At 71.7% G+C, this 45,152-nt stretch carries 41 protein-coding genes; 13 read left to right on the top strand and 28 right to left on the bottom strand.

Annotated features, from left to right (window positions below):
• Window positions 1-153 precede the first annotated feature (153 nt).
• Together ABD901_RS53455 and ABD901_RS53460 are read right to left on the bottom strand one after the other, a co-directional pair.
• Window positions 154-1,503 carry a serine hydrolase domain-containing protein gene (locus tag ABD901_RS53455; protein ID WP_345142613.1) on the bottom strand — a complete coding sequence of 450 codons (1,350 nt, stop codon included), beginning with the start codon at window positions 1,501-1,503 and terminating at the stop codon, window positions 154-156.
• Entirely contained in the window at window positions 1,500-1,850 is a 351-nt protein-coding gene (locus ABD901_RS53460) for a histidine triad nucleotide-binding protein (protein ID WP_345142616.1), read from the bottom strand. The genes ABD901_RS53455 and ABD901_RS53460 overlap by 4 nt, the downstream gene beginning before the upstream one ends.
• Before the next feature lie 53 nt (window positions 1,851-1,903).
• Between ABD901_RS53460 and ABD901_RS53465 the strand changes: the two genes are divergently transcribed.
• Window positions 1,904-2,629 (top strand): SDR family NAD(P)-dependent oxidoreductase, encoded by a 726-nt coding sequence (locus ABD901_RS53465; protein WP_345142618.1) that lies wholly within the window; start codon window positions 1,904-1,906, stop codon window positions 2,627-2,629.
• A gap of 291 nt (window positions 2,630-2,920) precedes the next feature.
• Here the strand turns inward: ABD901_RS53465 and ABD901_RS53470 are convergent, their stop codons facing one another.
• From ABD901_RS53470 to hrcA, 3 genes are read right to left on the bottom strand one after another with little or no spacing between them, the layout of a single operon-like run.
• A complete protein-coding gene (locus tag ABD901_RS53470) occupies window positions 2,921-3,619 on the bottom strand; it encodes a 16S rRNA (uracil(1498)-N(3))-methyltransferase (protein ID WP_345142621.1) in 699 nt (232 codons plus the stop codon).
• A complete protein-coding gene (dnaJ, locus tag ABD901_RS53475; RefSeq protein ID WP_345142624.1) occupies window positions 3,616-4,740 on the bottom strand; it encodes a molecular chaperone DnaJ in 1,125 nt (374 codons plus the stop codon). The genes ABD901_RS53470 and dnaJ overlap by 4 nt, the downstream gene beginning before the upstream one ends.
• A gap of 26 nt (window positions 4,741-4,766) precedes the next feature.
• Entirely contained in the window at window positions 4,767-5,789 is a 1,023-nt protein-coding gene (gene hrcA, locus ABD901_RS53480) for a heat-inducible transcriptional repressor HrcA (protein ID WP_345142627.1), read from the bottom strand.
• Between the two features lie 184 nt (window positions 5,790-5,973).
• On the opposite strand from hrcA, the gene ABD901_RS53485 reads away from it, so the two are divergent.
• Window positions 5,974-6,594, top strand: coding sequence for a DUF4870 domain-containing protein (locus ABD901_RS53485; RefSeq protein WP_345142630.1), 621 nt, complete (start codon window positions 5,974-5,976; stop codon window positions 6,592-6,594).
• 17 nt (window positions 6,595-6,611) lie between these two features.
• On the opposite strand, the gene hemW is transcribed toward ABD901_RS53485, so the two are convergent.
• On the bottom strand, window positions 6,612-7,808 hold the full coding sequence (gene hemW / locus ABD901_RS53490; RefSeq protein WP_345142633.1) for a radical SAM family heme chaperone HemW: 1,197 nt from the start codon (window positions 7,806-7,808) through the stop codon (window positions 6,612-6,614).
• A gap of 17 nt (window positions 7,809-7,825) precedes the next feature.
• On the opposite strand from hemW, the gene ABD901_RS53495 reads away from it, so the two are divergent.
• The 3 genes from ABD901_RS53495 to ABD901_RS53505 all read left to right on the top strand — a co-directional run bounded on the left by ABD901_RS53495 (window position 7,826) and on the right by ABD901_RS53505 (window position 10,632).
• Entirely contained in the window at window positions 7,826-8,602 is a 777-nt protein-coding gene (locus ABD901_RS53495; protein WP_345142636.1) for an enoyl-CoA hydratase-related protein, read from the top strand.
• A 57-nt stretch (window positions 8,603-8,659) separates the two neighbouring features.
• Window positions 8,660-9,556, top strand: a complete 897-nt coding sequence (locus tag ABD901_RS53500) for a VldE C-terminal domain-containing protein (protein WP_345142639.1) — start codon at window positions 8,660-8,662, stop codon at window positions 9,554-9,556.
• Window positions 9,557-9,711: 155 nt separating this feature from the next.
• Entirely contained in the window at window positions 9,712-10,632 is a 921-nt protein-coding gene (locus tag ABD901_RS53505; protein ID WP_345142643.1) for a phytanoyl-CoA dioxygenase family protein, read from the top strand.
• Window positions 10,633-10,714: 82 nt separating this feature from the next.
• Here the strand turns inward: ABD901_RS53505 and ABD901_RS53510 are convergent, their stop codons facing one another.
• The 8 genes from ABD901_RS53510 to ABD901_RS53545 all read right to left on the bottom strand — a co-directional run bounded on the left by ABD901_RS53510 (window position 10,715) and on the right by ABD901_RS53545 (window position 18,245).
• Window positions 10,715-10,993: a GlsB/YeaQ/YmgE family stress response membrane protein gene (locus ABD901_RS53510; protein WP_345142646.1), complete on the bottom strand. Its 279-nt coding sequence runs from the start codon at window positions 10,991-10,993 to the stop codon at window positions 10,715-10,717.
• Between the two features lie 55 nt (window positions 10,994-11,048).
• The gene (locus ABD901_RS53515; protein WP_345142649.1) at window positions 11,049-11,549 is read right to left on the bottom strand and encodes an NUDIX domain-containing protein; all 501 of its coding nucleotides are present in this window, start codon (window positions 11,547-11,549) and stop codon (window positions 11,049-11,051) included.
• Entirely contained in the window at window positions 11,546-13,423 is a 1,878-nt protein-coding gene (lepA, locus tag ABD901_RS53520) for a translation elongation factor 4 (RefSeq protein WP_345142652.1), read from the bottom strand. The genes ABD901_RS53515 and lepA overlap by 4 nt, the downstream gene beginning before the upstream one ends.
• A gap of 651 nt (window positions 13,424-14,074) precedes the next feature.
• Window positions 14,075-14,626: a type III secretion system chaperone family protein gene (locus ABD901_RS53525; RefSeq protein WP_345142654.1), complete on the bottom strand. Its 552-nt coding sequence runs from the start codon at window positions 14,624-14,626 to the stop codon at window positions 14,075-14,077.
• A gap of 169 nt (window positions 14,627-14,795) precedes the next feature.
• Complete coding sequence (locus tag ABD901_RS53530) at window positions 14,796-15,419, bottom strand: DUF8185 domain-containing protein (RefSeq protein WP_345142657.1); 624 nt, start codon at window positions 15,417-15,419, stop codon at window positions 14,796-14,798.
• Complete coding sequence (locus tag ABD901_RS53535) at window positions 15,407-15,766, bottom strand: acyl-CoA thioesterase (protein WP_345142733.1); 360 nt, start codon at window positions 15,764-15,766, stop codon at window positions 15,407-15,409. Before ABD901_RS53535 ends, ABD901_RS53530 begins: the two co-directional genes overlap by 13 nt.
• A 44-nt stretch (window positions 15,767-15,810) precedes the next feature.
• A complete protein-coding gene (gene ettA / locus ABD901_RS53540) occupies window positions 15,811-17,490 on the bottom strand; it encodes an energy-dependent translational throttle protein EttA (protein ID WP_345142659.1) in 1,680 nt (559 codons plus the stop codon).
• A gap of 170 nt (window positions 17,491-17,660) precedes the next feature.
• Window positions 17,661-18,245 carry a hypothetical protein gene (locus ABD901_RS53545; protein ID WP_345142666.1) on the bottom strand — a complete coding sequence of 195 codons (585 nt, stop codon included), beginning with the start codon at window positions 18,243-18,245 and terminating at the stop codon, window positions 17,661-17,663.
• A 110-nt stretch (window positions 18,246-18,355) separates the two neighbouring features.
• On the opposite strand from ABD901_RS53545, the gene ABD901_RS53550 reads away from it, so the two are divergent.
• Together ABD901_RS53550 and otsB are read left to right on the top strand one after the other, a co-directional pair.
• Window positions 18,356-19,756 (top strand): alpha,alpha-trehalose-phosphate synthase (UDP-forming), encoded by a 1,401-nt coding sequence (locus ABD901_RS53550; RefSeq protein ID WP_345142669.1) that lies wholly within the window; start codon window positions 18,356-18,358, stop codon window positions 19,754-19,756.
• A 75-nt stretch (window positions 19,757-19,831) separates the two neighbouring features.
• A complete protein-coding gene (gene otsB / locus ABD901_RS53555) occupies window positions 19,832-22,387 on the top strand; it encodes a trehalose-phosphatase (RefSeq protein WP_345142672.1) in 2,556 nt (851 codons plus the stop codon).
• Window positions 22,388-22,496: 109 nt separating this feature from the next.
• Here otsB and cobA read toward each other — a convergent pair whose 3' ends face one another.
• The 5 genes from cobA to ABD901_RS53580 form a co-directional block, all read right to left on the bottom strand.
• Complete coding sequence (gene cobA / locus ABD901_RS53560; RefSeq protein ID WP_345142676.1) at window positions 22,497-23,717, bottom strand: uroporphyrinogen-III C-methyltransferase; 1,221 nt, start codon at window positions 23,715-23,717, stop codon at window positions 22,497-22,499.
• The gene (gene cobT / locus ABD901_RS53565; RefSeq protein ID WP_345142679.1) at window positions 23,714-24,757 is read right to left on the bottom strand and encodes a nicotinate-nucleotide--dimethylbenzimidazole phosphoribosyltransferase; all 1,044 of its coding nucleotides are present in this window, start codon (window positions 24,755-24,757) and stop codon (window positions 23,714-23,716) included. Before cobT ends, cobA begins: the two co-directional genes overlap by 4 nt.
• A complete protein-coding gene (cobC, locus tag ABD901_RS53570; protein ID WP_345142682.1) occupies window positions 24,717-25,778 on the bottom strand; it encodes an Rv2231c family histidinol phosphate aminotransferase CobC in 1,062 nt (353 codons plus the stop codon). The genes cobT and cobC overlap by 41 nt, the downstream gene beginning before the upstream one ends.
• A gap of 229 nt (window positions 25,779-26,007) precedes the next feature.
• Window positions 26,008-26,568, bottom strand: coding sequence for a GNAT family N-acetyltransferase (locus tag ABD901_RS53575; RefSeq protein WP_345142685.1), 561 nt, complete (start codon window positions 26,566-26,568; stop codon window positions 26,008-26,010).
• Window positions 26,569-26,582: 14 nt separating this feature from the next.
• Entirely contained in the window at window positions 26,583-29,678 is a 3,096-nt protein-coding gene (locus ABD901_RS53580) for a cobyrinic acid a,c-diamide synthase CobB (RefSeq protein WP_345142688.1), read from the bottom strand.
• Between the two features lie 90 nt (window positions 29,679-29,768).
• Here ABD901_RS53580 and ABD901_RS53585 point away from each other — a divergent pair, with 90 nt between their 5' ends.
• A complete protein-coding gene (locus ABD901_RS53585) occupies window positions 29,769-30,611 on the top strand; it encodes an SURF1 family cytochrome oxidase biogenesis protein (protein ID WP_380138149.1) in 843 nt (280 codons plus the stop codon).
• Between the two features lie 230 nt (window positions 30,612-30,841).
• Here ABD901_RS53585 and ABD901_RS53590 read toward each other — a convergent pair whose 3' ends face one another.
• On the bottom strand, window positions 30,842-32,371 hold the full coding sequence (locus ABD901_RS53590; RefSeq protein ID WP_345142694.1) for an ATP-dependent DNA ligase: 1,530 nt from the start codon (window positions 32,369-32,371) through the stop codon (window positions 30,842-30,844).
• A 133-nt stretch (window positions 32,372-32,504) separates the two neighbouring features.
• Here ABD901_RS53590 and ABD901_RS53595 point away from each other — a divergent pair, with 133 nt between their 5' ends.
• From ABD901_RS53595 to ABD901_RS53605, 3 genes are all read left to right on the top strand, one after another.
• Complete coding sequence (locus tag ABD901_RS53595) at window positions 32,505-34,019, top strand: GGDEF domain-containing protein (protein WP_345142697.1); 1,515 nt, start codon at window positions 32,505-32,507, stop codon at window positions 34,017-34,019.
• 231 nt (window positions 34,020-34,250) lie between these two features.
• Window positions 34,251-34,490, top strand: coding sequence for a hypothetical protein (locus tag ABD901_RS53600; protein ID WP_345142699.1), 240 nt, complete (start codon window positions 34,251-34,253; stop codon window positions 34,488-34,490).
• Window positions 34,487-34,729 carry a hypothetical protein gene (locus tag ABD901_RS53605; protein WP_345142702.1) on the top strand — a complete coding sequence of 81 codons (243 nt, stop codon included), beginning with the start codon at window positions 34,487-34,489 and terminating at the stop codon, window positions 34,727-34,729. The genes ABD901_RS53600 and ABD901_RS53605 overlap by 4 nt, the downstream gene beginning before the upstream one ends.
• A 57-nt stretch (window positions 34,730-34,786) precedes the next feature.
• On the opposite strand, the gene ABD901_RS53610 is transcribed toward ABD901_RS53605, so the two are convergent.
• Window positions 34,787-35,005, bottom strand: a complete 219-nt coding sequence (locus ABD901_RS53610; RefSeq protein WP_345142705.1) for a DUF7455 domain-containing protein — start codon at window positions 35,003-35,005, stop codon at window positions 34,787-34,789.
• 436 nt (window positions 35,006-35,441) lie between these two features.
• Between ABD901_RS53610 and ABD901_RS53615 the strand changes: the two genes are divergently transcribed.
• On the top strand, window positions 35,442-36,092 hold the full coding sequence (locus ABD901_RS53615; RefSeq protein WP_345142707.1) for an SRPBCC family protein: 651 nt from the start codon (window positions 35,442-35,444) through the stop codon (window positions 36,090-36,092).
• Window positions 36,093-36,108: 16 nt separating this feature from the next.
• Here the strand turns inward: ABD901_RS53615 and ABD901_RS53620 are convergent, their stop codons facing one another.
• The 3 genes from ABD901_RS53620 to ABD901_RS53630 form a co-directional block, all read right to left on the bottom strand.
• Window positions 36,109-36,432, bottom strand: coding sequence for an MmcQ/YjbR family DNA-binding protein (locus ABD901_RS53620; RefSeq protein ID WP_345142710.1), 324 nt, complete (start codon window positions 36,430-36,432; stop codon window positions 36,109-36,111).
• Between the two features lie 65 nt (window positions 36,433-36,497).
• Complete coding sequence (locus tag ABD901_RS53625) at window positions 36,498-37,919, bottom strand: ricin-type beta-trefoil lectin domain protein (protein WP_345142713.1); 1,422 nt, start codon at window positions 37,917-37,919, stop codon at window positions 36,498-36,500.
• Between the two features lie 111 nt (window positions 37,920-38,030).
• Window positions 38,031-38,552, bottom strand: a complete 522-nt coding sequence (locus ABD901_RS53630; RefSeq protein ID WP_345142716.1) for a hypothetical protein — start codon at window positions 38,550-38,552, stop codon at window positions 38,031-38,033.
• A 138-nt stretch (window positions 38,553-38,690) separates the two neighbouring features.
• On the opposite strand from ABD901_RS53630, the gene ABD901_RS53635 reads away from it, so the two are divergent.
• Window positions 38,691-40,073, top strand: coding sequence for a YncE family protein (locus tag ABD901_RS53635; protein WP_345142719.1), 1,383 nt, complete (start codon window positions 38,691-38,693; stop codon window positions 40,071-40,073).
• Window positions 40,074-40,082: 9 nt separating this feature from the next.
• Here the strand turns inward: ABD901_RS53635 and ABD901_RS53640 are convergent, their stop codons facing one another.
• The 4 genes from ABD901_RS53640 to ABD901_RS53655 form a co-directional block, all read right to left on the bottom strand.
• Window positions 40,083-40,877 carry a zinc metalloprotease gene (locus ABD901_RS53640; protein WP_345142722.1) on the bottom strand — a complete coding sequence of 265 codons (795 nt, stop codon included), beginning with the start codon at window positions 40,875-40,877 and terminating at the stop codon, window positions 40,083-40,085.
• 155 nt (window positions 40,878-41,032) lie between these two features.
• Window positions 41,033-41,254, bottom strand: a complete 222-nt coding sequence (gene csrA, locus ABD901_RS53645; RefSeq protein ID WP_345142725.1) for a carbon storage regulator CsrA — start codon at window positions 41,252-41,254, stop codon at window positions 41,033-41,035.
• 132 nt (window positions 41,255-41,386) lie between these two features.
• Window positions 41,387-43,588: an MMPL family transporter gene (locus tag ABD901_RS53650; protein ID WP_345142727.1), complete on the bottom strand. Its 2,202-nt coding sequence runs from the start codon at window positions 43,586-43,588 to the stop codon at window positions 41,387-41,389.
• Between the two features lie 99 nt (window positions 43,589-43,687).
• Window positions 43,688-44,812, bottom strand: a complete 1,125-nt coding sequence (locus ABD901_RS53655) for a hypothetical protein (protein ID WP_345142730.1) — start codon at window positions 44,810-44,812, stop codon at window positions 43,688-43,690.
• Window positions 44,813-45,152: the final 340 nt, after the last annotated feature.

The raw sequence follows: 45,152 nt of genomic DNA on the forward strand, positions 1-45,152 counted from the left end.
CGCCCGCGCCTGTGTCCTCGCCGCCGCACCCGCCCCGTGTCCTCGCCGCCGCGCCCGCGCCGCCGCACCCGCCCCGTGTCCTCGCCGCCGCGCCCGCGCCGCCGCGTCCCGGCCAGCGCCCTCGCCGTCGCGCCGCGGAGCCCAACGGGGCGGCTAGAAGCGGAACCCGTCGAACGCCTCCTGGCCCCGTGTGAAGCGGTACGTCGCCCAGTGCATCCGCACCACCGTCCCGTCCGCGTCGCGGGTCAGGCGCAGCAGCTCGCCCGCCTCGCGGCCGGAGACGGTGCGGAACACGTCGGGCTCGCCGTCCACGGGCGCGAAGACCGCCGGCGGGCGCTTGGCCGCCGCCTCGGCGGCGCGCGCGTGCAGGGTGCCGTCGCGCCAGCTGAACGCGTACTCGAATCCCTCGCCCCACCAGCGGCCTAGCACCGAGCGGTACTGCGGCGGCGCCTGCGGACCGGGCACCCATGCCTCGATGTCGGCCGGGTCGTGCTCGACCACGGCGGCGAGCAGCTCATGGGGCAGTTCGCAGATCTCTCCCGCGGTACCACTGGATCCAAGAGACGCGACCGCGAGGCCCTTCGGCGTCCCGGAGCCCCCGACGCGGCCGTAGGCCCCCGCGAGGAAGCCCGGCATCGCGCCGTCGTGGCCCACGTGCACGACCCGCTCGGCGCCCGGCTGCGGCTGCAGGATGAGGCCCAGGCCGAAGGCGCGGGCCCAGAGGACGTCCTCGGTGACCGCCTGCGGTACGCGCATCTCCTCGACGGTGGCGGCGGACAGCACGGTGCCGTTGGGGTCCATCTCGCGCGGGTCGGCGAGGAAGGCGGCCCAGCGAGCCAGGTCGGCGGCGGTGCTCCACAGCTGCGCTGCGGGCCCGACGGCGCCGAAGTCGTCCGGCGGCTCCGGGTGCGCGTAGTCCGACCAGGTGTCGACCTGGTAGCCGGTGATCGGGTGCCGCGGCGTGACCGCGACGTCGTGCAGCCCGAGCGGCTCCAGGATCTTGTCGCGCAGCGCCTCTTCCCAGGTGCCGCCGCGCAGCCGCCCGACGAGGTGGCCGAGCAGGGCGACCGCCAGGTTGGAGTAGTGGAAGCGCCGGCCGGGCCGCAGCACCTGCTCGGCCCGGTCGAGCTGGGCGAGCAGCGTCTCGACGTCGGGCGCCTGCATGGTGTCCCACACGTCGCCGAAGGGCTCGCGCTGCAGGCCCGACAGGTGCGAGAGCATGCGCCCGACCGTCAGCTGGCCGTGCGCCTTGACGGGCAGGTGGCGCGCGATCGGGTCGTCGAGCTCGAGCAGCCCTTCGTCGCGGCACTGCATGACCAGCACCGCGGTGAACGTCTTGGTGATCGAGCCCATCCGCAGCTGGCTGGAGGCGTCGACGCCCTCGCCAACCTGAAAGGTCCACAGTGGACGGTCGGCGCGGTGCACCGCGACGCTGAGCGCCGGGACGCGGGCCTCCGCCTGGAGCTTTCGGGCCAGCCGCTCGTACCGCTGGACGGGCTTCATGCCGACACCATCGGCCCGAGCCGGCGCCCGCCGAGGACGTGTGCATGCACGTGGAAGACGTCCTGCCCGCCGTGCTCGCCGGTGTTGAAGATGACGCGGAACCCGCTCCCGACCAGCCCTTCGAGGTCGGCGACGGCCGCGGCGGCCGCGAGCACGTCCCCGGCCAGCGCCGGGTCGGCCTTGGCGAGCTCGGCGACGTCGGCGTGGTGCGCCTTCGGGACCACCAGCACATGGACGGGCGCCTTGGGCGCGATGTCGCGGAACGCGAGGGTCGTCGCGGTCTCGTGGACGATGGCCGCGGGCAGTTCACCAGCGACGATCCGGCAGAAAAGGCAGTCACTCGTCACGAATGCATCCTATGGGTTCGCCGGGGATCGATCTTGGCGGTTAGGGTACGCGCATGGCAGCTCGCAGAGTCCTCGTCACCGGCGCCTCGCGCGGCATCGGCGCGGCCGTCGCCCGCGCCTTCGCGGACAACGGCGATCGTGTCGCGGTCCACCGCCGCTCCCCCGGCGATCCCGGCCTGCCCGGCGAGGGCCACGCGGTGGTGGGCGGCGACCTGTCGGACCCGGACGCGACCCGCGCGCTGGTCGACGCCGCCGCCGAGGCCCTCGGCGGCCTCGACGTCGTGGTGAACAACGCCGCCGTGTACGTCGAGCACAAGATCCTCGGCACCGACTACGACCAGTGGCAGGCCGCCTGGCGCGAGACCCTCGCCGTCGACCTGCTCGCCCCCGCGAACATCTGCTGGGCCGCGGCTCGCCACCTGGGCCCCGGGGGCCGGATCGTGAACGTGTCCTCGCGGGGCGCCTTCCGCGGCGAGCCCGACCATCCCGCGTACGGCGCGGCGAAGGCCGGCCTCAACTCCCTCACGCAGAGCCTGGCCAAGGCCCTCGGCCCGCGGGGCATCGCCGTGACCGCGGTCGCACCCGGCTACGTGGCCACGGACATGGTCGAGTCGCTGATGGCGTCGGAGGAGGGCGCGGCGATCCGGGCGCAGAGCGCCTTCAACCGCGTGGCCACGCCGGAGGAGATCGCCGCCGCGATCCTCTTCCTCGCGTCGCCGCAGGCAGAGTGGTCCTCGGGCGCCGTACTGGACCTGAACGGCGCGAGCTACTTCCGCTGACCGAAGCGCGTAGCACGAAAGTCGGGCGCTGCGGAGCGGCCCTCTACACGGCGCATCGCCCACCGCCCGCGAGGCGGCGGAGTGCCCGGTTCGGAATAATTTATCGCCTGACGAGGTATAAATCCGACAAGTCGTGGCACGGAGTGCCCGACTTGTCGGAAAGCCAGCCGCGCCGGAGGACGACAGCAAGTCGAACAGGGTCGGGACCGAAGCGAACCGCGTGCGACGGGCAAGGGCCGGGCGGGCGGAACAGGGCGAGGGCCGGGCGGGTAGGACGGGACGCGTGTCTCGTTACCAGCGGCCCAGGCGCACCGACAAGGCGGCGACCGCGGCCGCGCCCGCCGTTGAAGTGCGCAAGACCTCGGGGCCCAGGCGCACCGGGGTGCCGTTCAAGGCCGCCAGCTCCTCCGGCGCCACTCCCCCCTCCGGGCCGACCACCAACGTGATCGAGCCGGTGGAAGGGAGCGGGACCGCGGAGAGGGGCGTCGAAGCCTCCTCGTGCAGGACCAGAACCGGGGCCGGGAAGGACAGCTGGCGGGTCGTCTGGGCGGCGGTCACCTCGGGCAGCCAGGCGCGGCGGGACTGCTTCACGGCCTCGCGTACCGTGGCGCGCCAGCGGTCCAGAGGCTTCGCGTCCTTCCAGCGGGCCACGCTGCGGGCTGCCTGCCAGGGGACGATGCGGTCGGCGCCGACCTCCGTCAGCAGCTGCACCGCGAGCTCGCCCCGCTCGCCCTTCGCGATGCCCTGTACCACGGTGATGGTGGGGTCGGGCGAAGGGACGTGGGAGGCGGCGTCGAGGGACAGGTCGAGCTCGCCCTTGCGGGCCGCGAGGACGACGGCGTGCAGCAGCGAGCCGCGGCCGTCGCCCAGCAGCAGCGCCTCCCCGGCGGTGAGGCGCTGCACGTTGGCCGCGTGGTGGCCCTCACTGCCGGCCAGGGTCCAGCGGTCGCCGGTTGGGAGCTCGTCGACCAGGAAGAGCGGCAGGCTCACGCGTGGCCGTTGAAGGCGTCGCGCATGCGGGAGAAGAAGCCGCCCTGCTTGGAGAGCTCCGCTACCTCCTCGCCCCGGCTGCGGGCGAACTCGCGCAGGATGCGCTCCTGCTCGGGCTCCAGGCGGGTCGGGGTGCGCACGTCGAGGTGGACGTAGAGGTCGCCGCGGCCGGCGCCGCGCAGGTGCGGGACGCCCTTGCCGCGGATGCGCAGCGTGGAGGTCGGCTGCGTGCCGGCCTTCACGTCGACCGTCTCCTCGCCGTCGAGGGTCTTGATGGTCAGGCGGGTGCCGAGCGCGGCCGCCGTCATCGGGACGGTGACGCGGCAGTGCAGGTCGTCGTCCTTGCGCGAGTACACGTCGTGCGGGCGCTCGTGGATCTCGACGTAGAGGTCGCCGGGCGGGCCGCCGCCGGGGCCGACCTCGCCCTGCTGGGCCAGGCGGATGCGCATGCCGTCCTCGACGCCGGACGGGATCTTGACGGTGAGCGAGCGGCGGGTGCGGACCCGGCCGTCGCCGCCGCAGGTCGCGCACGGGTGCGGGATGACGGTGCCGAAGCCCTGGCAGGCGGAGCAGGGGCGGGCCGAGACGACCTGGCCGAGGAAGGTGCGCTGCACGGACTGGACCTCGCCGCGGCCCTGGCAGATCTCGCAGGTCTGCGGGTGCGTGCCGGGCGCGGTGCCGGCGCCCTGGCAGGTGGTGCACACGACGGCGGTGTCCACCTGGATCGGCGCCTCGACGCCGAAGGCGGTCTCGTGCAGGTCGAGGTCGAGGCGCAGGATCGCGTCGGCGCCGGGGCGCACGCGCGGCCGGGGGCCGCGGGCGGACTGGGTGCCGAAGAAGGCGTCCATGATGTCCTGGAAGCCCACGAAGGCGCCGCCGGCCGGGCCGGCTCCGCCGCCGCTGGGTGCCAGCGGGTCGCCGCCGAGGTCGACCATCTCGCGCTTGCGCGGGTCGGACAGGACCTCGTAGGCGGCGTTGATCTCCTTGAACTTCTCCTGCGCCGCCGGGTCGGGATTGACGTCCGGGTGGAATTCGCGGGCCAACCGACGGTAGGCCCGCTTGATCTCATCGGCCGTGGAGTCGCGCTTGACGCCGAGAATCCCGTAATAGTCCTTCGCCACTGAGTCCTATGCCCCTGAGATAGATGTCAGCTCTGTGCCAGCAGGTCGCCGACGTAGCGTGCCACGGCGCGCACGGTCGCGATGTTTCCGGGGTAATCCATGCGGGTCGGGCCGAGCACGCCCATGCCGCCGACGACCATCGTCCCGGGCCCGTAGCCGGTGGCCACGATCGACGCGGTCCGCAGGTCCTCGATCTCGTTCTCGTCGCCGATGCGCACCCGGGTCATGCTGGGCTCGACCTCGCCGAAGAGCTTGAGCAGGATGACCTCCTCCTCGAGGGCCTCGAGGATCGGCCGCAGCGAGCCCTGGAAGTCCAGCAGGCCGCCGCGGGCCAGGTTGGCGGTGCCGGCGAGCGCGATGCGCTCCTCGGACCGCTCGACCAGCGTCTCCAGCAGCACCGTCGACAGGGCCGTCATCGGCGGGCGCAGGCTCGCCGCCGCCTCCTCGACGAGCGCCACCACCAGCGGCGGGGTGTCGGCCAGCCGCTTGCCGACCAGCTTCTCGTTGATGACGCGACGCAGCTCGGTCACGTCGTCGGCGAGGATCGGGCCGGGCAGGTCGACCAGGCGCTGCTCCACCCGGCCGGTCTCGGCGATCATGACCACCATGAGCCGTGTGGTGGAGATCGGCACCAGCTCGAAGTGCCGCACGCTCGCGCGGGACAGGCTCGGATACTGCACCACGGCCACCTGCCGGGTGAGCTGTGCGAGCAGCCGGACGGTGCGGTGGACCACGTCGTCGAGGTCGACCGCGCCGATGAGGAACCGCTCGATCGCCCGGCGCTCGGCCTGGCTGAGCGGCTTGACGCGGGAGAGCTTGTCCACGAACAGCCGGTAGCCGGCGTCGGTGGGCACCCGGCCCGCACTGGTGTGCGGCTGCCTGATGTACCCCTCCTCCTCCAGCACCGCCATGTCGTTACGGACCGTCGCCGGAGATACCCGCAGGTTGTGCCGCTCGACGAGCGCCTTGCTCCCTACCGGTTCCTGAGTGGCGACGTAGTCCTCGACGATGGCGCGCAGCACCTCGAGCTTGCGCTCGTCAAGGGCCATGGCACCTCCTCGCGGACTGGCACTCCCAGATAGTGAGTGCCAGTCTACGTCAGTCGCGCAGGGGCACGCGATGATCGTTTGGCGCACCATAGACGGCAAGGCCGCTGGACAGGGCAAAAGATGTCCAAAAGAAGTCATGTCGTGTCGCTGGCGCCACTTGATCGGGCCCCCTACCGTGACCCCCATGAGTGAGCCACCTCGCCCCCCGGGGGAATACGGCATGCCGTCGGACCCCAACTCCGTTCCTCCCTCGTACTCGGCGCCGGGCGAGGCCCCCGGATCCGGGTACCCGCCGCCCTCCAGCGGCGGCGGCGCATACGCCCCTCCGCCGACCTCCGGCGCGGGCTACCAGCAGCCCGGGTATCAGCAGCCGGGGTACCAGCAGCCCGGTTACCAGCAGCCGGGCAACGCCTACGGCGCCTACCAGCAGCCCGGCGCGTACGGTGCGCCCGGCAGCGTCGGGCCGGCCCCGGTCGGCTACGCCAACAACGACGAGAAGACCTGGGCCCAGATCGCCCACTTCGGCGGCCTCGTGGGCTTCATCGGCCCGCTCGTCGCGCTGCTGGCCAAGGGCAACGAGTCGCCGACCGTCAAGGCGCACGCGACCGAGGCCCTGAACTTCCACATCACGTGGGGCATCGCCGTGCTCGTCTCGGTCATCATCGCGATCTGCTCGTTCGGCATCCTGTTCTTCCTGCCGATCCTCGTGCTGATCGTGCCGTGGGTCTTCTCGATCATCGGCGGCATGAAGGCCACGAACGGCGAGCTGTACCACTACCCGATGAGCATTCGCATGATCAAGTAGGACCCGGGGGCGCGGGCTCACGTGAGGGCCCGCGCCACCCCGTCGGCGAGCAGGCGCCCGCGCAGCGTGAGCACCGCCCGCCCCGCCGCGAACGCCGACGGATCCAGCTGCCCGTCGGCCAGGCAGTCCCGCGCGCCGGCCAGCCCGGCGTCGTCGAGCGCGGACAGCGGGAGGCCATCGGCGAGCCGGATGCGCAGCAGCACGTCCTCCATGTGCCGTTCCTCCGCCGTCAGTACCTCACGAGCCTGCCCCGGCGACGTGGAGTCCGCCAGGCGCGCCGCATAGGCGTGCGGGTGCTTGACGTTCCACCAGCGCACCCCGCCGACGTGGCTGTGCGCGCCCGGGCCGAGCCCCCACCAGTCGCCGCCGCGCCAGTACAGCTCGTTGTGCCGGCACGGCGAGTCCTTCGACCAGTTCGACACCTCGTACCAGCCGAAGCCCGCGGCCGCGAGCGCCTCGTCGGCGGCGAGGTAGCGGTCGGCGGCCACGTCGTCGTCGGGGTAGGGCAGCTCGCCCCGGCGCATCCGGGCGGCCATGCGCGTGCCGTCCTCGACGATCAGCGCGTAGGCGCTGACGTGGTCCACGCCGGCGTCGACGACCGCGCGCAGCGAGTCCGCGAAGTCCTCCGGGCGCTCTCCCGGCGTACCGTAAATGAGATCGAGATTGACCCGGTCGAAGCCGGCGGCCCGGGCCTGCGCCGCGACCAGCGGCGGGCGCCCCGGCGTGTGGCGGCGGTCCAGCACCGCCAGCACGTGCGGCGCGGCCGACTGCATGCCGAGCGAGATGCGGTTGAAGCCGGCCGCAGCCAGCTCCCGCAGCGACGACGGGTCGACCGACTCGGGGTTGGCCTCGGTGGTGACCTCGGCGTCGCCGGCCAGGCCCCAGGTGCGGTCGATGCCCTCCAGGATGCGTGCGAGCTCGGCCGGCGGCAGCAGCGTCGGGGTGCCGCCGCCGAAGAACACGGTGTCGACCCGCGACGGGCGGACCACCTTCGCGGCCAGCGCCAGCTCGTCGAGCACCTGCTCGGCATAGCCGGCGCTCAGCACGCCCTCGCTCGCCGTGTAGGTGTTGAAGTCGCAGTACCCGCAGCGGGACGCGCAGAAGGGGACGTGGACGTAGACGCCGAAGCCGGCGCGCCCGGCGCCGTCGGCAACGCCGTCGGGCAGGGCGCCGTCGCGGGGTATCGGCTCACCTTCTGGTAGTACTCCGGGCATTTCACTAGTGTGCCCGCATGTCTCTCGTGCGGTCACAAACCGAGCGGGGCGTGGCGACGCTCACCCTGGACAGCCCCGCCAACCGCAACGCGCTGTCCACGGCCCTGATCGACGAACTGCTGGCCGCACTGGCGGCGGCCGAGGCCGACGCCGCGGTGCGCGCGGTCGTGCTCACCCACACCGGGCCGGTGTTCTGCTCCGGCGCCGACCTGAAGGAGACCGCGGAGGCGTTCGGCGCCGGCCGGCCGCCGATCAGCCGGCTCGGGGACGTCCTCGCCGCGATCTGGGAGGGCGGCAAGCCGGTCGTGGCCCGGGTCGCCGGGCCCGCGCGGGCCGGCGGGCTCGGCCTGATCGCCGCCGCCGATATCGCCGTGTGCAGCACCGATGCGACGTTCGCGTTCACCGAGGTGCGCATCGGCGTGATCCCCGCAGTGATCTCCGCCACAGTGCTGCCGCGACTGTCGTCGCGGGACGCCGCCGAGCTCTACCTGACCGGCGCGACGTTCGACGGGGAACGGGCCGCCCGGGCCGGCCTCGTCACCGCCGCCGTCGACCCGGCCGGGCTCGACGCCGCCGTCGCCGAATACGTGGCCGATCTGGTCAAGGGCGCGCCCGGAGCCCTGGCCGGCACCAAGGCGCTGCTGCGGCGCCGGAAACCCGACACGTTCCGCGACGAGATCGCGGCCCTTACCGAGCTCTCTGTCGGATATTTCGGATCCGCCGAGGGCAGGGAGGGCATCATGGCATTCCGGGAAAAAAGGTCCCCTAGCTGGCTGCCCGACGGCGCCGCCTGACGCCGCGGCATGGCAGATGGCACGTACGCTGGTCGACCTGACGACGGGAGGTGACGGATGCGGGCTCGGAGGCTCATCACGGTGGCGGCGCTCGCCGCCGTCGCCGTTGCCGTGTGCGCCTACGTCGTCATCCACCAGATCGGCGACAACATCCCGTTGCGGATGCCCACCGGCAAGGCCTGCGTCGTCAACGCCGGCAACGCCTCGGTCAACGCCACCGGCGACGGCTCCGGCGAGGTCCAGCTCGACGCCGAGCAGGTCGCCAACGCCGCGACCATCACCGCGGTCGGGCTGACCCGCAAGGTGCCGCAGCGCGGGCTCGTCGTCGCGCTGGCCACCGCGTGGCAGGAGTCGAAGCTGGAGAACCTGACCGGCGGCGACCGCGACTCGATCGGGCTGTTCCAGCAGCGGCCCAGCCAGGGCTGGGGCAAGCCGGAGCAGATCGCCGACCCGCGCTACGCGGCCAACGCCTTCTTCACCGCCCTGCTCAAGGTCAAGGGCTGGGAGAAGATGCGGGTCACCGACGCCGCGCAGGAGGTGCAACGCAGCGCGCACCCGGGTGCCTACGAGAAGTGGGTCGACGAGAGCGAGATCATGGTGCGCGCCCTGAGCGGCGACGTCACCGGCGCGGTCGCCTGCAGCGTCAGCGAGGCCTCCAGCCACGGCGTGGAGGCGGTGAAGTCCCTCGGCGCGAGCCTGAAGCTCGACTGGGGCAGCATCAGCACCGCCGACGTGACGAACGTGGTCGGGGTCGCGCTCAAGGTCCGCGAGCAGAAGTCGGGCTGGCAGTACGCGCACTGGCTCGTCGCGCACGCGCAGGAGCACGGCGTGAAGCGGGTCGTCTATGCCGACATGCAGTGGACGGCATCGAGCGGAGCGTGGGCGCACGTGACGGAGCGTGGCGGAATCGACGCCGGGCCGGCGGGCGAAAGGGTCGTCGCCGAGGTCTACTGAAGAGGTTGACGTTCCGCGCGACCAGCAGGTTGTCGCCCGTTCGGACATTGTCAGGTGGCCAACTCCCGAGTCGGAGCGTCGTGCACCTCGCGTTACGATCGGGCGTTCGGGATTACTGAGCAAGGGCTAGACACAAGCACAAGTAAGGGGAGGACATGACGTCCGCTGCACCCGACTACGGCGGTCTCACCGGCTACGAGCCGATCAGCGAGGCCGACCGCAAGGAGTTCCTGGACAACGGCTTCCTGCTGGTCCGCAACGTCCTCACCGAGGACCACCGCAACCAGCTCGAGGCCGCCATGGACCGGGTCTACGCCGAGGAGAAGGCGGCCGGCTCTTCGAGCATGAAGAAGGACGGCACGCTGCACCTGCTGGGCTTCCTGACGCGGGACGAACTGTTCGGGCACCTGCTGACCCAGCCGACGATCTTCCCCTATATGTGGGGCCTGGCCGGCTGGAACATCTTCACGCACCACAACCACCTCGACGTCACGCCCCCGACGTCGGAGGAGGAGCCGCCGTCCTGGGGCTGGCACCAGGACGGTTACCGGCAGAACTCCGACCCGGAGACGATGGACCCCAATCTCCCGCGGCCGATGTTCTCGCTGAAGGTCGCCTACGTCATCTCCGATCTGTCGGAGACCGGCCGCGGCGCCACCAAGGTCATCCCGGGCAGCCACCTGTGGAACTCCCTGGCCCGCCCGGCCGACACCACGGTGCACAACCCCGACCCCGAGGGCACCGTCGAGATCACCGCCAACCCCGGCGACTGCTTCATCTTCGACCGCCGCCTCTGGCACTCGCGGTCGCCCAACTACTCGAACATCACGCGCAAGATGCTGTTCGTCGGCTACACGTACCGCTGGATCCGCCAGCTCGACGACATGCCGATCGACTTCGACGGCGAGTGGTGGGCCAACCGCACGCCCGTGCAGCGCCAGCTGTGCGCCGAGGCGACGCACACGGCCAACTACTGGGGCATCAACTGGAACGGCTACATCGACGAGGAGATTCCGCTCCGCAAGGAGCTGAAGACCCGCGGCCTGCTGGACCGTTCGGTTCCCTGGCTCCGCTGACAAGAAACGGCTCCGCTGACAAGGAACGCGCGCGGCCCCCGGATCACCTGAATCCGGGGGCCGCGCGCATTTCTTTCGCGCGTTACAGAGCGCGGCGTCCGCGGCCGGAGATGCCCGCCACCAGAGCCACGCCGACGGCGGCCAGCAGCACCTGGATCAGCAGCTCGCCCCAGTCCACGCCGGGCGTGTCCGTCGAGATGCCGATCGCGTGCGCCACGACCGTGCCCAGCAGGGCGGCGATGACACCGACGACCATCGTGACGATGATCGAGATGTTCTGACGGCCGGGGATGACCAGCCGCCCGAGCGCGCCGACGATAAGACCGACGATCAGCGCGGTAATGATTCCGGTGACAGTCACTGGTCTCCTCCTTGTTACAAGTGCAATCCGGGTTGCACTTGTATTGCCCGTGGGCTCAGGAGACCAAACGCACCGACGAATTTCGAATGATCGAGCCGCGCAGCACCCGATCCATGGTCGAGAATGCCATCTCCGGCGGGTCAGAAAGCGGCAGCCAGGTCAGCTCGCTGCCCTCGTCCGGGTCGAGCGCGATCTCCCCGGCCGTGATCGTGGCCAGCCAGAAGCAGTCCAGGACGGGCAGCCGCTCGCCCTGGAACTCGTAGGTCCCGACGAACATGCCGGCGAACTCGCCGAGCTCGACGGTGACGCCGAGCTCCTCGCGGGCCTCGCGCACGGCTGCGTCTGCGGGGTGCTCGAAGCCGTCGCAGAAGCCGCCGGGCAGGTCCCAGAAGCCGGCGCGGGGCTCCCGGGCGCGCTTCATCGCCAGGAAGCGCCCGTCGCGCACGATGATGACGGTGCCGGTGGGCCGGGGGTTGAGGTAGGCCGCGTAGCCGCAAGCGGCGCACACCGCGGGCAGGTCGCCCGTCTGCGCGCCGCAGCGGGGGCAGAACCTCACTTCTTCGGCTTGTCGGCGCTCGGCGTGTCGGAGGTCGACAGGGCGGCGATGAACGCCTCCTGCGGCACCTCGACGCGCCCGACCATCTTCATGCGCTTCTTGCCTTCCTTCTGCTTCTCCAGCAGCTTGCGCTTGCGGCTGATGTCGCCGCCGTAGCACTTGGCGAGCACGTCCTTGCGGATGGCGCGGATCGTCTCGCGGGCGATGATCCGGCTGCCGATGGCGGCCTGGATCGGCACCTCGAACTGCTGGCGCGGGATCAGCTTCTGCAGCTTGCCGGCGATCGAGACGCCGTAGTTGTACGCCTTGTCCTTGTGCACGATCGCGCTGAAGGCGTCGACCGGCTCGCCGTGCAGCAGGATGTCGACCTTCACGAGGTCGGCCTGCTGCTCGCCGGAGGGCTCGTAGTCGAGGCTCGCGTAGCCCTTGGTGCGGCTCTTGAGCTGGTCGAAGAAGTCGAAGATGATCTCGCCGAGGGGCAGCGTGTAGCGCAGCTCGACGCGGTCGGCGGACAGGTAGTCCATGCCCAGCAGCGAGCCGCGCCGGCCCTGGCAGAGCTCCATGACGGCGCCGACGTAGTCGTTGGGGGTCAGCACCGTCGCGCGGACCGTCGGCTCGTAGATCTGGCCGGTCTTGCCGTCGGGGAACTCGCTGGGGTTGGTGACCTGGTGCTCGGTGGCGTCGTCCATGATCACGCGGTACACCACGTTGGGCGCCGTCGAGATCAGGTCCAGGTTGAACTCGCGCTCCAGCCGCTCCTGGATGATCTCCAGGTGCAGCAGGCCGAGGAAGCCGCAGCGGAACCCGAAGCCCAGGGCCGCGCTCGTCTCCGGCTCGTACACCAGGGCGGCGTCGTTGAGCTTGAGCTTGTCGAGGGCGTCGCGCAGCAGCGGGTAGTCCGAGCCGTCGATCGGGTACAGCCCGGAGTACACCATCGGCTTGGGGTCCTTGTAGCCCCCCAGCGCCTCGCTCGCCGGGCGCGCGTTGATGGTGACCGTGTCACCCACCCGCGACTGGCGCACGTCCTTCACACCGGTGATGAGATACCCCACCTCGCCTGCGCCGAGCCCGGTGCTCTTGATCGGCTCCGGCGAGATGACGCCGATCTCCAGCAGCTCGTGCACGGCGCCCGTGGACATCATGCGGATGCGGTCGCGCGCCTCGATCCGACCGTCGACCACCCGCACGTACGTGACCACGCCCCGGTACACGTCGTACACCGAGTCGAAGATCATGGCCCGCGCGGCGCCCTCGGTCGCACCGACCGGCGCGGGCAGCTGGCGAACGATCTCGTCGAGCAGGTGCGACACGCCGACGCCGGTCTTGCCCGACACCCGCAGGCAGTCGTCGGGCTCGCAGCCGATCAGGTGCGCGAGCTCCTCGGCGTACTTCTCCGGCTGCGCCGCCGGCAGGTCGATCTTGTTGAGCACCGGGATGATCTGCATGTCGTTCTCGAGCGCGAGATACAGGTTGGCCAGCGTCTGCGCCTCGATGCCCTGCGCGGCGTCGACCAGCAGGACCGCGCCCTCGCAGGCGGCCAGGCTGCGCGAGACCTCGTAGGTGAAGTCCACGTGGCCCGGCGTGTCGATCATGTTGAGGACGAACTCCTCGCCGGCCAGGCCGCCCTCGCGGACCCGCCACGGCATGCGCACGGCCTGGCTCTTGATCGTGATGCCGCGCTCGCGCTCGATGTCCATGCGGTCGAGATACTGCGCCCGCATCTGCCGCGCCTCGACCACCTCGGTGAGCTGCAGCATCCGGTCGGCCAGCGTCGACTTGCCGTGGTCGATGTGGGCGATGATGCAGAAGTTGCGGATCCGGTCCGGCACGGTGGCGCCGGGGCGGTTCGCGCCGGGGTCGATCGTCGGTGGCACAGGCGTCCGTTCTCCATCGGGCAGGGGATCTCCTACATGGTCCCACACCGTGCTTTCAAGCTCGCTCCGCTGTGTTTCCAGCTCGCTGCGCTCGCCCGGGGGTCCGCTCCCCCGAACCCCCTCAAACCCGGCATCGCGGCGCTCCAGCGACCAAAGGTCCTCTGCGCTCATCAGGCGGCAGGTGTACGTCCAGTGCCGCCGCCTTCGCGTCCAGTTCCCGGTCAGCTCGAAGTGCTCAACCTGCATTCCGAGGAATCAAACCGCCCGCACAGGGACCCCGGCATGGATTTATCGCCCGACGACGTATAAATCCGACAAGTCGTGGCACGGAGTGCCCGACTTGTCGGAAAGTGCTGGAACTAGCCGAGGAAAGCCGCAACGAGCCCTCGAGCCAACCGTGGCGGCGCTGACGCAGGGAGCTAGGAAGCAGCGTGGCGAGAGGCTGTGAATAGCCCATCGAGAGGCCTGTATCGAACAATGGGTGAGGTCGAGCGTCACGTCCGGTACGGGGGCCGGTGAGACGTCGGCGGCACCGCCTGGGATCGGCACTCACGCGGAGGATGCCGATCCCAGGGTCGTGTCGGTGCGTTCACGGCCGCGCGACCCGGGTCCGAGCCTCGCCGGCCGGACGCTCGAGAGCCCGGAAACGTCTCAGAGCAGGGCGCCCTCGTCGTGGAGCCAGTCCACGAAGCCCAGGGCGACGACGGCGGCGCAGTCGACGAGCTCGGCGACGAGCGCGTCGTGGACGCCGGACAGCAGCGGCACCTGCATCTCCGCGTAGATCGGCAGCTGGCCCCGGTCCGTGGGGTCACCGATATACGCCTTGTAGAAGCGGCGCGTGTGGTTCCACTCGTTGACCACCCGGTAGGAACGGTCGGCCCAGTCCGGCGGGACGGTCGCGTGCGGCCGTGCCCGGATGACCAGGATCTCGTCCGACGGGCCCTCCAGCGCGAACAGCACCGCGTGGCGCTCCCACAGCGCGAGCAGGCTGCCGTCTCCATCGGTCAGGTATCGGATCTCAAGCTTCTCGAGGGCCTCGGCCACCCGTAGCAGCGTTACCGGCGCAATGCCGGCGCCGCCCTCCTGCGGCGTCTCGCTCGCTCCGTCTAGCGTCGGGGTTGCGTCTTCCCGCGGCAGCTGAGCGACGATCGAGTCGGCCTTCGACCCGTTCGACTGCTCGGCACGCCATGGCCACCTTGGCATCGTCCCGGCTCCCTGCTCCCCCGTGCGCCTCCACCCGCATGTGCGGTCCGTCGCCGATCGATTTCGCTCGGCGGTGGACCCGAAAGAGGACGGTACCCGTTCGGTCGAGTTTCAGCAGCCCCCAATTTCACCCTCGCCCCACCCGTTCGGGTGAGGGTCTTACAGCCGTCTATCCGATGAGCCTTGAACCATCTCCGCGATGCCAGGCAGAGCCATATGCGCAGGCCAGGGCCGTCCATGGACCCAAAATCCGAACATCGACCAAGTCTCCGGGGGCCCCTGCGGTGAACCCCATCCGGACGACCGCCTGGACGAGCCGCTGGGAGATGGGTACGCGCATATCACCCTCGGTCGTGACCGTGATCGGAACGTGATCCAGGAGGGCGTCGCGCAGCATCCGGGAGCCGACCGGGCGGCCGCCGATCCCCTCGGCGGCGGCCGCCCGCACGGTCCGCTCGGCCGCCTCGCCGATCCGGGCGACGTCGGCGGCGGGTATGCGCTCGACGACCTCGCCGGCGCCGGCGGGCAGCGACCAGTGCCAATCGGTGTCCCGCGATGCGGGAAGCTCGCCATCGACCGATGCGAGCAGGTCACGGGCCGAGAAGGTCCGGTCGCCGGGGACGGTGGCGGGCAGGGCGCGGCTGACGAGTACACCCCACGGAAGGCGGGACCACAGCGTGACCGCGCCCTCTCCCCCGGGCCGCAACCGGGCGACGGCGCCGGGGTCCAGGCGCACCACCCGGGAGAGGAACGCGACGGCGTCGGAGCGGCCGGATCCGGCTAGCCAAGCCATGGTGAGAGAAACTCGCGCTCGATGTCGCGGACCCGGCGAGGGCGGCCCGCGTCGAGGTCGTACGGCACGCAGACGGTGCGCGCCCGGGACGCGAGCTCGTCGCCGTCGAAGAGCTCGTACGCCACGATCAGTCGGGACGCCTTGATCTCTTCGATCCACAGCTCGATGCGCACCGGGTCGCCGTAGTCGACCGGCCGGAGGTAGTCGATCTCATGACGTGAGATCACGATGCCGTTCTCGAACGAGTCCAGGCCGGCGGACCGGGCGGCGGTGAACATCAGCGCAACGCGCGCCTCCTCGTAGAGCGTGAGGAAGCGCGCGTTGTTCACGTGGCCGTACGCGTCCATGTCGGACCAGCGCAGGGCGCAGTGGTAGACGAAGCGGGCCACTACTAGTCGCGGGTGAGCTTGCGGTAGGTGACGCTGTGCGGCCGCGCCGCGTCCGGGCCGAGCCGGTCGACCTTGTTCTTCTCGTACGCCTCGAAGTTGCCCTCGAACCAGAACCACTTGGCCGGGTTCTCGTCGTCGCCCTCCCACGCCAGGATGTGGGTGGCCACGCGGTCGAGGAACATCCGGTCGTGGGAGATGACCACGGCGCAGCCGGGGAACTCCAGCAGCGCGTTCTCCAGCGAGGACAGCGTCTCGACGTCGAGGTCGTTGGTCGGCTCGTCGAGCAGGATCACGTTGCCGCCGATCTTGAGCGTCAGCGCGAGGTTGAGCCGGTTGCGCTCGCCGCCGGAGAGCACCTTGGTCGGCTTCTGCTGGTCCGGGCCCTTGAAGCCGAACGCGGCGACGTAGGCGCGCGAGGGCATCTCGACCTTGCCGACCATCAGGTGGTCCAGGCCGTCGGATACGACCTCCCACACCGTCTTGTCCCCGTCGAGGCCGGAGCGGTTCTGGTCGACGTAGGACAGCTGCACGGTGTCGCCGACGCGGACCCCGCCGTCGTCCGCCTGCTCGAGCCCGACGATGGTCTTGAACAGCGTGGTCTTGCCCACACCGTTGGGGCCGATGATGCCGACGATGCCGTTGCGCGGCAGCGTGAACGAGAGGTCGTCGATGAGCAGGCCGCGCTCCTCGAAGCCCTTGCGCAGGTGGTTGGCCTCGATGACCACGTTGCCCAGGCGCGGGCCCGGCGGGATCTGGATCTCCTCGAAGTCCAGCTTGCGGGTCTTCTCGGCCTCGTTGGCCATCTCCTCGTAGCGGCCGAGGCGGGCCTTGGACTTGGTCTGGCGCGCCTTGGCGTTGGAGCGCACCCAGTCGAGCTCCTCGCTCAGGCGCCGCTGCAGCTTGGCGTCCTTGCGCCCCTGCACCGCCAGGCGCTGCGCCTTCTTCTCCAGGTAGGTGGAGTAGTTGCCCTGATAGCCGTGCACCTGGCCGCGGTCGACCTCGGCGATCCACTCCACGACGTGGTCGAGGAAGTAGCGATCGTGTGTGACGGCGAGCACGGCACCGGCGTACTTCTGCAGGTGCTGCTCGAGCCACTGCACACTCTCGGCGTCGAGGTGGTTGGTGGGCTCGTCGAGCAGCAGCAGGTCGGGCGCCTCGAGCAGCAGCTTGCACAGCGCGACACGGCGGCGCTCACCGCCGGAGAGCTGGGAGACCTCGGCGTCCGGCGGCGGGCAGCGCAGCGCGTCCATGGCCAGCGCCAGCTTGGAGTCGATGTCCCAGGCGTCGGCGTGGTCGAGCTCCTCCTGCAGCCGGCCCATCTCCTCCATGAGCTCTTCGGTGTAGTCGGTCGCCATCAGCTCGGCGACCTCGTTGAACCGGGCGAGCTTGGTCTTGGTGTCGGCGACGGCCTCCTCGATGTTGCCCAGGACCGTCTTGCTCTCGTTGAGCGGCGGCTCCTGCTGCAGCATGCCGACGGTGTAGCCGGGCATGAGCCGGGCCTCGCCGTTGCTGGGCCTGTCCAGCCCCGCCATGATCTTGAGAAGGCTCGACTTGCCGGCGCCGTTCGGGCCGACCACACCGATCTTCGCGCCGGGCAGGAACGACAGCGTGACGTTGTCGAGCACGACCTTGTCGCCGTGCGCCTTGCGCGCCTTCTCGAGCACGTAGATGTACTGAGCCACGGTGCGCCCCTACCTCCGGTAAACGTTCGTGCGTGTCGGGTCAATCTTTCCAGGCGCTCGGCGCGCCCCCAAATCCGCCCTGACTGAACGCCGCCGCCTCCGCTTCGCTCCGGCGCCGGCTGAGCGCTGTGTCTATTGGTGAGCGGCCCCTCCGCTGCGCTCCGGACCGCTCACGCCGGCGGATTTGCCTGTGTCGCGGTATCGGTGAAGTTCTGACCGCCGGTCACCTTGAGGCCGCCCGGCGTGACCGTGTACGTCGTACCGTCGTTCGTGACGGTCCAGGTGCGGTTGCCCTTGGCGAGCACGCCGGGGCGCAGCAGCCCGTTCTTGCCCTCCTCGGGAATCTCGCCGCCGTCGTAGAAGGCGTCGCGCTTGTCGTGGCCCTGGTACCACAGGCCCGAGCCGTCGGCCTCCTGGCAGATCCACACCTCGTGGTCGTGTGCGGTGCGGATGTACTGCACGAGCATCAGCGGTACCGCCGCCTTGGCGTCCTGGGTCTTGGCCGCCTGGCTGATGAAGTCCGGGCAGGGCTTCGGCGGGACGCTCGGCGGGCGGCGCGAGGCTGCGGCGGACGCCACCGTTGACGGTACCGCCGACGGACCGTCACCGGACGCTGACTTATTCTCATCAATATCGCGCCGGCCCAGCACATACCCGAACAGCGCACCGATGACCGTGAGGATGAGCAAGGAGAGCAGGACGACGGTGAAGGTCCGGCTCGACTCCTGCTCGGGAGCGGCCTCGTAGCGCGACATGCCAAGCAGGATCGCACCTGTGAGCCAGCACTCCGCATGGTGCCGGGGTGCTACCGGGATCAGTAGGCTGAAAGTACGAGGGTGGATCACCCAGGGGGAGGACTCGACACGTGGCTGGAAACAGTGCATTCGTGGTGGTCGCCAACCGGCTGCCTGTCGACAAGGTGGTCGGCCCGGACGGAGAGGTCAGCTACCGCAGGAGCCCCGGCGGGCTGGTGACCGCGCTCGAACCAGTGCTCCAGCAGCGCAACGGCACCTGGGTGGGCTGGCCCGGCGGTGCCGGCGACGCGGACACCCCCGAGGAGAACTTCGAGGCCGGCGGCGTGCAGCTGCACGCTGTGTCGCTGACCGCGGGCGAGATCGAGCGGTACTACGAGGGCTTCTCCAACTCGAGCCTCTGGCCGCTGTACCACGACGCCGTGGAGACGCCCGTCTTCAAGCGACGATGGTGGGAGTCCTACCGGCTGGTCAACGAGCGCTTCGCGAAGGCCGTCGCCGACGACGCCGCGCCGGGCGCCACGGTATGGGTGCAGGACTATCAGCTACAGCTGGTCCCGGCGCTGCTGCGCGAGACGCGACCCGATCTCAAGATCGGGTTTTTTCTGCACATTCCGTTCCCTCCGGTCGAGCTGTTCATGCAGCTACCCCGCCGCGCCGACATTCTCAAGGGCCTGCTCGGTGCCGATCTGGTCGGTTTCCAGCGGCCACTCGGCGCACAGAACTTCGTCCAACTGGCCCGACATCTGCTGGGCACGCGCGTGCGGCGCGGCATCGTCGAGTGGGAGGGGCGCACCGTGCGCGCCGAGGCCTTCCCGATCTCCATCGACGTCGAGGAGATGCGCCGCCTCGCCGGGTCGCCGGAAGTGCAGGCCAGAGCGGCCGCCATTCGCACCGAGCTGGGAGAGCCGCGCACCATCATCCTCGGCGTCGACCGGCTCGATTACACCAAGGGAATCGAAAGAAGGCTCAAGGCATTCAGGGAATTGCTGTCGGAAGGACGACTCACGGCGCCGGAGACGGTGATGGTACAAGTGGCTACGCCGAGCCGGGAGCGGGTGGAGCACTACCAGACGCTGCGGGTGAACGTTGAGCGCGAGGTCGGGCGGATCAATGGCGAGTACGGACGAGTTGGCCAACCTGCGGTGCACTATCTCCATCAGTCGTACAGTCGGGCTGAGCTGGCCGCGCTCTACGTCGCGGCCGACGTCATGATGGTGACTCCGCTGAGGGATGGCATGAACCTGGTGGCCAAGGAGTATGTCGGCGCGCGCGCCGACGGCGGAGGCGCCATCGTGCTGTCGGAGTTCGCCGGCGCAGCAGCCGAGCTGCGCCAGGCGTTCCTGTGCAACCCACACGACCTCGACGGGGTGAAAGACGCACTCATGCGCGCAATTCACGTCGACCCGGTCGAGGGGCGCAAGCGCATGCATGCTATGCATTCCCACCTGCGCGCGCACGATGTCCGCACCTGGGCGGACGCGTTCCTCGACGCACTCGGAGCGGCATCATGACCACCCGTCCCGGATTGTTGTTCCGACACCCTGAATGCACAAACGACCTCCATCGCTCCCACGAACAGGCCGCACATGAACCAGATCTCGGCGACAGGCAACGTCCTCTCGCTCGACCCGGACCTCCGCGCGGCGGTGCTACGCGTCGCCCGCGTGCCCAACCTCTTGGTGGCATGTGACTACGACGGCACCCTCGCGCCGATCGTCGCGGACCCCACCAAGGCGACACCGACCGCCGAGTCGGTAGCCGCCGTACGCGCGTTGTCTTCGCTGCCGCAGACAACGGTGGGCGTCATCAGTGGACGCGCCCTTCGCGACCTCGCCGCCCTGTCGCGCCTCCCCGCCGAGGTGCGCCTGGTCGGCAGCCACGGCTCCGAGTTCGACGTCGGATTCGTCGACGAGCTCCCGCCCGAGCGCCAGCAGCGCCGCGCCGAGCTGCAGGCCGCACTCAACGCCATCTGCAACAACCAGCCGGGCGTACGCCTGGAGGGCAAGCCCGCCAGCATCGCCGTGCACACCCGGGCCGCTCCGCGCGACGTGGCCCAGCGGGTCTTCGACGCGGTGCGCAGCGGTGCGGCGCTGTGGCCGGACATCGAGATGACCACCGGCAAGGAGGTCATCGAGCTGTCGGTGGTCCCGACGGACAAGGGCCTCGCCGTCGACGCCCTGCGCATGCAGGTCTCGGCCAGCGCCGTGGTCTACCTGGGCGACGACGCGACCGACGAGAAGGCGTTCGCCCACCTGCACGGGCCCGACCTGGGCATCAAGGTCGGATCCGGCGACGAGACGCAGGCCCGCTTCACCATCCTCGACAACGCCGAGGCCATCTCGGTGCTGGAGCTGCTGCTGTACACCCGGCGCCGCTGGCTCTTCGGCGAGCAGGCGGTGCCGATCGAGCGCCACTCGATGCTCTCCAACACCCACACCGTCGCCCTGCTCACCCCGGCCGCCCGGGTCACCTGGCTGTGCCACCCGAAGCCGGACTCCGGCGCGGTCTTCGCCGACCTGCTCGGGGACACCGCGGCGGGGCACTTCACGGTGCAGCCGGAGAAGGGCGGCATCCCGCTCGGGCAGCGGTACCGCCCGGGCACGATGACCGTCGAGACGCGCTGGTCGGGCCTCACCGTCACCGACTGGCTCGACCACCACCGCACCGGCAACGCGCTGATCCGCGTGCTGTCCGGCAGCTCACGGGCCCGCATCGACTTCGTGCCCCGCCCCGACTTCGGCCAGGTCCACATCCGGCTGCAGCCGATCGGCGGCGACGGCCTGCTGGTGCTGGGCTCCAACGAGCCGATCGCGCTGTACTCCCCCGGCATCGAGTGGGAGATCAGCTCCGACGGGCACAGCGACCTCGCCCGGGCAACGGTCGACCTCGGCGCCATGGGCGGCAGCGCGATGCTCGAGCTGCGGCTCGGCACCGACTCGATCGAGGCGCCGCGGGTGGCCCTCGCCGAGCGGCAGATCGCCGCCGAGGCCGCCTGGCGGGACTGGTCGGACTCGCTCAAGCTGCCCTCGGTCGCCCGGGACCTCGTGCGCCGCAGCGCGCTCACCCTGCGCGGCCTGTGGCACAAGCCGACCGGCGCGATCCTGGCCGCCGCGACCTCCTCAATGCCCGAGGAGATCGGCGGTTCGCGAAACTGGGATTATCGGTACTGCTGGCTGCGCGACGCCTCGCTGACCGCCAAGGCGCTCGTCGACCTCGGCTCGCTCGAGGAGGCGGAGTCGCTGGTGCGCTGGACGCTGCGCATCGCCGACAACACCGACGGCCACCCGGAGCGGCTCCACCCGCTCTACACCCTCGACGGCAGCGAGCTCGGCCCCGAAGCCGTGATCGAGGCGCTGCCCGGCTACGCCGGCTCCCGCCCGGTCCGCATCGGCAACGCCGCCAACGGCCAGGTGCAGCTCGACGTGTTCGGCCCGGTCGCCGACCTGATCTGCACCCTGGCCGACGTGCGCCCGCCGGAGGACGGCGACTTCGCGCTCATGAACGCGATGGTCGAGGCCGTCGAGCGCCGCTGGCACGAGCCGGACCACGGCATCTGGGAAGCCCGCCGGCGCCCGCGCCACTACGTGTACTCCAAGGTCATGTGCTGGATGACCGTGGATCGCGGCATCCAGCTCTTCGAGCGCCAGGGCCGCACGGTCCCCGAGGCCTGGTACACCCTGCGCAAGACCATCGCCGACAACGTGCTGGACAAGGGCTGGAACGCCAAGCTCGGCGCGTACACGGTCGCCTACGGCTACGAGGAGATGGACGCCTCGGTGCTGTGGATCGGCTTGTCCGGCCTGCTGCAGGACGACGACCCGCGCTTCCTGTCCACCGTCCTGGCGGTGGAGGCGGACCTGCGCGAGGGCCCGACGGTGTACCGCTACCGCTGGGACGACGGCCTCCCCGGCGTCGAGGGCGGCTTCCACCTCTGCACCACGTGGATGATCGAGGCCTACCTGCGCACCGGCCGCCGGGCGGATGCGGAGGAGCTGTTCGCGCAGTTCATCGAGTGCGCGGGCCCGACGGGCCTGATCCCGGAGGAGTACGACCCGATGACCGAGCGGGCGCTGGGCAACCACCCGCAGGCGTACTCGCACCTGGGCCTGATCCGCTGCGCCCTGGAGCTGGACCGCTCGTAACGCACGGTGGGTGCCCTCGCTCGGGGGCACCCACCGCCGCGTTGCTATTTCTGCAGATATGTCCGAACACTTCGTGTCCGGACATATCTGATTTTTCGCCTGACGGGTCTTATTCGGCCATGTTCAGGGCGTCGACCACCGGGCCGATCACGATGACCGCGGGCGGGCGCAGGCCCTCCTCCTTGGCCACGTCCGCGACCGTCGACAGCGTGGCCCGCACGACGCGCTGGTCGCGCGTCGTGCCCTCCTGGATCACCGCGACGAGCGTGTCCGGCGCCCGCCCGTGCGCCTGCAGCATCGCCGCGATCGCCGGGAGGTTCTTCAGGCCCATCAGCACGCAGACGGTGCCACGCAGGCGGGCCAGCGCCGCCCAGTCGACCAGCGACTCGGGGTGGTCCGGCGCCAGGTGGCCGGAGACGACGGTGAACTCGTGCGCGACACCGCGGTGGGTCACCGGGATGCCGGCCGCCGAGGGCACGGCGATCGCGCTGGTCACTCCGGGCACGACGGTCACGGGCACGCCGGCCTCGGCGCAGGCCAGGACCTCCTCGCCGCCGCGGCCGAAGACGTACGGGTCGCCGCCCTTGAGCCGCACCACGAAACGGCCGGCCTTGGCGCGGTCGACGAGGACGCGGTTGATCTCCTCCTGGGCCGCGGACGGGCCGTAGGGGATCTTCGAGGCGTCGAACAGCTCCACCTCGGGGCGCAGCTCGTCCAGCAGCAGGCCGGCCGCAAGGCGGTCGATCACCACGACGTCGGCGGCGGCCAGCAGGCGGCGGCCCCGCACGGTCAGCAGTTCGGGATCGCCGGGGCCGGAGCCGACGAGGGCGACCGTGCCGCGGCGCGCCTCCGCGCCCGCCTCGGCGCCCGGCGCGTCGAGGCCCCCGGTCACCAGCCGCTCCCCGATCGCGTCCCGGACCGCGACCGCGCGGACCGGGTCGCCGCCGGCGAGGACCGCGACGGTGACCGGGCCGTGCCGCGTCACCGCGGGCGTCCAGGCGGTCGCGGCGTGGCGGTCGTCGGCGCGGACGGTGAAGATCCGCCGGGCCGCCGTCGCCTCGCTGATCGCCCGGCCCGCCTCGGGGTCGTTGACGGCGACGTGGACCAGCCAGACGTCGTCGACGTCGGCGGGCTCGAAGCGGCGGGCCCGCCAGGTGAGGCGGCCCGCGTCCACGTGCGCCTGCAGCGCCGGGGTGATGTGCGGTGACACGAGCACGACGTCCGCGCCCGCGTCGAGGAGCGCGGGCACGCGCCGGGTGGCGACGGCGCCGCCGCCGACCACCAGCACGCGTAACCCGTCGAGCTGTAGGCCGAGGGGGTAGGGGTTCACTTGTGGGCTACTCCAGCAGAGTCGAAAGTGGCGACTTCGTGCAAGACGCGGACAGCACTGGCCACGATCGGCAGCGCCAGGACGGCGCCGGTGCCCTCGCCCAGGCGGAGGCCGAGGTCGACGAGCGGTTCGAGCTCAAGATAGCCGAGGGCGACGGTGGCGCCCGGCTCGGCCGACCGGTGCCCGGCGACCATCGCGCTCACCGAGAGCGGGGCGAGCGCGTGCGCGGCGAGCGCGGCCGAGGCGGCGATGACGCCGTCGAGCACCACGGGCACGCGCAGGGCGGCGGCCTTCAGGATGTACCCGGCCAGCGCCGCGTGCTCCAGCCCGCCGACCGCGGCGAGAACGTCGATCGGGTCGTCGGCGTGCAGCCCGACGACGGCGGAGGTGACCACGGCGACCTTGCGGGCGTGCGTCTCGCTGTCGATGCCGGTGCCGAGGCCGGTCACGGCGGCCGGGTCGGCGTGGGTGAACGCGGCGATCAGCGCCGCCGACGGCGTGGTGTTGGCGATGCCCATGTCGCCGGTGAGCAGCGCCCGCGCGCCGCCGGCGACGAGGTCTTCGGCGACCTGCATGCCGGCCTCGATCGCGCGCAGCGCCTCCTCGCGGGTCATCGCGGGCTCGACGCTCAGGTCGCGGGTGCCGGCGCGCACCTTGCGGTCCAGCAGGCCCTCGGCCGGGTCGAGGGTGGCCTTCACGCCCACGTCCACGACCGTCACCCGCACACCGGCCTGCCGCGCGAAGGCGTTGACGACGGCGCCGCCGGCGACGAAGTTCGCCACCATCTGCGCGGTGACCTCCTGCGGCCAGGGCGTGACGCCCTGCTCATGCACGCCGTGGTCGCCGGCGAAGATCGCGAGCGCGGCCGGCTCGGGGATCGGCGGCGGGCACGCGCCAGCCAGGCCGGCGAGGCGCACGGACAGCGCCTCGAGCGCCCCGAGCGAACCCATCGGCTTGGTGAGACGGGCCTGCAGGGCCCGGGCGGCCGCGACGGCCTCGTCATCCAGCGGCCGGATCGCGGCAATTGTCTCGTTCAGCATGTTGACCCTCCCAGAGTACGTTCGACAACACCGCGACGAAGGCGTCACTGGTGGCAGTGTCCCGCACGGCAATACGTAACCAGTCCCGGCCCAGTCCCGGGAAGGTTTCGCCACGTCGCACCGCGAATCCCCGCTCGCGCAGCGCGGCGCGCACCGTTTCGCCGCCCGGCACCCTGATCAGCACGAACGAGCTCGCCGGGCGCCCGGCGACGCTCACGCCGGCCCGCCGCAGCGCCGCGACGAGGTGTTCGCGGTCGCCGGCGAGCCCGGTGGCGATCTCACGCTCCGTGTCGACCGCGCGCGGCGAGGCGCACGCGATCGCGGCCGCCAGCGCCGGCGTGGAGACGCTCCACAGTGGAGCGTGCTCGCGCAGCCGCTCGATCAGCTCGGCGGACCCCAGAACGTACCCGATCCGCAGCCCCGCCAGCCCCCACGTCTTCGTCAGGCTGCGGATGACGAGCAGCCCCGGCAGGTCCCGGCGCCCGGACAGCGACTCCGGCTCGCCGGTCACGGTGTCGGCGAACGCCTCGTCGACGACGAGGACCCGGCCCTCGCGGGCCAGCGCGGCGACGTCCGCGGCGGGGTGCAGCACCGACGTCGGGTTGGTCGGGTTGCCCACCACGACCAGGTCGGCTTCGGGCGGAACGGCGGCCTCGTGCAGTACAAAACCATCTTCTGCGCGAAGGAGCACCCGATCCACCTCGTGGCCGGCGGTGATGAGCGCCGCCTCGGGCTCCGTGAACTGCGGGTGCACCACCGCCGCATGCCGCGGGCGCAACGCCGGGCCGAGCAGCGTGAACGCCTGTGCCGCGCCCGCGGTCAGCAGCACCTCCTCCGGCGGCCGGCCGTGCCGCCGCGCGATCGCGGCCGTGGCCTCGGCCGGGTCGGGGTAGTGCCCGAGGTGCGCAAGGGACGCCGCGATCGGCTCGGTCAGCCAGGACGGCGGGGCCTCCTGCCGCACGTTGACCGCGAGGTCGACGAGGCCGGGCGCGACCTCGGCATCGCCATGGAATCGCAGCATCAGGCGATCGTCGCGTACGCCGCGTCGATTTGTCCTAGCTCAAGAATGTGATCGCGCGCACGATGCGAGTGGCCGGCGGCTTCCTCGCGCTCCTGCGGACCGGGCTCATCGTGGGCCCGGCCCCCGCCGCGCTCACCGGCGCCGGCCGGGCTCGTTGGGCCGGTCGCTGCCCGCGCAGACCAGGCACGATGTCGGTCAACGCGCGCCTCGGCATCCCCGCGCCGTCAGCTCAACGGATGTCGGACGGCAGCAGCGACCAGCTCTCAAGGTCGACCCGCCCGCTGGCGAGCGAGCCGGCGTTGCGCAGCAGCCCTTCGTACGTGAACCCGGCCTTCTCCGCGACCCGCCGAGACGCCACGTTGCCGGGCGCGACGCGCAGCTCGACGCGCTGGAACCGGTGCTCGAGCAGCAGCGACAGCGCCAGCACGTCGACGGCCTCCGGCGCCACGCCGTAGCCGCGGGCGTCGGCGGCGACCGCGTACGCGATCTCGGTCGACCGCGTCAGCCAGTCCGTGTTCTTGGTCCACAGGCACCCGACGAGCCGCTCGTCCTCGCGCCGCACGATGCCGTAGTGGTCCCCGGCCCCGCTGTCGCGGCGCTCGACGGCGAGCTCGGTGCACCACGCGTAGCCGTCGAACTCCTCGAGCTCGTCCTGCGCCACCGGCAGCCACCGCCGCACGAGCCGGTCCGCGAAGATCTCGGCGACCCGCTTGTCATCGTCGGCGCACAGCGGCCGGACGGTGAGCCGCGGCGTCTCCACCAGCAGCGAGGGAAAGCGTCGCAGCGCCACCGACCAGCTCGACACTAGGCGGCCTCGCTCGAGCCACCGGTGGGCGGCTTCCCGCCCCCGTCGCCGCCCGGCCCGTCGGCGTCCCCGGCGCTCCCGGTGATGTCCATGAGGCGCCCGGTGAGGTCCTCGTCGCTCGGTGCGGCGGGCGGCGCGGACACCGCGCCCGGCACGGACGGATCGGTCGGCGATGCGGAAACCGGCGTAGAGGCCACGGAACCGGACACTACCGAACCGGGCGGCCCCGACACGGGAGCCGACACCGGCGCGGCCGAAATAGACGTACCCGCGACGGAAGACCCGGACGACGGCGGCGCCGAAACCGGCGGGGCGGACACCGGCGCCTGCTCGGCGACCTCGGCACCCGCCGGACCGTACGCCCCCGCGTCCTCCCCGGAGCGTGAGAGCTGCGAGTCGGCCGCCGGCATCGCCGTCACCCCGCCGGGCGCCGCCGACACGGGCGCGCTGGGCCGCGGCATCGGCGCCGACGACACGGGCATGGCCGCCGAGGTGGCCGGCGCGCTGTCGCCGTCGTTCAGGTCGGACACGACGGGCGGGGTGGATACCGGCTGCACGGCGTCGGGCGTCATCGGCACAACCCCAGACGATGGCAGGCCGGAGCCGGTCGCGGGCGCGATCCGCGCGGAAGGCACCCCAACGCTCGCCTCATCCGTCGCGGTGGGCGGGTTGGCACCGGCCGCCCCGCTGGTGGCGAGCCCGGGCAGCACCGTGGTCGCCTCGTCGCCGCCGTCCCGCGCCGCCGACCAAGGCCCCGAGGTCACGAGCCCGGCCGCGGGCAGCCCGGCCCCGGATCGAGCCGCTTTATCCGACAAGTCCGATTCGTCGGACCAATCGGCGACGTACGACGGTTTCGACTCGTCGTCCGGCGAACCACTCGATGCGGCATCGCCTACCGAGGAGGCGGCGGGCGCAAGGACCGGCTCTGCGCCGGCGCCGGCCGGAGCGGCGGAAACGGGAACCGCGGACACTGACGCCGCCGCAACGGACGCCGAGGACACGGGCGCGGCCGCGAGTGGCGTGGCGGCGGCGGGCGCGCCCGACACGGGCAGCGAGGACACCGGCGCCGACGAGGACTCCGCGGGCTGCGAGGACCCGGCCGGCTGCGCGGAGGACGACGGCGCAGCGGGCGCTACGACCGGAACCGGGGCCGACGAGACCGGCGCGGAGGATGCCGGAACCGACGATGCCGGCGCCGACGAAGAGGCCACCGATCCCGCGTGCAGCTGAGCGGCCGAGGTCGAGGTCCACGGCGTCGGCATGGCCGGGCCGAGTGCGGGCCCGAACGGAGACGACGCGCCCGGGGAGACCGGCGCGTTCGCCGGGACCGAGGAGGTGCCGATCGGGGGCGCGGACCCGACGACCGAAGCCGAACCGCTCGCGGCGGACGCCGAGCCGGCGGGGGCCGAGACCGGACCCGCCGGGGACGGGATCGAGCCGGCCGGGGCGGAGACCGAAGCGGCGGGCGGCGGTGCGGCGGCGATCGTGCCGGGGCCGCCCGGGCTGGCCAGGATCGAGCCCGGGATCGCGGTGCCGGGCAGGCGCGCCGGCTCCGGCGTGGTGTAGTCGGTGCCGTAGCCCGGGGTGCCGGCCGGTGCCGGTGCGCCGGTGACCGGGGCCGTCGTGAAGGTCATGAGCGGCACGGACGGGCGACCGTAGGGGCTCGGCGACGGCGTGCTCCAGGAGCCCGGCGCCGGGTTGGCGGTCGCGCCCGCGGCGGCGACGAAGCGCGACGCGATCGACGGGTGGCCGGCCCAGTGCAGGCCCAGGTAGGAGGCGTGGACGCCGCGCTGGACGAAGCCCTCGGCCGGGCCGCCGGCCCAGGTCCAGGCGGCCTGCAGCCCGGCGCGCGGCGCGATGCTCGTGCGGTGCATCTTGTGGCCGATGACCTGGGCGCCGACGGGCAGCAGGACCGAGGAGGAGCGGGCGGTGGCCTCGCGGTAGCCGAGCACCACCAGGTCGGTCTCGCGCGCCGAGGCGTCCACGACGCCGCACATCGGGCGGCCGTTGTAGTCGCGGCACAGCCACACCAGGCCGGTACCCTCGGCGGCGATCGGCTTGCCGGCCGCGGCGTGCGCGGCGACGGCGGAGCGGAGCCGGCCGTTGAAGGTGAGCTCCTCGGCGTAGGACTCCGGCAGGGCGGAGCCGATGACGAGGCCGTCGACGCCGGCCGGGAGGGCCTCGTCGCGCAGCGGGTCGAACGGCACGACCTCGGCGCCGGCAGCCGCGAGCAGCTCGGCGGTCTCCGGGTAGGCGAAGGCGACGCCCACGACCGGGCGGCGGCCGATGCGGGTGGCGGCCAGCGACGACAGGGCGACGTCGCTCGCGCCGGCCTCGGCGAGCTCGGCCTCGGCGCTCCACGGGTCGGAGGTCAGGCGGGGCGCGGAGCGGGCCAGCGCCATGGTGCGGTCGATGTCCACGGCGCCGGCGATGACCTCGCCCAGGCGGCGCACGGCCCGCACCGCGTCGATGTTGTGGTGCACGACCGGGGCGACACCGTGGTGGCGGGACGGCAGCGGGGCGCCCGCGTCGCCGGCGTCGGTGAGCGCGTGACGGCGTAGGGCGCCGAGGACCGGCACGCCGATGTCGTCGAGCGCCTCGCGCAGCAGCTGCTCGTGGCGGCTGGAAGCGACCCGGTTGAGGATCACGCCGCCGAGCCAGAGCAGCTCGTCGTAGGCGCGGAAGCCGTGCACGAGCGCGGCGACCGACTGGCCCATGGCGCCGACGTCGACGACCAGGATGACCGGGGCGCGCAGCAGCCCGGAGATCTGTGCGGTGGACTCGCTGTCGGTGCGCCCGGCGAGCCCGTCGAACAGGCCCATCGTGCCCTCGACGACGGCGATGTCCAGCGAGGCGGCGCCGTGGGCGAAGAGCGGCCCCATCCGCTTGGCCCCGACCATGCGCGGGTCGAGGTTGCGGCCCGGGCGGCCCGCGGCCAGGCCCAGGTAGGCGGCGTCGACGTGGTCCGGCCCGATCTTGAAGCCGGCGGCCCGGTAGCCGCGCGCCGACAGCGCCGCGAGCAGGCCGACCGAGATCGCCGTCTTACCGTGACCGGACGACGGCGCGCTGATCACCAGCCGCGGAATCGTGCTCATGTGCTCCTCCGGCGCTGAGGCATACGTGTGTCCCGGACGATACCGAACGGGCGCCACCCGAACCGTCCGGAAGAAGACGGGATACCGTGCATGGTTGTGTACCGGTTTCTCGCGACGCCCCGCTGGCTCGGCTATGCCGCGCTGACGGTGGCCGCGGCGACCGTCATGGTGCTGCTCGGCCTGTGGCAGCTCGACCGCTATCACCAGCGGGCGGAGATCAACGCCCGCATCGACGCCGGCACCTCGGCGACGCCCGTGCCCCTGACCTCGGTGGTCGACGCGCCCACCGGCGCCGCCGGCACGGTCGGGCCGCTGCCCGCCGAGCACACGGAGTGGACGCGGGTGACGGTGACTGGCCGCTACGACCCGGCGCACGAGATCCTGGTGCGCGGCCGCACCGTCGAGGGCGCGGTCGGCTTCGAGGTGCTCACGCCGCTGGTGCTGAGCGACGGCACCGCGGTGCTGGTCGACCGCGGCTGGGTGCGCCCGGCGTCGTCCGGGGCGCTGACCGCCCCCGACGTGCCACCGGCCCCGACCGGCAGCGTCACGGTGGCCGGCCGGCTGCGCCCGCCGGAGAGCCGGGGCGGCCGCCCGCAGGAGGTCAACGGCCACGCGGAGATCCGCCGGATCACGCCGTCGGCGATCGCAACCGCCGTGCCTTACGCGCTCTTCGACGCCTACGTGAGCTCCGACGAGCCCGCCGCGGGCCTCACCGCCGTCCCCGCAGAGAAGCAGAACGCCCTGCAGAACGCCGGCTACGTCCTGCAGTGGTGGCTCTTCGCCGCCATGACGCTCTACGGCTACGTCTACCTGGCCCGCCGGGAGGCCCGCGGCCCCGCCCCGGCGAACCTCCTGGACGAGGAGCCCGACGATCCCGAGCCCGCTCCAGCCCACACCACCGCATCGCGAACGGCCGGCACGCACCCGGACTAAGCAACAGCCACGACTGGTCGGGGGCCGGTCGCGGTGATGCCCGCCGGGCCGCCCGCCGCCGGCGGGTCTGCGGAGTCGTCAGTCGGCGGTCCAGGCCATTCTCAGCTCTCAGCCGAGAGCCGTGCGGGTGCCCAGCGGGCCGAACTAGCGACCGTGTGAGCAACCACCGCCGACCGACGACACCGCGTCCCTTACAGAACCGCCATTTCGGAAAAATCGGGCGCGCCAGGTCACGGCGCGCCGCGGTGGATCGCGCGGACCGCGTCGATCGTGTCGGCCTCCTCGGGGCGCTTGTCCTCGCGATACCGCAGGACGCGCGCGAACCGCAGCGCCACCCCGCCCGGATAGCGCGGCGAGGTCTGCACCCCGTCGAAGGCCACCTCGACCACCAGCTCGGGCCGCACCCGCACGACCCACTCGGACTCCTCGACGGCGAGGGCCCGCAGCCGCTCGGTCTGCCAGCGCAGCATCTCGTCGGTCATGCCCTTGAAGGTCTTGCCCAGCATCACGAAACCGCCGGTCTGCGGGTCGCGGGCGCCCAGGTGGAGGTTGGACAGCCAGCCCCGGCGCCGGCCGTGGCCCCACTCGACGGCGAGGACGACCAGGTCGAGCGTGTGGCGGGGCTTGACCTTGACCCAGGCGGCGCCGCGGCGGCCCACGTCGTAGGGCGCGGCGGCCGACTTGATCACCAGGCCCTCGTGGCCGTCGGCGACCGCGCGGGCGAATGCCTCCTCCGCCGCCTCGGGCGTGTCGAGCATCGTGCGCTCGACCCGCAGGAGCGGCGGGACGACCCGCTCCAACGCCGCCCAGCGGGTCGACGCCGGCTCGTCGAGCAGGTCGGCGCCGTCCAGGTGCAGGATGTCGAAGAAGAACGGCTGCAGGATCGACACCCCGTCGCGGCGGGCGGCCCGGCTGGCGGTCTCCTGGAACGGGATCGCCCGGCCGCTGCCCGGGTCGACGCCGACCGCCTCGCCGTCGAGCACGATCGAGGCGACGTCCAGCGCGGCGACGGCGGCGACCACGCCCGGGACCCGCGCGGTGATGTCATCGAGGCTGCGGCTGAAGACCGACACAGCCGGACCTTCCCGGTGCACCTGGATGCGCACGCCGTCGATCTTGATGTCGGCGGCGGCCGGCACGCCGGTCGCGGTGAGCGCCTCGGTGGCGTTGGGCGCGCTGGAGGCGAGCATGGGGGCGAGCGGCCGCCCGACGGTCAGGCGGTAGGCGTCGAGGGCCTCGGCCCCGCCGAGCAGCGCATCGACGGCGACGGCCTTGAGATCGCCGGCGAGCAGCAGCGCCCGGCGGATCGCGGTGGAGGGGAGCCCCGCGGCCCGGGCGAGCGCGTCGGCCAGCAGGCCGGCCTGTGCACCCTGGCGCAGCTCGCCGCTGAGCAGGCCGACGAGCAGGCGGCGCTCCGGCTCGGTGGCGGCGCCGAAGAGGGCGGCCACCTCGGCGCGGCGGGCAGCCTGCGAGCCCTTGCCGGACAGCTCCGACATGCGCTGGAAGGCAATGTCGACGTCGGCGACGCTCAGCGAGGCCTCGGCGGCGGGCGGCGGCAGGTCGCGGAGGCTCGCGTAGCCGACCCCGGTCTGACGCTGGCGCAGCTCGCCGGCGAGGTAACCGGCGCCGGCCGACACGGTGCGCTCGTCGCCGCCGGCGGCCAGCCCGCGAAGCGCGGCGGCGAGCAGCTCGATCTTGGCGTTGCGCGCCGGTGTGGCGGCCACCGCCCTCGACACCCCGGCCAGCTCGTCGAATTGCATACCCGGGATTCTGCCTCCGGGGTACGACAAAAATGTGGATCAGGCGTAAGCGCGGCCGCGGTGTGACCCGGCACAACTGTGGATCATCCGACTGGACGGCGACATCCGGTCCCTGCTGACGGAACATAGTCGTGTGAGCACAGTCCGTGAGCAGCGGCCCTACTGGGCGCTGTTCGTCGCGCTCGGCACGGCGGCGGCCGGCGCGTTCGTGGCGCTGCGCGCGTCCGGCGCCGCACCGTGGCTAACCGGCGCCCTGTACACGGGCCTGTCGGTGGTCACGGCCGTCGTCGTCCTGGTCGCCACGTGGCGCTACCGCCCGAAGGGCCGCGCCGGCTGGTACCTGCTCGGCGCCGGCCAGCTCGCCTACTCCGTCGGCGACTCCATCCACCTGGTGCGGAACACCCTGCAGGGCAACTCGGCGTTCCCGAGCGCCGCCGACGCGATGCACCTGGCGCAGTACCCCCTCATCGTCGCCGCCCTCGTGTCCTTCGTGCGCCGCCGCGCCCCGTCGCTTGTCGACGCGGGCATTCTGGCCATCGCCGCCGGCCTGCTGTCCTGGGTGTACCTCATCCCGCTCACCGCCGCGGAAGGCATGCCGGCGGCCGCGCGCGCGGTGACCGTCACCCACCCGGTCGGCGACCTGGTCGTGCTCGTCATCGGCCTGCGCCTGCTGCGCGGCGGCGGCGCGCACACCCCCAGCTGCCTGATGCTGCTGGCCGGCCTGCTCGCGATGCTCGCCGGCGACACCGTCCTCACGCTGCTGGGCGACGGCGCGACAGGGATCGGGTGCTTCCTGTGGCTGTTGACGTACGCGCTGCTCGGGGGCGCCGCGCTGCACCCGTCCATGCGCCGCGTCGACGAACCGGCCGACGTCCGCGCCGTGCCGACGTCCGCGCGCCTGGTCGCGCTGGCCGCCGCCTCCTTGTTGGCTCCGGTGGTACTGCTGGTGCAGTACCAAAACGGAGAAACGCGCGACGTCCCGCTCATCGCCGTCGCCTGCGCGCTGCTGTTCCTGCTCGTCCTCGGGCGCATGGCCGGCCTCGTCGCCGACCAGCGCCGCCTGGCCGTCACCGACGCGCTGACCGGCCTCGCCACTCGCCGCGCCTTCGAGGAGCGCCTCCGCGCGCCGCGGCGCAAGGCCCCCTTCGGCGTCGTACTGCTCGATATCGACCACTTCAAACGCATCAACGACTCGTTCGGCCACCCCGCCGGCGACCGGGTCCTGCGCGAGGTCGCGGCCCGGCTGCACGCCGCGGCCGGCCCCGGCGTGCTGCTCGCCCGATACGGCGGGGAGGAGTTCGCGCTGCTCGCGCCCGGCGCCGCGGCACCGCAGACGGCCGCTCTGGCGGATCGGGTGCGCGCCGCGGTCGGCGGCGGGCCGGTCGACCTGGGCGACGGCGTTCTCCGCGACGTCACGGTTTCCGCCGGTACTGCGGTGCTGCCGTCCGACACCACATCGCCCGACGAGCTGATCGCGCTGGCCGACCGGGCCCTCTACGCCGCGAAGCGCGCCGGCCGTGATCGGGCCGTCGCCGCGGGCGCGCTGCCGCCCGAGCACGTGGCCACGATCACCCACCGCCCCGCGCCCGACGCCGACGAGTGGCCGACCCCGCTCCCCCGCCGCCGTACTCGACTCGAAGCCGCCTGACGGGCTGTCCAACTGCGGTTGCTACGCAGTTGGACAGCCCGCATCGCCGCCTCGCTGACCCGGCGCGCGCCCGACCCACCGCAGTCCGGTCGAAGCGCGACCTCGCCAGTCCGCCCGCGCGGCGACGAGCTCCAAGCCGCCGGACGTTGACGCGACGTACAGCGTACGTCTAACGTGGATGACGTACAGCATACGTCGAGCCGTACGTCGTACGTATCGGGGAGGTTCGCGATGTCCGAAGCCCGCACCGGGGGCGGCCTGCTGCACCGGCTGACGCACATGGTCCCGGGAGTCCCGGAACACACCGACCGGCCGCGCGGCCACCAGGGCCGCTCGCCGAGCCTGAAGGGACGCTCCCCGCGGCTGCAGGGGCGGTCGCCCTCGTTCAATCACACAACTGGACGGCCGCCGCGCGTACTGGTCGGGTGGCAGCGCCGGATCGCCGCGTTCTTCGGCCGCGAACTGCCGTGATCGAGCACGCGGCCGACGAGTCCGGGGCCAGGGCCGGCGCGATCGTCGTTGCGGCACGGGCAGCGGGGCACGGCGGCCCTTCACACCTGCCGATGCCACGTGGATCTGTGCCGCTGGTCCCGACCGACAACGCCGCGCTGTCCGCCCAGGCAGGGCTGCACTGGCGGGGGCGGCTCGTCGAGCTCATCCTGCCCGCCCTGTTCTCCCAGGTCGCGAGCCGGCCACGGTGCCCGGAATAGCGCGTGGCGCCCCGGCATGATGCCGGGGCGCCACCTTCGCGCTGGAGGTAGGGAACGTCAGCCGCGCCACTCGAAGCCGGACTCCACGACGACCTTGTCCGCCGTGGCGGCGATCCGGTCGGCGAAGCGGTTCGCGTGGTGGCCGCAGAAGGACAGTTCGCCGGCGCTGCCGAACGTCACCGTCAGCTTGGCCGCCGCGCCGCAGCTGTCGCAGCGCTCGTCCGTCAGCTCGGGGACGACGTGAACGGCCGGGCGCGAGATCAGCATCGGGGTCATTTCAGTCTCCTCGAGTCGTAACGGAGGGCTGCTGCCCGGAATATGGCATTTCCGGGTGTTGCGGCTTACCGGACCAACATTACGTTCGCCGGAATTGAGCGCCTAGTTCGTAAGCGTTGGCATTTAGTCACTGGTTGGTTGCCGGAACCGACCGTTCGTCCGATGCAGCACCGGCGCGCTCCACATACCCGACCAGCAACATTTCGACACCAGGCGACCCGGCCGGCGGCCCCATGCACGACCGGGTGCGGGCCATGCGGCGCAGGTCCACGGTGGACAAAGCCCGCCACCCCGACTACGTGCACCGCCTGGTCCCGTCATCACGAAGGGTGCAACCGCCTTCGACATACGGGTAATCCCGCAAAATCACCCTCAATAGGGGCGAATCAGCCATAGGTGTGGGCAGTCACAAGGTGAGACCGCAAGGGGGACCGCCATGAGCACCGCCAGAGACTCCATCGAGGTGGCCGTACCGGTGGCAGTTGCCTACGAGCAGCTCACCCACTTCGAGAACTACCCACAGTTCATGTCCGGTGTGATGAGCATGGCGCCGATCGACGCCTCGACCGCGCACGTGGTGCTCGACATCGGCGGCAACCGCGCCGAGTTCGACGCGCGCATCACCGAGACGCGCACGGACGAGTTCCTGTGCTGGGAGGCGACGGACGGGCCCCAGGTCATGGAGGCGCTGCGGCTGGAGCCGGTGGCCGACGACATGACCCGCGTGATCGCCGAGCTGCAGATCGACGCCCGGGAGCTGATGCCGACCGAGCAGCACGCCGTGGAGATCCTCAACCGGCGGCTGAGGTCCGACCTCAAGGGCTTCAAGCGATTCTGCGAGGAGTCCGCGGCGCGCGACATGGCGGCGGAGACGACGTCCGCCCCGGACATGGCCACGGCGTCCGCCGAGGAGACCAGCGACGAGGCCAAGCCGCGGCCGAGCCCGGCGACCATCGCCCGCGGCATCGCCTCGGCGTCGGGCCTGACCCACGCCACCAACGAGCGCCCGGCGCAGCCGGCCCCGCCGACCGGCAACCTGGGGCCGATGCAGCACCCGGCCCGCCCTCGTCAAGAGCACGACCTCTGAGCGCCACGAACGAAAGCTAGACCGTCGCGAACGCCGACTCGATCCGTTCCTCCACGTCCTCCCAGTCGGGCTCGCGCAGGTCCATGCCGACCCAGCCGCGGTGTCCGACGTAGGGCGGACGGAAGTACACCCGCGGATCCTGCTCGATGAGCAGCTCCTGCACGCCTTCCGGCGCCGCGCACCACAGGTGCGGGAACTGGTTCTGGTGGTGCCCGTCCGGCCACACCTGCACGAACGCCTTGCGCCCGCGCTTGAACAGCGGGGTGCCGTGGCTGACGTGCTCGGTGACGCCCGGCAGCGCCAGGCACAGCTCGCGGACCCGGGTCACGACGTCGGTCACGGACTCGAGCCTAAATGAGGATGCGACGGCCCGGCCCTTCCCCGGGGGCCGGGCCGTCGTGGTTCCTACGCCGGGATGGTCACGCGCTGGGCATTCGTGGCGTTGCAGTCCCACAGCTGCAGTTGGGTCCCGTCGGCGGTACTGCTGGACGGATCGTCAAGGCACCGGCCCGACTGCGGGTTGCGCAGGGCCTGGCTCGCGGACACGTAGGTCCACTGCTGCGCGCCCGTGCCGTTGCAGTCCCACAGCTGCAGCTTGGTGCCGTTGGCGGTGCCGCCGGAGGTGACGTCGAGACACTTGCCGAGCGCCCGCAGCGTGCCGTCGCCCGGCAGGGTCCACTGCTGCGCGCCGGTGCCGTTGCACGTCCAGATCTGGATTCTCGTGCCGTTGGCCGTGGCCGAGCCGTTCACGTCGACGCACTTGCCGAGCTGCACGAGCGTCACCGGCCCGGTGTGCGAGCCGCCTCCCCCGCCGCCGCTGGTGAGCAGGAACCGGTTGTTGGCCGTGTTCCAGTGCGTGGCCAGGTAGGACCCGGCCGGCGGGTTGGTGTTGAAGTAGTCGTCCTTGTTGCAGTCGAGCCGGTTGTCCTGGGCCTGGTCGCCGCAGACGATGCGCAGCACCGTGCCCGGCCCGTCGTTGTAGCACATGATGTCGTAGTCGTCGGTGCAGTGGCCGTAGTTAGTGTGGTTCGGCGAGCTGCTCATCACCGCGCCCATCGCGTGCGTGAGCTCGTGCGCCGCCGGCCCCGAGCCCCAGCAGCCCGAGTCGACGCGGCTGAAGCTGGCGCCGGAGTTGTTGGCGTTGTTCTGCCCCGGCTGGTCGTCCAGCGTCACGTAGGCGACGCCGCACAACGCGGTGGCGTCGACGTACATGAGGTACTTGCGGTCGCTGCGGTTGTACCCGAGGGCCTTGATCGCGTTGACGGAGTTGCCGAAGTCGCCGAGCGCGCTGTTGGCGATGGCCACGTCGGTCACCGAGATCTGGCAGCTGCCGTCGGTGACGAAGCGGATGTGCCGCACGCCGCCGGTCTGTGCCGCGCTCGCGCTGTAGATGTCGTCCACACCGGAGGTCCAGGTGCGGATCGAGGCGAGGTACTGGCTGTACCGGTCGGCGTTGCCCGAGCCGTGGATGTACAACACCTGGACGCGGTAGCCGCTCTGCCCGTCGCCGTCGCAGACCACGCTCAGCGGCGCGGCGGCGAGCGAGGACAGCGGCGCGACCGAGCGCGTGACGTCGAGCCCGGCGAAGGCCGCGTCGGGCCCGTGCGTGCAGGCGCCGGGCACGGCCTTGAGCTCGAGCAGCCCCTTGCAGCGGCCCGTGCCGGCCTTGAAGCCGTCGTACACGAGCCCCCGGGCGGGATCGTTGGACGGCACGACGCCGTCACCGGGCACGCGGGCCGCGGCGGGCGCGGCCCCGAGCCCCGCGGCGAGCAGCGCCACACAGATGGCGAGCAAGGCTCGCCGAGGGCGGAGGATGAATGGGTACATTGACACGCTCCCGTTGGCGGACGGGTCTGGAACGCCCAGTGTGTGCCAGTGCTACGCCATCGAACAATGTCGAACAAGGAATTGTTTAACTTTGTTCACAACTCGCAGTCGTCAGTGGTCGTACAGCGCGAAGAAGCCGACCGCCTGCTCGGGGTCGAAGTAGAAGCGCCGCCAGCGCGCCTGCGGCTCCTCCTGGTCGTACACCTTGCTGTGCCGCCAGTGCACGCCCGCCGGCACGAACGGGGCGAGCGCGTCCCACATCTGCGCCGGCGTGTCGAGCTCGTTCGGGTCCGGCGAGGGCCCGACGGCGCTCCAGTCGTAGCGCTCGGCCAGATCCTTGGCGTCGGCCGGCCGCAGCTTGACGATGCCCTGGTACTCCCAGTCGGTCGGCCCCGGCGCGCGATCGCACGGATCGCCGGAGGCGCGCCGCTGCCAGTGGATCTCGACGTAGTCGCCGAGGTCGGGCAGCTCCGCCGGCGGGTCCCAGCGATCGGTGCGCACGTTGCCCTCGTCGGCCTGCGCCGACGCCTGGCACGACGCGTTCTCCGCTTTGCCCGGCTGCTCGGTGCAGCCCGCCGCGCCCGCCACCACCAGCGCCGCGATCAGCACGCCGGCCTGCTTCCGTCTCGACACCCGACGATCATTGCAGCCACAGCGGGGGGCCGGTTCATCGGCACCGGCGTGGCGGTGCAATCGCCCGATGCGGGGTAGGCGCACAGGTTGCGAATGCGATCCGGCGATCCATCCCCGACGCCCGGGTGGTGAGTACCGATGTTGCGATCCCTCCTCGTCGCCGCGCTCCTGCTGCCGCCGCCCGTCCAGCAGGCTCCGCCGGCGCAGCCGCCGCCGATAACGTCCGGAGACCGGGTGTACACGGCGGATCAGACCTCCAACACGGTCACGGTGATCGACCCGCACGCGAACCGGGTCCTCGGCACCATCCCGCTCGGCAAAGTCCGGATGGACACCGACGCGGACACCCTCGGCGCCATGTACAACGGCCAGATCGACGTTCACGGCCTGGGGTTCTCGCGTGACGGACGGTATCTGGACGTGATCGACGTGACCACCAACGCCGCCCACGTCGTCGACACCGCCACCAACAAGGTCGTCCACACCATCTACCTGGGCCGGGCCACCCACGAGGGGTTCATCTCCCCCGACGGCAAGGAACTCTGGGTTGCCGAGCGCGGCCAGGACACCATCGCGGTCGTCGACTGGCGCAACGAGCGGGTGCTCGACCGGATCGTCTCCGAGGACGGCCCGTCGAAGGTGGTCTTCAGCCCGGACGGCAAGCTGGCCTACGTCAATCACCTGCGAGCCGACGCCGTGGACGTCATCGATGTGGCGAGCCGCCACATCGTCACCCGGGTTGCCATCCCGGCTCGGGCGGGCGGGTCGTCCGACGAGGCCATCTCCCCCGACGGCCGGGAACTGTGGCTCGGAATGCCGAACAACGGCCGTACCACCACCGTGCTCAACACCGAGACGCACAAGGTGCAGGCGGTCCTCGACACGGGCCCCCGCACCAACCACCCGAACTTCGCCACCGTCGGCGGCGTCGACTACGCCTACATGACCGTCGGCGATCTCGACCAGACACTGGTGTACCGCCGGGATCCCACCGGAAAGCCGCCCACACTGGTCCACCGCATCCAGCACCGCGGACACGGACCGCACGGCATCTGGCCGTCACCGGACGGCACCCGCATGTACGTGGCCATGCAGTACTCGGACACGGTCGAGGTCATCGACACGGCCGCGAACAAGGTGGTCGGCTCGATGCGGTCCGGCCAGTCACCGATGGCGCTGGTCTACGTCGCCCGTTCCGGCCCGGGCAGCACGACCGGCCTCGGCCGGCAGGGCCTCGACCAGCGCAACGAGGTGCTGAAGGTCGACGTGCAGAACAGCGACGGCTCCGGTACCGCCCAGATCCGTTCCCTGCCCGGCCTGGACGAGATCATCGTCGACGTGCGCGGGCTGCGGCCGAACCAGCGGTACACCGTCTACGCCGCCCGGGGTCACGACACGACGGTGCTGCTGTCCGCGACGGCCAACGCCGCGGGCGCCATGCCGGAGGTCCCCGCCTACGTGCAGTTCTTCGCCAACCGCTGGGACCGCGTCATCGTCCGGCCCGCGCCGTCGGGAGGATGACCCCTGAGATCATGGTGTCTTCGTGCTCGTGCCGTACTGCTGCTTGAGCGTCAGGTAGTCGCCCAGGCCCAGGCCGCGGTAGGCGGTCGAGCAGTCGGGCAGGCCGTCGGTCATGGTGAGCGCCGAGTGCTGCGCGAAGGCGACGTGGCCGAGTCCGAAGGCGTGGCCGAACTCGTGGGTGACCGTGCCCTCGAGGTCCCAGCGGTTGCTGCACGACGGCGGGGTGGTCAGGAAGAACAGGCCCGCGCTGTCGTCGACGAGGATGTCGGTCTCGACGCTGCGGCCGTTCTCCTTCTCGCCGTACCACCAGATGCACGTGACGGCGAGCAGGCCCTGGTTCAGCGGGCCGAAGGAGACCGCGTTGTGGCCGTCGCGCTCGCCGCAGCCGCCCGACGGGGTCACGCCCGCGATGTAGTCGGTCTTGCCGGCGTACGACTCGGAAATCCCGAGGTTCTCGGGCAGTCCGCAGTCGTTGCGCCCGTTCTCGACGTTCGTGGCCGCGTTGCGCAGGGCGTTCACGACTGCCGTGTGGTCGCCGAGGTACGCCGGGATGGTCCGCTCGTTCACCCGCCACTTGAGCTCGCTGCGCCAGCGCATCCCCAGCCACGTGCCGGCCGGGTCGGAGCAGCGAGCGCCGTCCATGGCGGCCTCGGCCGGCTGCCCGATCGGCGGGCCGGGCACGACGACCGCGAAGCGCGCGGTCCGCATCGCCATGGGCGGCTCACCCACCAGCCCGGCCGCGCAGAGGACCAGCGGGAGCAGGGCCCGCAGGATCGCCGCCAGACCGTTGTCGATCTTTGGCACAACATTATTCTGGTCCGCGGTACCACGCGCGGGGGTGACTTTCGGCAAATGCGCCACTGACGCCATGGCACCGCTGATGCCCTTCCGCGGCGGGTCGACACCCACCCGGCACCCCGCAGCCGGGTGATCGGGACAGCCGGGGCGGTCAGGTCAGGTCATGGTGTGGTGCGGGTCAGCCCGTTGAGGGCCGGCAGTTGCTGCGCGGCTTCGCGGTCGGCCTTCTGCAGTTCTCGGTACACCTCTTCGCGGTGGACCTGGATGCTGCGGGGTGCCGTGATGCCCAGCCGCACCACGTCGCCGCGCACGTCGAGCACGGTGACGACGACATCGTCGCCGACCATGAGGCTTTCACCGGGACGTCGGGTCAGAACGAGCACGAGCCGCTCCTTCGCTGGGCGATAAGGCGAACAGTACCCGATTTGTCGCCAACGCACGGACGAACAGGGCCGGCGTGCGTTGTTCCGCACACCGGCCCCGTTCGGCACCCGTTCGGCACCCCTGGGGAAACCTCAGCGGGTGGCGACCAGCTCCCCGTCGACCTCCCGGGCGCGGTGCGCCGGCGCCGGACGGCGGCGCATGAAGCGCGGCGCCCACCAGTTGGCGTTGCCCAGCAGGGTCATCACCGAGGGCAGCACGACCGCCCGGATGATCGTGGCGTCGAGCAGGATCGCCGCGGCCAGGCCGACGCCGAGCTGCTTCATGTCGACCGTGCTCAGCGTGGCGAAGATGGAGAACACCGCCACCATCACCACCGCCGCGCTGGTCACCACGCCGGCCGAGCCGGAGATGCCCTGCGCGACCGCCTCGCGGGTGGTCAGGCCCCGGCGCACCGCCTCGCGAATCCGGCTGACCACGAAGACGTGGTAGTCCATCGAGAGGCCGAACAGCACCACGAAGAGGAACAGCGGCAGCCAGGACACCACCGCGTCCATGGACTTGAAGCCCAGGATGCCCTCGGCCCAGGTGCCCTGGAAGATGAGCACCACCAGGCCGTAGGAGGCGGCCGCCGACAGCATGTTCAGCGCGATGGAGGTCACCGCGATCACCACCGAGCGGAACGTGAACGCCATGACCAGGAACGTCAGCACGAGCACGAAGCCCATGACGATCGGCAGCTTGTGCTTGACGTGGTCGGCGTAGTCGACGTCCGCAGCGACGAACCCGCCCACGGCGCTCTGCGCGCCCGGCACCCCGCCGAGCGTCTGCGGCACCAGCTGGGTGCGCAGCCGGGTCAGGGACTCCTTCGCCTGGTCGGAGCGGCCCTCGAACGGCGTGGCGACGTCGAGCACGGCGACCTTGCCGTCCTTGGAGACCTGGATGTCCGGCTCGGCGTCCAGCGGCGCGAACAGCGGGTCGGACGAGGCCTTCTGCGCCAGCTGGGTCAGCGCGGCCTTGGTGTTGTCCAGCTGCCCCTCCGGGACCCGCACGGCGACGGTGTGCACCGTGCCGTTGCTCGGGAAGGCCTTCACCAGCCGGTCGTACGCCTGCATCGCCGGCGTGGTGCGCGGCAGGTCCTCCATGCCGGGGAACGTCAGCCGCATGGACAGCGCCGGAGCGGCCAGCGCCAGCAGGGCCAGCACCGAGATCGTGAGCGTCGCCGCCGGCCGGCGCAGCGCCGGGCGCAGCAGGAACGACCAGACCCGGGAGCCGCGCTCGTCGGTGCGCGGACGGGTGAGGCGCCACAGCAGCGGCACGCGCGGCCGGTCGATCCAGCGGCCGAGCTTGGACAGCAGCGCCGGCAGCACGGTCAGCGAGCCGAGCACGGCGACCAGCACGACCAGGATGGAGCCCACCGCCAGGGACGAGAAGACCACGTCGCCGGCGAGGAACAGCCCGGCCATCGCGATCGTCACGGCGATGCCGGAGACGACGACGGCGTGCCCGGAGGTCTCCGCGGCGATCTCGACCGCGTCGAGGTGCTCGCGGCCCTTGGCCCGCTCCTCGCGCTCGCGGCGCAGGTAGAACAGGGAGTAGTCGACGCCGACGGCCATGCCGATCAGCAGGATGACGCTGGAGGTGGTGTCGGTCGACGGGACCAGGTGCGAGGCCAGCGTGGAAAGGCCGAGCGCGGCGGCGACCGAGGACAGGGCGAGCAGCACCGGGATGCCGGCGGCGATGAGCGCGCCGAAGGCCACGATGAGGATCGCGAAGGTGACCGGGAGGCTGAGGTACTCGGCCCGCTTGAAGTCCTTGCCGAGCGTGTCGTCCATCGCCTTGGAGATCGACGGCCCGCCGGTCTCCTCCACCCGCAGGTCGGGGTGGCGGCCCTGGACGTCGGCGGTGGCCTTGTTCAGCGGCTCGAGGCGGTCCGAGGCGGTGTCGGGGTCGCCCTTCAGGGTGACCCGCACCAGCATGGCGCTCTTGTCGTGCGACGGCAGCGGGTCGCTGACCTCCGCGACGTCCGGCAGCGCCTTCATGGTGGCGGCGACGTCGGTGGCGGCCTTCATCGCCGCGTCGGTGTCCAGGGCGCCGGAGCGGGCGGTGATGAGCACGCTCTCCACGGCCGGGTTGTCGAAGTGCCCGTCGTCGACGATGACGTCGGCCTTGCCGGACTCGCCGATGGCCTGGTCGCGGTTGGTGGCTTCGACGGTGCCCGCCATGCTGCCGCCGACGAAGCACACGGCGACGAACACGACCCACAGTGCAATGGCGCTCCACGGGTGCTCGGCGCTCCAGCGCGCGACCCGTACGGTAATCGGTCTCTTCTCCACGCGAAAGACGCTATGGATCGGCGGGTCCGCGGACATCCGGGCTGCACCCGGCCCGCACCCGGATCCACGAACGGGGGATTCCCCTGAGTATCAGGGCGCTCAGATGTCGTTGGACGAACGGTTGCGCAGCCCGTAGCGGCTCGCGACCGGGTTCCACACCCCCAGGAACCGGTTCTTGGCGTCGGTCGCGTTCTTGGACTGCCGCTGCGCCTCGTCGTAGTAGTTCTGCCCGCCGCCACTGCAGCCGCTGGACTGCTCGGCCTGCCCCCACGGGACGAAGTTGCGGTCGGCGGCGAGGGAGAAGCCCAGCGCCTCCTTGAGCATCGAGCGCACCTGCTCGCCCTCGGGGATCGCCGAGAGGTCGAACCGGCCCACGCTGTCGATCTGCGACTGCCGCTCGTTGCCGACGGTCTGCATGTCCGAGATGGCCTTCTCGATCAGCGTGCACTTGTTGACCAGGTCGATCGCCGCGTTGAGCTTCGTGCGGCTCGAGATGCTCGCGTCGAGCAGCGCGTCCACCGCCGCCGCCTGCGCCTTCGGATCGGCCGCCGGCGTGGTCGTCGTCGGCACCACCGGCGTGGTCGGCCCCGGCGTCGGGTTCACCGGGTTCGTCGGGTTGACCGCGGTGTTGGCGACCGCGGTCGGTGACGGGCCCGCGTTGCTGTTCGACCCGCGCAGCTTGACCACGGCGATGACGGTGCTCGCGATGACCAGCACGACCACGATGACGGTCAGCGGCAGCAGCGCGCGGGTGCGGCTGGGCTTGAGCGGCTGGTAGTACCCCGGCTGAGGAGACCCGGAAATCGGAGTCACCGAGATCGGCTGCGGCGACATCGGCATGCCCGGATAGGGCGCACCGCCCGACACCGGCGGCACCTGCGGATACCCGCCGGTCGGCACCTGCTGGTACCCACCGGTCGGATACTGCGGATACCCGCCGGTCGGAAACTGCGGCACGTTGGGCGGCGGCTGCTGCGGATACCCGCCGGTCGGGAACTGCTGCCCCGGGTTCGGCGGCGACTGCGGGTACAGCGCATTCGGGAACGGCTGCAGCGGCGCCGGCGGCTGGTTCATCAGGCCGGGGTCGGAGATCGGGTTCACCTCGTACGCCGCGACGGGCGATCCCGGGTATGCACCCGCCGCGGGCGTCAACGACGAGCCACAGTTCGCGCACTGCGTCGCGGCGGCGTCGTTGCCCGGAAAGAAACAGATCGGGCAGGGCATGTGCCCGAGCGTATAGACATCTGACAACCGCGGGGAACCACCGAGCGTGCCGCGTCCCGCGCTAATGGCCGATCCTGTCACCCGTCAGGTCAGTCCCCCGCTCAGTCGGACGGACGGCCCTTTCCGCCAATCGCCACCCCGTGCGACTCACGCACGCAACTGCGTTGTCTCGCGCGCGGATGCCTGCCCGACGCGGGGCGGCACGGGCGCGGGGCGCAGAAGACGACGCGCGGAAGCGGACGCGGGAGACGACGCGCGGAAGCGGACGCGGGAGGCGGCGCGCGGACGCGGCACGGCACGGCGCGGCGCGGCGCGGCACGCGGGCGCGGCGCGCGGGCAG

This window comes from Dactylosporangium darangshiense (genome assembly GCF_039537565.1).
Classification (GTDB): Bacteria; Actinomycetota; Actinomycetes; order Mycobacteriales; family Micromonosporaceae; genus Dactylosporangium; species Dactylosporangium darangshiense.

Excerpts from the sequence above, each read along its gene's own strand:
- ABD901_RS53495 (WP_345142636.1), top strand. The coding sequence starts at position 7,826 with ATGTCTCTCGTGCGGTCACAAACCGAGCGGGGCGTGGCGACGCTCACC.
- otsB (WP_345142672.1), top strand. The coding sequence starts at position 19,832 with ATGAACCAGATCTCGGCGACAGGCAACGTCCTCTCGCTCGACCCGGAC.
- ABD901_RS53530 (WP_345142657.1), bottom strand. The coding sequence starts at position 15,419 with ATGGCTTGGCTAGCCGGATCCGGCCGCTCCGACGCCGTCGCGTTCCTC.
- ABD901_RS53465 (WP_345142618.1), top strand. The coding sequence starts at position 1,904 with ATGGCAGCTCGCAGAGTCCTCGTCACCGGCGCCTCGCGCGGCATCGGC.
- ABD901_RS53545 (WP_345142666.1), bottom strand. The coding sequence starts at position 18,245 with ATGTCGCGCTACGAGGCCGCTCCCGAGCAGGAGTCGAGCCGGACCTTC.
- hrcA (WP_345142627.1), bottom strand. The coding sequence starts at position 5,789 with ATGGCCCTTGACGAGCGCAAGCTCGAGGTGCTGCGCGCCATCGTCGAG.
- ABD901_RS53455 (WP_345142613.1), bottom strand. The coding sequence starts at position 1,503 with ATGAAGCCCGTCCAGCGGTACGAGCGGCTGGCCCGAAAGCTCCAGGCG.
- ABD901_RS53625 (WP_345142713.1), bottom strand. The coding sequence starts at position 37,919 with ATGTACCCATTCATCCTCCGCCCTCGGCGAGCCTTGCTCGCCATCTGT.
- cobT (WP_345142679.1), bottom strand. The coding sequence starts at position 24,757 with ATGCTGAACGAGACAATTGCCGCGATCCGGCCGCTGGATGACGAGGCC.
- cobC (WP_345142682.1), bottom strand. The coding sequence starts at position 25,778 with ATGCTGCGATTCCATGGCGATGCCGAGGTCGCGCCCGGCCTCGTCGAC.
- ABD901_RS53525 (WP_345142654.1), bottom strand. The coding sequence starts at position 14,626 with ATGCCAAGGTGGCCATGGCGTGCCGAGCAGTCGAACGGGTCGAAGGCC.
- ABD901_RS53580 (WP_345142688.1), bottom strand. The coding sequence starts at position 29,678 with ATGAGCACGATTCCGCGGCTGGTGATCAGCGCGCCGTCGTCCGGTCAC.
- ABD901_RS53635 (WP_345142719.1), top strand. The coding sequence starts at position 38,691 with ATGTTGCGATCCCTCCTCGTCGCCGCGCTCCTGCTGCCGCCGCCCGTC.
- ABD901_RS53610 (WP_345142705.1), bottom strand. The coding sequence starts at position 35,005 with ATGACCCCGATGCTGATCTCGCGCCCGGCCGTTCACGTCGTCCCCGAG.
- ABD901_RS53590 (WP_345142694.1), bottom strand. The coding sequence starts at position 32,371 with ATGCAATTCGACGAGCTGGCCGGGGTGTCGAGGGCGGTGGCCGCCACA.
- ABD901_RS53600 (WP_345142699.1), top strand. The coding sequence starts at position 34,251 with ATGTCCGAAGCCCGCACCGGGGGCGGCCTGCTGCACCGGCTGACGCAC.
- ABD901_RS53485 (WP_345142630.1), top strand. The coding sequence starts at position 5,974 with ATGAGTGAGCCACCTCGCCCCCCGGGGGAATACGGCATGCCGTCGGAC.
- ABD901_RS53655 (WP_345142730.1), bottom strand. The coding sequence starts at position 44,812 with ATGCCCTGCCCGATCTGTTTCTTTCCGGGCAACGACGCCGCCGCGACG.
- ABD901_RS53585 (WP_380138149.1), top strand. The coding sequence starts at position 29,769 with ATGGTTGTGTACCGGTTTCTCGCGACGCCCCGCTGGCTCGGCTATGCC.
- ABD901_RS53505 (WP_345142643.1), top strand. The coding sequence starts at position 9,712 with ATGACGTCCGCTGCACCCGACTACGGCGGTCTCACCGGCTACGAGCCG.
- ABD901_RS53500 (WP_345142639.1), top strand. The coding sequence starts at position 8,660 with ATGCGGGCTCGGAGGCTCATCACGGTGGCGGCGCTCGCCGCCGTCGCC.
- ABD901_RS53615 (WP_345142707.1), top strand. The coding sequence starts at position 35,442 with ATGAGCACCGCCAGAGACTCCATCGAGGTGGCCGTACCGGTGGCAGTT.
- hemW (WP_345142633.1), bottom strand. The coding sequence starts at position 7,808 with ATGCCCGGAGTACTACCAGAAGGTGAGCCGATACCCCGCGACGGCGCC.
- ABD901_RS53535 (WP_345142733.1), bottom strand. The coding sequence starts at position 15,766 with ATGGACGCGTACGGCCACGTGAACAACGCGCGCTTCCTCACGCTCTAC.